The 55,849-nt window shown below is 70.7% G+C and carries 53 protein-coding genes and 2 tRNA genes (1 of these 55 cut by a window edge); 25 read left to right on the top strand and 30 right to left on the bottom strand.

From position 1 onward, the window contains the following. Positions 1-965: the 5' portion of an alcohol dehydrogenase catalytic domain-containing protein gene (locus K933_RS15100; protein ID WP_023395616.1), read on the bottom strand. Its footprint begins 55 nt before the window's first position; only the first 965 of its 1,020 coding nucleotides appear in the window; the start codon lies at positions 963-965; the stop codon falls past the left edge of the window. A 386-nt stretch (positions 966-1,351) separates the two neighbouring features. Between K933_RS15100 and K933_RS15095 the strand changes: the two genes are divergently transcribed. The 5 genes from K933_RS15095 to K933_RS15075 all read left to right on the top strand — a co-directional run bounded on the left by K933_RS15095 (position 1,352) and on the right by K933_RS15075 (position 6,688). Continuing rightward, a tRNA-Ser gene (locus K933_RS15095) sits at positions 1,352-1,433 on the top strand. Between the two features lie 535 nt (positions 1,434-1,968). Continuing rightward, positions 1,969-4,065 (top strand): ribosome rescue protein RqcH, encoded by a 2,097-nt coding sequence (gene rqcH / locus K933_RS15090; protein ID WP_023395615.1) that lies wholly within the window; start codon positions 1,969-1,971, stop codon positions 4,063-4,065. Between the two features lie 17 nt (positions 4,066-4,082). Further along, positions 4,083-4,751, top strand: coding sequence for a DUF4013 domain-containing protein (locus tag K933_RS15085; protein WP_023395614.1), 669 nt, complete (start codon positions 4,083-4,085; stop codon positions 4,749-4,751). Between the two features lie 9 nt (positions 4,752-4,760). Beyond that, complete coding sequence (locus K933_RS15080; protein WP_023395613.1) at positions 4,761-5,549, top strand: DUF4013 domain-containing protein; 789 nt, start codon at positions 4,761-4,763, stop codon at positions 5,547-5,549. A gap of 71 nt (positions 5,550-5,620) precedes the next feature. After that, on the top strand, positions 5,621-6,688 hold the full coding sequence (locus K933_RS15075) for an mRNA surveillance protein pelota (protein WP_023395612.1): 1,068 nt from the start codon (positions 5,621-5,623) through the stop codon (positions 6,686-6,688). 33 nt (positions 6,689-6,721) lie between these two features. Here K933_RS15075 and K933_RS15070 read toward each other — a convergent pair whose 3' ends face one another. Beyond that, positions 6,722-7,723, bottom strand: a complete 1,002-nt coding sequence (locus tag K933_RS15070; RefSeq protein ID WP_023395611.1) for an ornithine cyclodeaminase family protein — start codon at positions 7,721-7,723, stop codon at positions 6,722-6,724. Positions 7,724-8,071: 348 nt separating this feature from the next. On the opposite strand from K933_RS15070, the gene K933_RS15065 reads away from it, so the two are divergent. Further along, positions 8,072-10,207 (top strand): choice-of-anchor I family protein, encoded by a 2,136-nt coding sequence (locus K933_RS15065; protein WP_235063455.1) that lies wholly within the window; start codon positions 8,072-8,074, stop codon positions 10,205-10,207. Between the two features lie 319 nt (positions 10,208-10,526). Then, positions 10,527-11,696 (top strand): zinc-dependent alcohol dehydrogenase, encoded by a 1,170-nt coding sequence (locus K933_RS15060; protein ID WP_023395609.1) that lies wholly within the window; start codon positions 10,527-10,529, stop codon positions 11,694-11,696. Between the two features lie 150 nt (positions 11,697-11,846). Here K933_RS15060 and K933_RS15055 read toward each other — a convergent pair whose 3' ends face one another. Both K933_RS15055 and K933_RS15050 read right to left on the bottom strand, forming a co-directional pair. Next, positions 11,847-12,080, bottom strand: coding sequence for a hypothetical protein (locus K933_RS15055; RefSeq protein ID WP_023395608.1), 234 nt, complete (start codon positions 12,078-12,080; stop codon positions 11,847-11,849). 188 nt (positions 12,081-12,268) lie between these two features. Further along, positions 12,269-13,522: an OFA family MFS transporter gene (locus K933_RS15050; protein ID WP_023395607.1), complete on the bottom strand. Its 1,254-nt coding sequence runs from the start codon at positions 13,520-13,522 to the stop codon at positions 12,269-12,271. Between the two features lie 182 nt (positions 13,523-13,704). On the opposite strand from K933_RS15050, the gene K933_RS15045 reads away from it, so the two are divergent. Continuing rightward, positions 13,705-14,619 (top strand): DNA-3-methyladenine glycosylase family protein, encoded by a 915-nt coding sequence (locus tag K933_RS15045; protein WP_023395606.1) that lies wholly within the window; start codon positions 13,705-13,707, stop codon positions 14,617-14,619. Between the two features lie 91 nt (positions 14,620-14,710). Here K933_RS15045 and K933_RS15040 read toward each other — a convergent pair whose 3' ends face one another. Next, entirely contained in the window at positions 14,711-15,643 is a 933-nt protein-coding gene (locus K933_RS15040; RefSeq protein ID WP_023395605.1) for a sulfide-dependent adenosine diphosphate thiazole synthase, read from the bottom strand. Positions 15,644-15,736: 93 nt separating this feature from the next. Here K933_RS15040 and K933_RS15035 point away from each other — a divergent pair, with 93 nt between their 5' ends. After that, entirely contained in the window at positions 15,737-16,237 is a 501-nt protein-coding gene (locus K933_RS15035; protein ID WP_049947921.1) for a DUF555 domain-containing protein, read from the top strand. Positions 16,238-16,323: 86 nt separating this feature from the next. Here the strand turns inward: K933_RS15035 and K933_RS15030 are convergent, their stop codons facing one another. Then, a complete protein-coding gene (locus K933_RS15030; protein ID WP_023395603.1) occupies positions 16,324-16,557 on the bottom strand; it encodes a UPF0058 family protein in 234 nt (77 codons plus the stop codon). 166 nt (positions 16,558-16,723) lie between these two features. Between K933_RS15030 and K933_RS15025 the strand changes: the two genes are divergently transcribed. After that, entirely contained in the window at positions 16,724-17,128 is a 405-nt protein-coding gene (locus tag K933_RS15025; protein ID WP_023395602.1) for a translation initiation factor IF-2 subunit beta, read from the top strand. A 19-nt stretch (positions 17,129-17,147) separates the two neighbouring features. On the opposite strand, the gene K933_RS15020 is transcribed toward K933_RS15025, so the two are convergent. Then, on the bottom strand, positions 17,148-17,327 hold the full coding sequence (locus K933_RS15020; protein WP_023395601.1) for a DUF7836 family putative zinc-binding protein: 180 nt from the start codon (positions 17,325-17,327) through the stop codon (positions 17,148-17,150). Between the two features lie 73 nt (positions 17,328-17,400). Then, positions 17,401-18,384 (bottom strand): transcription initiation factor IIB, encoded by a 984-nt coding sequence (locus tag K933_RS15015; protein ID WP_023395600.1) that lies wholly within the window; start codon positions 18,382-18,384, stop codon positions 17,401-17,403. A 556-nt stretch (positions 18,385-18,940) separates the two neighbouring features. Between K933_RS15015 and K933_RS15010 the strand changes: the two genes are divergently transcribed. Next, complete coding sequence (locus K933_RS15010; protein ID WP_023395599.1) at positions 18,941-19,135, top strand: cold-shock protein; 195 nt, start codon at positions 18,941-18,943, stop codon at positions 19,133-19,135. Here K933_RS15010 and K933_RS15005 read toward each other — a convergent pair. Then, entirely contained in the window at positions 19,132-19,497 is a 366-nt protein-coding gene (locus K933_RS15005) for a hypothetical protein (protein ID WP_023395598.1), read from the bottom strand. The two genes, K933_RS15010 and K933_RS15005, sit on opposite strands and share 4 nt — an antisense overlap. 271 nt (positions 19,498-19,768) lie before the next feature. After that, entirely contained in the window at positions 19,769-21,700 is a 1,932-nt protein-coding gene (gene thrS, locus K933_RS15000; RefSeq protein ID WP_023395597.1) for a threonine--tRNA ligase, read from the bottom strand. Positions 21,701-21,858: 158 nt separating this feature from the next. On the opposite strand from thrS, the gene K933_RS14995 reads away from it, so the two are divergent. Beyond that, positions 21,859-23,118 carry a M20 family metallo-hydrolase gene (locus K933_RS14995; RefSeq protein ID WP_023395596.1) on the top strand — a complete coding sequence of 420 codons (1,260 nt, stop codon included), beginning with the start codon at positions 21,859-21,861 and terminating at the stop codon, positions 23,116-23,118. A gap of 319 nt (positions 23,119-23,437) precedes the next feature. Here K933_RS14995 and K933_RS14990 read toward each other — a convergent pair whose 3' ends face one another. The 7 genes from K933_RS14990 to K933_RS14960 form a co-directional block, all read right to left on the bottom strand. Then, positions 23,438-24,283 (bottom strand): ZIP family metal transporter, encoded by an 846-nt coding sequence (locus K933_RS14990; RefSeq protein ID WP_023395595.1) that lies wholly within the window; start codon positions 24,281-24,283, stop codon positions 23,438-23,440. Positions 24,284-24,385: 102 nt separating this feature from the next. After that, positions 24,386-26,131, bottom strand: coding sequence for a tRNA uridine(34) 5-carboxymethylaminomethyl modification radical SAM/GNAT enzyme Elp3 (locus K933_RS14985; RefSeq protein WP_023395594.1), 1,746 nt, complete (start codon positions 26,129-26,131; stop codon positions 24,386-24,388). Between the two features lie 273 nt (positions 26,132-26,404). Continuing rightward, positions 26,405-28,621 carry a DHH family phosphoesterase gene (locus K933_RS14980; protein ID WP_023395593.1) on the bottom strand — a complete coding sequence of 739 codons (2,217 nt, stop codon included), beginning with the start codon at positions 28,619-28,621 and terminating at the stop codon, positions 26,405-26,407. Positions 28,622-28,798: 177 nt separating this feature from the next. Beyond that, positions 28,799-29,434: a YIP1 family protein gene (locus K933_RS14975; protein WP_049947929.1), complete on the bottom strand. Its 636-nt coding sequence runs from the start codon at positions 29,432-29,434 to the stop codon at positions 28,799-28,801. A gap of 50 nt (positions 29,435-29,484) precedes the next feature. Then, positions 29,485-29,772 (bottom strand): hypothetical protein, encoded by a 288-nt coding sequence (locus K933_RS14970; protein ID WP_023395591.1) that lies wholly within the window; start codon positions 29,770-29,772, stop codon positions 29,485-29,487. Positions 29,773-29,880: 108 nt separating this feature from the next. After that, a complete protein-coding gene (locus K933_RS14965; protein WP_023395590.1) occupies positions 29,881-30,465 on the bottom strand; it encodes a thymidine kinase in 585 nt (194 codons plus the stop codon). Positions 30,466-30,730: 265 nt separating this feature from the next. Beyond that, positions 30,731-30,815 (bottom strand) — tRNA-Leu (locus K933_RS14960). A gap of 187 nt (positions 30,816-31,002) precedes the next feature. Here K933_RS14960 and K933_RS14955 point away from each other — a divergent pair. Continuing rightward, positions 31,003-31,305, top strand: a complete 303-nt coding sequence (locus K933_RS14955; protein ID WP_049947920.1) for a hypothetical protein — start codon at positions 31,003-31,005, stop codon at positions 31,303-31,305. A gap of 124 nt (positions 31,306-31,429) precedes the next feature. Continuing rightward, on the top strand, positions 31,430-32,023 hold the full coding sequence (locus K933_RS14950) for a DUF420 domain-containing protein (RefSeq protein WP_235063454.1): 594 nt from the start codon (positions 31,430-31,432) through the stop codon (positions 32,021-32,023). A gap of 19 nt (positions 32,024-32,042) precedes the next feature. Here the strand turns inward: K933_RS14950 and purF are convergent, their stop codons facing one another. The 3 genes from purF to K933_RS14935 all read right to left on the bottom strand — a co-directional run bounded on the left by purF (position 32,043) and on the right by K933_RS14935 (position 34,229). After that, positions 32,043-33,575 carry an amidophosphoribosyltransferase gene (purF, locus tag K933_RS14945; protein ID WP_023395587.1) on the bottom strand — a complete coding sequence of 511 codons (1,533 nt, stop codon included), beginning with the start codon at positions 33,573-33,575 and terminating at the stop codon, positions 32,043-32,045. Positions 33,576-33,840: 265 nt separating this feature from the next. Then, on the bottom strand, positions 33,841-34,017 hold the full coding sequence (locus K933_RS14940) for a 50S ribosomal protein L37e (RefSeq protein ID WP_023395586.1): 177 nt from the start codon (positions 34,015-34,017) through the stop codon (positions 33,841-33,843). Beyond that, a complete protein-coding gene (locus K933_RS14935; protein ID WP_023395585.1) occupies positions 34,014-34,229 on the bottom strand; it encodes an LSM domain-containing protein in 216 nt (71 codons plus the stop codon). Before K933_RS14935 ends, K933_RS14940 begins: the two co-directional genes overlap by 4 nt. 484 nt (positions 34,230-34,713) lie before the next feature. Here K933_RS14935 and K933_RS14930 point away from each other — a divergent pair, with 484 nt between their 5' ends. Together K933_RS14930 and idsA3 are read left to right on the top strand one after the other, a co-directional pair. Next, positions 34,714-36,066, top strand: a complete 1,353-nt coding sequence (locus tag K933_RS14930; protein WP_023395584.1) for a ribonuclease J — start codon at positions 34,714-34,716, stop codon at positions 36,064-36,066. Positions 36,067-36,070: 4 nt separating this feature from the next. After that, a complete protein-coding gene (gene idsA3, locus K933_RS14925) occupies positions 36,071-37,123 on the top strand; it encodes a geranylfarnesyl diphosphate synthase (RefSeq protein WP_023395583.1) in 1,053 nt (350 codons plus the stop codon). Positions 37,124-37,235: 112 nt separating this feature from the next. On the opposite strand, the gene K933_RS14920 is transcribed toward idsA3, so the two are convergent. Next, positions 37,236-37,898, bottom strand: a complete 663-nt coding sequence (locus K933_RS14920; RefSeq protein ID WP_023395582.1) for a helix-turn-helix domain-containing protein — start codon at positions 37,896-37,898, stop codon at positions 37,236-37,238. A 180-nt stretch (positions 37,899-38,078) separates the two neighbouring features. On the opposite strand from K933_RS14920, the gene K933_RS14915 reads away from it, so the two are divergent. Then, positions 38,079-38,915 carry an alpha/beta fold hydrolase gene (locus tag K933_RS14915; protein WP_023395581.1) on the top strand — a complete coding sequence of 279 codons (837 nt, stop codon included), beginning with the start codon at positions 38,079-38,081 and terminating at the stop codon, positions 38,913-38,915. Between the two features lie 26 nt (positions 38,916-38,941). Here the strand turns inward: K933_RS14915 and bcp are convergent, their stop codons facing one another. From bcp to priS, 3 genes are all read right to left on the bottom strand, one after another. Continuing rightward, positions 38,942-39,409 (bottom strand): thioredoxin-dependent thiol peroxidase, encoded by a 468-nt coding sequence (gene bcp, locus K933_RS14910; protein WP_023395580.1) that lies wholly within the window; start codon positions 39,407-39,409, stop codon positions 38,942-38,944. A 55-nt stretch (positions 39,410-39,464) separates the two neighbouring features. After that, positions 39,465-40,046 carry a hypothetical protein gene (locus K933_RS19340; protein WP_023395579.1) on the bottom strand — a complete coding sequence of 194 codons (582 nt, stop codon included), beginning with the start codon at positions 40,044-40,046 and terminating at the stop codon, positions 39,465-39,467. A 732-nt stretch (positions 40,047-40,778) separates the two neighbouring features. Further along, the gene (gene priS / locus K933_RS14895; protein WP_023395577.1) at positions 40,779-41,957 is read right to left on the bottom strand and encodes a DNA primase small subunit PriS; all 1,179 of its coding nucleotides are present in this window, start codon (positions 41,955-41,957) and stop codon (positions 40,779-40,781) included. Positions 41,958-42,213: 256 nt separating this feature from the next. On the opposite strand from priS, the gene K933_RS14890 reads away from it, so the two are divergent. Together K933_RS14890 and K933_RS14885 are read left to right on the top strand one after the other, a co-directional pair. Beyond that, the gene (locus tag K933_RS14890) at positions 42,214-43,062 is read left to right on the top strand and encodes a translation initiation factor eIF-2B (RefSeq protein ID WP_023395576.1); all 849 of its coding nucleotides are present in this window, start codon (positions 42,214-42,216) and stop codon (positions 43,060-43,062) included. A gap of 163 nt (positions 43,063-43,225) precedes the next feature. Next, positions 43,226-44,320, top strand: a complete 1,095-nt coding sequence (locus K933_RS14885; protein ID WP_023395575.1) for a hypothetical protein — start codon at positions 43,226-43,228, stop codon at positions 44,318-44,320. Positions 44,321-44,449: 129 nt separating this feature from the next. Here the strand turns inward: K933_RS14885 and K933_RS14880 are convergent, their stop codons facing one another. From K933_RS14880 to K933_RS14865, 4 genes are all read right to left on the bottom strand, one after another. Further along, positions 44,450-45,574, bottom strand: a complete 1,125-nt coding sequence (locus tag K933_RS14880) for a Gfo/Idh/MocA family protein (RefSeq protein WP_080509299.1) — start codon at positions 45,572-45,574, stop codon at positions 44,450-44,452. Positions 45,575-45,576: 2 nt separating this feature from the next. Then, positions 45,577-46,545, bottom strand: a complete 969-nt coding sequence (locus tag K933_RS14875) for a sugar phosphate isomerase/epimerase family protein (protein WP_023395573.1) — start codon at positions 46,543-46,545, stop codon at positions 45,577-45,579. A 117-nt stretch (positions 46,546-46,662) separates the two neighbouring features. Then, the gene (locus K933_RS14870; RefSeq protein ID WP_023395572.1) at positions 46,663-47,736 is read right to left on the bottom strand and encodes a Gfo/Idh/MocA family protein; all 1,074 of its coding nucleotides are present in this window, start codon (positions 47,734-47,736) and stop codon (positions 46,663-46,665) included. Positions 47,737-47,960: 224 nt separating this feature from the next. Then, complete coding sequence (locus K933_RS14865) at positions 47,961-48,938, bottom strand: aldo/keto reductase (protein WP_023395571.1); 978 nt, start codon at positions 48,936-48,938, stop codon at positions 47,961-47,963. Between the two features lie 180 nt (positions 48,939-49,118). On the opposite strand from K933_RS14865, the gene K933_RS14860 reads away from it, so the two are divergent. Continuing rightward, complete coding sequence (locus K933_RS14860) at positions 49,119-49,610, top strand: 50S ribosomal protein L11 (protein ID WP_023395570.1); 492 nt, start codon at positions 49,119-49,121, stop codon at positions 49,608-49,610. Between the two features lie 36 nt (positions 49,611-49,646). Here K933_RS14860 and K933_RS14855 read toward each other — a convergent pair whose 3' ends face one another. Both K933_RS14855 and K933_RS14850 read right to left on the bottom strand, forming a co-directional pair. After that, positions 49,647-50,390, bottom strand: coding sequence for a hypothetical protein (locus K933_RS14855; protein WP_049947925.1), 744 nt, complete (start codon positions 50,388-50,390; stop codon positions 49,647-49,649). Positions 50,391-50,474: 84 nt separating this feature from the next. Then, positions 50,475-51,350: a fructosamine kinase family protein gene (locus K933_RS14850; protein ID WP_023395568.1), complete on the bottom strand. Its 876-nt coding sequence runs from the start codon at positions 51,348-51,350 to the stop codon at positions 50,475-50,477. A gap of 283 nt (positions 51,351-51,633) precedes the next feature. Here K933_RS14850 and K933_RS14845 point away from each other — a divergent pair, with 283 nt between their 5' ends. The 5 genes from K933_RS14845 to K933_RS14825 form a co-directional block, all read left to right on the top strand. After that, a complete protein-coding gene (locus K933_RS14845) occupies positions 51,634-52,272 on the top strand; it encodes a 50S ribosomal protein L1 (RefSeq protein ID WP_023395567.1) in 639 nt (212 codons plus the stop codon). After that, positions 52,272-53,330 carry a 50S ribosomal protein L10 gene (locus tag K933_RS14840; RefSeq protein ID WP_023395566.1) on the top strand — a complete coding sequence of 353 codons (1,059 nt, stop codon included), beginning with the start codon at positions 52,272-52,274 and terminating at the stop codon, positions 53,328-53,330. The genes K933_RS14845 and K933_RS14840 overlap by 1 nt, the downstream gene beginning before the upstream one ends. Positions 53,331-53,349: 19 nt before the next feature. After that, a complete protein-coding gene (gene rpl12p / locus K933_RS14835) occupies positions 53,350-53,712 on the top strand; it encodes a 50S ribosomal protein P1 (protein WP_023395565.1) in 363 nt (120 codons plus the stop codon). Between the two features lie 217 nt (positions 53,713-53,929). Further along, positions 53,930-55,102, top strand: a complete 1,173-nt coding sequence (gene solA / locus K933_RS14830; protein ID WP_023395564.1) for an N-methyl-L-tryptophan oxidase — start codon at positions 53,930-53,932, stop codon at positions 55,100-55,102. A gap of 127 nt (positions 55,103-55,229) precedes the next feature. After that, on the top strand, positions 55,230-55,849 hold a 620-nt coding region (locus K933_RS14825; protein WP_023395563.1), incomplete at its 3' end, for a tripartite tricarboxylate transporter permease.

The following is a 55,849-nucleotide window of genomic DNA, read 5'->3' as shown; positions in this document are numbered from 1 at the left end:
CGGAACGCGTCGCCGGTGTCGGCGAGCGGGTAGGTCGCGTCGACCGCCGGCGAGAGGTCGCCGTCGGCGACCAACTCGACCAGCGACGCCAGTTCGGGCTGGGTGCCCATCGTGCTCCCGACGACCCGCTTGTGCCCGAGAAAGAGGTCGGCGATATCTATCTCCGAGCGGCCGCCCGCGGTGCGGCCGCAGACGACCATCCGGCCGCCGCGGCGCATCACGTCGAGTCCGAGGTCGGTGTACGGTCCGCCGAGGTGGTTGATCACGGCGTCGGGCGCGCCGACGGCCGCGACCGCCTCGCGGAGGTCGTCCGGGTCGGTGCCCTCGATAGCGTGGTCGAGTCCCAGGTCGGCGAGGCGGTCGAGTTTCGACGCCGACGAGGAGGTGCCGACGGTCCGCGCGCCCACCACCTCGGCGAGTTGGACCGCGGCGACGCCGACGCCGCCGGTCGCCCCGGGGACGAACACCAGGTCGCCGGGTCCGACCTCCGCGCGGCGGAGCATGTGGTGGGCGGTCAGGTACGCGGTCGGCAGGGCGGCGGCGGCGACGGCGTCGACCGACTCCGGCAGGGCGATCAGTCGGTCCGCGGTCACGGTCGCCGCCTCCGCGAGACCGCCGTGGTACAGCGAGAAGTTCTCACAGAGGTTCTCGGGGCCCTCCCGACAGAACCGGCAGGTCCCGCAGGTCCGGTTGGGACACAGGAGGACGCGGTCGCCGGGGGCGACGCCCGTCACCCCCTCGCCGACGTCGCGGACGACGCCCGCGACGTCGAGACCGCTCACGAACGGGAGGTCGTCGGCGTCGACCATCGCGGAGTCGCCCTCCAGTATCCACAGGTCGTGGCGGTTGATCGAACACGCCTCGACGTCGACGACCGCCTCCCCGCGGCCGGGGTCGGGGTCGGGTCGGTCGACGAGTTCGACGCCGTCGGGACCGGACAACTCGGAGAAGGCGGCTGCGCGCATCGGGTCGGGGTTGGGCGACGGGTCGGATAGGTGTTCGTGCGGGCGACCCCGACTCCGGTGACCGTCAGGTCTATGCGGTCGTGACGGCGCGTCCGACGGACCCGCCGAACCGGACGGATCGACGCGCCGACAAGAGTTATGCTCGCAGCCGCCCTCGTCGAACCCGATATCGTACATGTCCGGACCACTCGACGACCTCCGGCCGGTGGAACTCCTCCGGATCCTGTCCGAGGAGGCGGCGCTGATACTCCGGTCGGGCGCGGGACCGGGCGACGTCTGACCGGGCGGACTCGGGTTCCGGGCGACAATTGACGTTAGTGCTAGCTCGGACGCCCGAACTCGGGGACCGTCAGGCCTATGTCACCGGGATCGCAACCCACGAGCGGGGTGGGGTGGCAGAGTGGCCCATTGCGCCTGCCTTGAAAGCAGGTGGCGCAAGCCTCCTGGGTTCGAATCCCAGCCCCACCGACTTCTGCCGCGAGCACCATGGCGAGCGCCCCGTGCGCGAGCCGTCGCCGCGAGCGGCGCGAGGTGTCCGGCTGGGTTCGAAGGAGACGAGCCGCAGCCCGGACCCCGACCTTTTACGCTGCGCTCGGCCGCGGAGCGGCCTCGTTCGGTAAACGGTCGATCAAAAGCGCTCGTCACTCACTTCACTCGCTCCGCTCGTTCCGTTCAGTCGTCGGCCCGCTCGGTCGCTTCGCTCCCTCGCGGTGGGAGACGGAACGACCGCTCAGCCGGGCTATCGGCGCGTGGCGGCACGGCTCCGGTCACACGAGCGAACTGAGCGTGACCTCGCGAGACCCTCGGCTCGGGTCGTCCGCGCCGGAAGCGCGCGAGCGACGAGCGAGTCCGGTGGGGAGGACGTGGCTACGGGCGGCCCCTTTCGCGGTCACGACGGTTGCTGAGTCACCGATCCATCCTCCGACGACGAGTACGGTGACGACGAACGCGACGACCCCATCCCGCAACGCCCAAACGTCGCCCCCCGAAACGACACACAAGAATGGAGCCGAAACGCGAGATGACCAGCGTCGACCTCGCGGCCCTCGTCGGTGAACTCCAACGGTACGAGGGCGCGAAGGTGGACAAGGTCTACCTCTACGGCGACGACCTCGTCCGGTTCAAACTGCGGGACTTCGACCGCGGCCGGGTCGAACTCCTCGTCGAGACGGGCGAGGTGAAGCGGTGTCACGTCGCCGACCCCGAGCGGGTCCCCGACGCGCCGGGTCGCCCGCCCGAGTTCGCCAAAACCCTCCGCGCGCGCCTCTCGGGCGGCGAGTTCGACGGCGTCGACCAGTACGAGTTCGACCGGATCCTCACCTTCGAGTTCGAACGCCCCGACGAGGACACCACGGTCGTCGCGGAACTGTTCGGCGAGGGCAACCTGATCAGCCTCGACGAGACGGGGGAGGTCCTCCGGAGCCTCGAAACCGTCCGCCTGAAGTCGCGGACCGTCGCGCCCGGGAGCAGCTACGAGTACCCCCAGTCGCGGATGAACCCCCTCGACGTGAGCTTCGAGGCGTTCGCCGCGCGGATGGACGACTCCGACACCGACGTGGTGCGGACGCTCGCCACCCAACTCAACATGGGCGGGCTGTACGCCGAGGAGTTCTGCACCCGCGCGGGCGTCGAGAAGACGCTTGACATCGCCGACGCGACGGAGGAGGAGTACCGCGCCGTCTACGACGCCATCGGCCGGCTGGGCGACCGCCTCCGTGCGGGCGACCTCGACCCCCGCGTCTACCTCGAAGACGACGAGGTGGTCGACGTGACGCCGTTCCCGCTGGAGGAGCGCGAGGGGGTCGACAGCGAGGCGTACGACGACTTCAACGCCGCGCTCGACGAGTACTTCCACCGACTCGACCTCACCGACGACGAGGGGGTCGACGACTCCCCCGACTTCGAGGCGGAGATAGAGAAACAGAAGCGGATCATCCAACAGCAGGAGGGCGCCATCGAGGAGTTCGAGGCGGACGCGGCGGCCGAACGCGAGAAGGCCGAGGCGGTGTACGCCAACTACGACCTCGTCGCGGACATCCTCACCACGGTCCAGGAGGCCCGCGAGGCCGGCCGCGGGTGGGACGAGATAGACGAGACGTTCCTCGAAGGGGCCGACCGGGGCATCCCCGAGGCGGAGGCCGTCGAAGGGGTCGACGGCGCCGACGGCACGGTGACGGTCGACCTGGGCGAGGCGACCGTCACGCTCGACGCGCTGACGGGGCCGGAGAAGAACGCCGACAGCCTCTACCAGGAGGCCAAGCGGATCGAGGAGAAGAGGGAGGGCGCCGAGGAGGCCATCGAGAACACCCGGGCGGAGTTGGAGGCGGTCAGGAAGCGGCGCGAGGAGTGGAGCCGCGAGGACGACGACGCCGACGAGGAAGACGACGCGGACGACGAGACCGACGAGGTCGACTGGCTCTCGCGGCCGTCGATCCCGGTCCGCGAGCGCGACCACTGGTACGACCGGTTCCGGTGGTTCCACACCGGCGACGACTTCCTCGTCATCGGCGGGCGCAACGCCGACCAGAACGAGGAACTGGTCAAGAAGTACATGGACGGCGACGACCTGTTCTTGCACGCGCAGGCGCACGGCGGGCCGGTGACGCTGATCAAGGCGACCGACCCCTCCGAGGCCGCCCGGGACGTCACCATCCCGGAGAGCAGCCGCGAGGAGGCCGCGCAGTTCGCCGTCTCCTACTCGTCGGTGTGGAAGGACGGCCGCGGCGCGGGCGACGCCTACCTCGTCACGCCCGACCAGGTGTCGAAGACGCCCGAGTCGGGCGAGTACCTCGAGAAGGGCGGGTTCGCGATCCGCGGCGACCGCGACTACTACCGCGACGTGCCCGCCACGGTGGCCGTCGGCGTCCAGGTCGAACCCGAGACGCGAGTGATCGGCGGGCCGCCGTCGGCGGTCGAACCCCGCGCGGTCTCGACGGTCGAACTCGAACCCGGGAAGTTCGCACAGAACGACGCCGCCGTCAAGTGCTACCGGACGCTCAAGGCCCGGTTCGCGGACGACTCGTTCGTCCGCAAGGTGGCGTCGGCCGACCGCATCCAGGAGTTCCTCCCGCCGGGCGGCTCCGACTTCCCGGACGCCTGATCCGGTGACGCGTTGATATGATCCCGGAGGCGTTCGGATACCCGCTCGGCGGCGACCGCGGGGACGCCGCGGAGACGCTCGCGGTCGGCGGCGGTCTCCACCTGCTGGCGACGTTCCTCCCGGTGGTCCCGCTGGTGTTCGTCGTCGGCTACTTGGTGGGCGTGCTCCGGACGACCGACGACGCCGAGGACGACCCCGCGACGTTCCGCTCGCCCGGCGGACTCGCGGGTCTGTGGACGCTCGTCCGCGACGGCCTGCTCGGGTCGCTCGTGGTCGTCGCCTACTCCGTCGTCCCGGTCGTCGTGTTGGGCGCCACGTTCTACGGCATCCTCGGCGGGAACGCCTCGCTCGACGGCGTCGGCAGCCTCGCGGTCGCCGTCGGCGGGACGACCACGCTGTTCGTCTCGCTCGCGTTCGCGTACACGCTGCCCGCGGCGCTCGCGGCGCTCGCGCGCTCGGGGCTGCGCGCCGCCGTCTCCCCGCCGGCGGTCTGGGCGGCCGCCACGACCGGCCGGTACTTCTACGCGTGGTGCGTCGGCGCCTCCGCGCTCGGGGTCGGCGCCGCGCTCGCGGTCCCGTTAGAGCGGCTGGTCGTCGGCTTCTTCCTCCTCTTCTACCTCGAAGTCGTCGCGGCGGCCGCGTGGGCCCGCGGCGTCGGGGGAAAGCGTTTTGCCGGCGGTGACTGACCGGCCGGTATGCTCGAAGCCGCCCTGCGGTTCCCCCTCGCGAGCGACGACCGGGTGTCGACGCTACTCATCGGCGGCGCGCTGCTCGCCGTCTCACTGTTCGCGTCGACGCTCGCGCTCCTGTTCGTCCCCTTCGTCCCCTTCGGCCTACTCGTCTCGCTCGTCGTGTTCCCCGTCTCGCTGGTCGTCCAGGGCTACCTCGTGCGCGTACTCCGGGGGGCGGCGACCGGCGAGCGGGCCGCCCCCTCGTTCACGAACTGGGGCGGGCTGCTGGTCGACGGGCTGAAACTGCTGTTCGTCAGCCTCGTCTACGGGCTGGTCGTGGCCGTCCCGATGGTGGTGTTGGTCGTGGTCGGCGTCGGGTCGTTCACGCTGACGGGTGGGATGGAGAGCGGGATGGGGGTGGAGACTGCGACGGCGGCCGCACCGCCCGTGACCGGGCCGAACGCCGCGCTGTCGGCCGGGCTGCTGGCCGGTCTCGCGGTCGTCTTCCTGCTGTCGCTCGTCGTCTCGTACCTGCTGCCGGCGGCGCTCACCAACTTCGCGCTCCAAGACAGCCTGAGCGCCGCGTTCGACTTCGGGACGCTCCGGCAGGTGGTCTTTTCGACCGACTACCTGCTGGGGGTCCTCCTGGGCTACGTCGTCGGTGGCGTCCTCGCGACCGTCGCGTTCGGGTTCTCGCTGCTGTTGGTCGGCATCCCCGCGCTGTTTTACGCGCAGGTGTTCACCTACTACTGCTTCGGCCGCGGGTTCGCGGAGGCGCGCGAGTCGATGGCGCCGGGGACCGAACGGGTCTGAGCCCCGGGTGCGGCCGGGCGGCCCGTTCGCGTCTGGGAAGGCCTTTGTAGCCGCCCCGCCGACCCACTCGCATGCGAATCGAAGGCCGCGGACGCGGCGCGGAGGGCCGCACGCGCCTGACGGTCGTCCCCGAGACGACGGACGACCTGTGGCACCTCTCGCACGTGCTCGAACCCGGCGACCGGGTGGACGCCGACACCACCCGCCGGATCCAGCGCGACGACGAGAACCTCCGCGACACCGGCGGCGAGCGCGAACACATCAGCGTCACCATCGAGGTGGAGGAGGTGGAGTTCGCCCGCTTCGCCAACCGCCTCCGGGTGGCCGGCGTCATCGTGAGCGCCTCCAAGGAGGACGAGGTGGGCCACCACCACACCATCAACGTCGAGGAGCGCACCGAACTCACGATAGAGAAGTACTTCAAGCCCGACCAGATGGAGCGGGTCGAGGAGGCCGAGGAGGCGACCGGCGCGCCCGACGTCGCCATCGCCACCGTCGAGGAGGGCGCGGCGTACATCCACACGGTCCAGCAGTACGGCACCGAGGAGTACGCCAGCTTCACCAAACCCACCGGGAAGGGCGACTACGCCCGCCCCCGCGACGAGTTGTTCGAGGAGTTGGGGGGCGCGCTCTCGCACCTCGACGCCGACGCGGTCATCCTCGCGGGACCCGGCTTCACGAAGAACGACGCCCGCGACTACATCGCCGAGGAGTTCCGCGACCTCGACGAGCGGATCACCGTCGTCGACACGTCGGCGGCGGGCGACCGCGGGGTCCACGAGGTGCTCAAGCGCGGCGCGGTCGCGGACGTCCAGAAGGAGACCCGGATCGCCCGCGAGGCGGACCTCATCGACCAGTTGACCGAACGGATCGCCGAGGGGGCGAAGGCGACGTACGGCGCGAGCGAGACGATGGAGGCCGCCGAGTTCGGCGCCGTCGAGACGCTCTTGGTCTTAGACGAGCGTCTGCGCGAGGAGCGACAGGGCGAAGGCGAGTGGGACGTCGACGCCAACGAGTTGATCGAGACGGTCGAACAGAAGGGCGGCGACGTGGTGGTGTTCTCCGAGGAGTTCGCCCCCGGCCAGCAGCTGCGGAACCTCGGCGGCGTCGCGGCGCTGTTGCGCTACCGGCTACAGTAGGGACGGCCCGTCCGAGCGCCCCGCCCGCCCGGCTCAGTCCTGTCCGGTCAGCGCCTGACTCGCCGCCGAGACGTCGATGGGCGTCCCCCGACCGTCGGCGGCGGCGCGCTCGTACAGCATGTGCGCCGCCGCGGCCGTCTCGACGCCCGTCCCCCCGGAGTCGAAGACGGTCACCTCCTCGTCGTCCTCGCGGCCGGGTTCGACGCCCGCGACCACCTCGCCGAGTTCGGCGTGGATGTCGTCCTCGCTCACGACGCCCGCCTCCATCGCGGAGATGAACGACCCGGCGTCCGCCGTGGCGCGCGCGCGGAGGTCGGGGACGTACTTCGCCCGCTCGATGGTCCGGTGGTCGAGTTCGCGCTTCGCGGGGTCGTACTGACCCATCGCGGTGACGTGCGTCCCCGGGTCGAGCGTCTCGCCGTCGAACACCGGTTCGTCCGCGTTCGTCGCGGTGACGACGATGTCGGCCCCCTCGACGGCCGCCGCGGGGGAGGCGACGGCGGCGACGGAGGCGCCGAGCGCCTTCGTCATCTCGCCCGCGAACGACTCGCGGTGTTCCTTGGTCGGCGAGTACACCCAGACGGTCTCCAAGTCCCTGACGGTCGCTATCGCGCGCAACTGCCCGCGCGCTTGCGCGCCGCTGCCGACGAGCGCGAGCGAGGTGGCGTCCTCGCGCGCGAGGGCGTCGACCCCGACGGCGCCCGCCGCGCCGGTCTTGAACGGGTTCATGCTCGCGCCGTCGAGGAGCGCGAGCGGTTCGCCCGACTCGGCGTCGAACAGCGGCGTCATGAACCACGCGTCGCGGCCGCCGAACCCCGCGGCGTACATGTACCCGCCCATCGCGCCCGTGTCGGGCAACACCGCCGCGTACGTCGTGAACATCCCCGGCGGGTCGTCGGAGACGAGTTTGGTCCGCGGTTCGGCGGGCGCACCCTCGCCGACCTGCCGGTAGGCGTCGCGGACCGCGTCGACGTACTCGTCGGGCGTCGCGAGCCCCGAGAGGTCGTCCGTCGAGAGGTAGAGCGCGTCGGTCATACGCCGACGGTTCGACCGCCCGCCGAAAAGCCCTGTCGCTCGCGTGTCGACGGCCCGCCGACCGAGTAGCCGCCGACCGCATCCGCGTCCGTCTCCCCGACCGCCGACGAGGGCCGGACGGACACAACCCCCCACGGAACGGAGAGCCGGGCGGGTGTCGATAGACGCGTCGTCGACTACCCACGTGACTTCCTCTCACAGTTCCGGGGAGGTGAACGACCGGTCACTGCCAACCGCTCGGGAGCGCCCGGGAGGGCCACCGACGGGTCGGACCCGGGGGATCCCCAACGTACCGGAATATATAATATTATCGACAATACTATGCCGTGAACATCACAGCGGGCTCCCGTGGACGACTCACGCAGTCACCTCGATGGAATCGCGCGCCGGGGGTTCCTCGGCCTGACGGGAAGTAGCGTGCTCGCACTGCTCGCGGGAACCGGCACCGCGGCCGCGGACGCCCCCGCGGCGGTCGGTGACGCCCTCGCCGGCCCGGCGGACGTCGCGTCCGGGTTCGAGAGCGTCCGGCTGACCGAACTCGGCCGCTACGAGTCGAACCTCTTCGACGAGGGCGGCGCGGAGATCATCGCCTACCACGCGCCCACCGCGCGGCTGTTCGTCGTCAACGCGGACCTCGGCGGCGTCGACGTGCTCGACGTCTCCGACCCGACGACCCCCACGAAGGTCGCCGACATCGACGTCGCGGGCGAACTCGACGGCGTCGACACCGCCAACAGCGTCTCGGCGTCGGACGACCTCGTCGCGGTCGCCATCGGCGCCGATACCCCCCAGGAACCGGGGCAGGTCGGCCTGTACGACCCCGAGTCGCTCGACCTCCGCAACACCGTCACGGTCGGCGCGCTCCCCGACAAGGTGACGTTCACGCCCGACGGGACGCGAGCGCTCGTCGCCAACGAGGCCGAGCCGAACGACGAGTACACCACCGACCCGAAGGGGTCGGTCAGCATCGTCGACGTCTCTGGCGGCGCCGCGTCGGCGACGGTCGCCACCGCCGGCTTCGAGGCGTTCGTCGGCCGAGAGGAGGAACTCCGCGACCGCGGGATCCGCGTGTTCGGGCCGGACGCGACCGCCGCACAGGACTTCGAGCCGGAGTACGTCGCCGTGAGCGACGACTCGGAGACCGCGTGGGTGGCGCTCCAGGAGAACAACGCGATCGCCGAGATCGACGTCGACGCCGCCGAGGTCACCGACCTGTGGGCGCTCGGGTTCAAAGACTACAGCCTCGCGGGGAACGAACTCGACGCGAGCAACGAGGACGGCGGCGTCAACGTCCGCAACTGGCCGATCCACGGCATCCTCCAGCCCGACGCGATCGCGGCGTACTCGCCGGGCGAGGGCGACGAGACGTACGTCGTCACGGCCAACGAGGGCGACAGCCGCGACTACGACGGGTTCAGCGAGGAGGCCGAGGTGGCCGACCTGGATCTCGACCCCGAGGCGTTCGACTTCGACGCGATCGAGGGGGTCGACAGCGTCGAGGAACTGCAGGCGCCCGAGAACCTCGGCCCGAAGGGTGTCACCACGACGCTGGGCGACACCGACGGCGACGGCCTCTACGAGGAGATCTACGCGTTCGGCGGGCGCTCGTTCAGCATCTTCACCGCCGACGGCGAGCGGGTGTTCGACAGCGGGAGCGACTTCGAGGATATCACCGCCCAGCGGTACGCCGACGAGTTCAACAACGACAACACCGAGAACACCGGCGACAGCCGGAGCGACAACAAGGGTCCCGAGCCGGAGGGCCTGACGCTCGGCCGTATCGGCGACCGCTTCTTCGCGTTCGTCGGTCTCGAACGCGTCGGCGGCGTGATGGTGTACGAGATCACCGACCCCGAGTCGCCGACGTTCGTCGACTACGTCAACGACCGCGACTTCGGGTTCCCCATCCGAGAGCGGATCGCCGACGGCGACGCCCCCGCGAGCGCCGCGGGCGATCTGGGCCCGGAGGGGCTCGACTACGCCAGCGCCGAGGAGAGTCCGACCGACCAGCCGCTCGTCTTCGTCGGCCACGAGGTCAGCGGGACGACGACCATCTTCGGCGTCGAGGAGGCCGACGAGCCGGTCCCGTTCCAAGTCGACCTCGTCGCCGGCGAACCCAACGAGGTCCTCGGCGAGAGCGAGGGCGACTTCTACGGTCGCCAGGAGCGGCTGATCCAGTACGTCCACGGCGACGCCGACGGCGTCACCGAGCGCGACACGTGGATCAACTCGCTGGCGGCGGAGACCCGCGACTGTCTCGGCGGCTACGAGTCGATCGAGGTCCACGGCGACGTGGCGACGGTCGAGTTCACCGTGAAGGAGGGGTGTGAACTCACCCTCTCGCTGGTGTCGTACTCGCTGCCGGACGGGGAGTTCTCGTTCGACACCGCCGGCGAACAGGAGATGGCCGCCGCCGCGACGGCGACGTTCGAGGGCGGCGAACACACCCTCGACGTCTCCCTCCCGACCGGCGGCGACGCCTGAGCCGGCCGCCCGGCGACGGTCGCGCCCCCTCGGAACCCCCACGCTTCTTTCGGCCCGTCCGCGCGACGCTCCCCGCCCCACGGTATCGCGAGCACACGCGCCCGCCGACCCGGAGCCGACACGGGCCGTCGCTGTCGGCGGCGCGCCGCGAGCGGACGCGAGACTCGACGCCGCTGTCGCGCGAATCCCCGTGCGGTCTCGGGGACGAGCCGCGTGGAGCCCGGTGGCCGCCTGCGAGGGCAGGCTCTGGCTTTAGGGACCGGTCGCCCGAGCGTCGACACGTGCACTCCCGACCGAACCCCGACTGTGGAGGGACGCGATGAAAGCGTTGACCTGGCACGGCGAGGAGGACGTCCGGATCGACGACGTGCCTCGGCCGCAGATACGGGAGCCGACGGACGCCGTCATCGAGGTGACGGCCACCGCCATCTGCGGGTCGGACCTCCACCTCTACGACGGCCACGTCCCCACGATGGAGGAGGGGGACGTGCTGGGACACGAACCGATGGGCGAGGTGGTCGAGACCGGCAGCGCCGTCGAGAACCTGGAGGTGGGCGACCGGGTGGTCGTCCCGTTCACGATCAGTTGCGGGTCGTGTTGGTTCTGCGAGCAGGATATGTACTCGCTGTGTGACAACTCCAACCCGAACGCCGAGATGGCCGCCGCGGAGATGGGCCACTCGCCCGCGGGGCTGTTCGGCTACTCGCACATGCTCGGCGGGTACGAGGGCGGGCAGGCCGAGTACCTCCGCGTGCCGTACGCCGACGTGGGGCCGATCAAGGTGGACTCGAACCTCCCCGACGAGGAGGTGCTGTTCCTCTCGGACATCTTCCCGACGGGGTACATGGCCGCCGAGAACGCCGACATCGACGAGGGCGACACCGTCGCCGTCTGGGGCTGCGGCCCGGTCGGCCAGTTCGCCATCCAGAGCGCGCAGATGCTCGGCGCCGGCCGCGTCGTCGCCATCGACCGCGTGCCCGAACGGTTGGACATGGCTCAGAAGCACGGCGACGCCGAGGTGATCAACTTCGAGGAGGACGACGTCTACGACCGCCTGATGGGGCTGACCCGCGACCGGGGACCCGACGGCTGTATCGACGCCGTCGGCTCGGAGGCGCACGGGATGGGCGTCAGCGGCGTCACCGACAAGGCCAAACAGGAACTCGGCATGCAGGACGACCGGCCGCACGTGCTCCGGGAGGCGATCAAGTGCTGTCGGAAGGGCGGGACCCTCTCCGTCCCGGGCGTCTACGTCGGCGACGTCGACAACCTCCCGATGGGCGCGCTGATGAACAAGGCGCTGACCGTCAACTCGGGACAGACGCACGTCCAGCGCTACCTCGACCCGCTGATGGAGAAGATCGAGGAGGGCGAGATAGACCCGTCGTTCGTCATCAGCCACAAGGAACCGCTCGAACGCGGCCCGGAGATGTACGAGACGTTCCGCGACAAGGAGGACGGCTGTACGAAAGTGATGCTGACGCCCTGAACGCGGGCGTCGGACGCGGGGAACGCGAGTCGGTCGCGCCGTGAACTGGCGGGATTTTTTCGAGTCGGGTCGGGCGAGCGGCGGGTCGTCGGTCGGGACCCGAGAGAGAAACCGCGAGCCGACCGCGAGTCGTTCGCCCCGTCTCGGTCCTCAGTCGCCGTTGGGCGCCGGGCCGGACTGCGCCGCCGCGTCGGGCGCGTCCGGGGTCGGCGACGCGGTGACCGGACCGCGCACGAACATGGCGTGCGCGACGAGGAGCGCCGCGACGCCGCCCCCGACGGGAACCGCGGCCTGAACGGACAACCCGGTCGTCGAGAGCAGAGCGGTAATTCCGAGCAGCGCGGCCGGGATGAGGCCGAGAACGTAGTCGTGATATCCGGTCATAATGTACTCACACGTATGCCTGGGGGGCATATAGGTGTTTTGCATACCCCCTCTGTACACACTCCGTATACGACCCGAAGGCCACTCGTAAGTTATAGCCCGCCGTGTCAGAGAACGACTCACACGGCCGTATTCGGGGCAATCGGACGATCGAACCGTCGATTTCGGAGGAGTTCGGCGGGTCGCGGCTACCGCTCGGGGGGCCGGAGCGCGAGCGAGGCCAGCCCGGAGACGACGGTGAGTCCGCCCGCGACGAGGAACGTGGTGGTCCACGAGGTGACGAGCACGAACCAGCCCGCGACGGCGCCGCCGAACACGCCGCCCCACATCTTCCCCGAGTACAGCAGCGCGTAGTTGGCCGACGAGTGTTCGTGGCCGTAGTAGTCCGCGACGACGCTGGGGAACAGCGAGAACTGCGGGCTCCAGAAGAACATCGAGACCACGACGGCGGCGACGAACACCAGGCTCGCGCCGCCGGTCGCCGCCCAGACGACGAGGAACAGCCCCAGTCCCGAGAGGACGAACGAGGCGACCATCGTGAGCCGGCGGTCGTACCGGTCGGAGAGGTCGCCGATCACGAGGCGGCCGACGCCGCTGGCGATGGGGAGGACGACGGCCGACACCGTGGTGATGTTCGCCGAGAGGTCGAACTCCGTCGCGAACTGGACGAGCAGGGAGGTGAGCATGAGACCGGCGGCGCTCACGAGGACGAACACCGCGTACATCAGCCAGAACTGCCACGTCCGCAGCATCTCGCGGGAGGTGTACTGCCGGCCGGTCGTCGTCTCCTCGACGCCGCCCTCGTCGACCATCTCCGCCATCCACCCCGCCGGCGGGTCGCGGAGGACGAGCGCGCCCGCTATCACGCCGACGCCGATGACCGCCCCCATCGCGAGGAAGACGCCGCCGTACGCCTCGGCGGTCGCGTTCGCCCGGACCGGGAGGACGAACAGCGCGCTCCCGGCCGCGAACGCCATCGTCCCGACGCCGGTGGTGAGCCCCCGCCGGTCGGGGAACCACTTGAGGGCGGTGTTGACCGCGACGGTGTAGACGATGCCGACCCCGAGCGCTCCCAGGGAGTACAGCAGGTAGATCTGCCACACCTCGGTGGCGTACGCGAGGCCGACGTAGCCGCCGCCCGCGAGCACGCCCGCCGCGAGCGTCAGCGCGCGCGGGCCGTGTCTGTCGCGCCACCAGCCGACCGGGAACTGCGACCCCGACTGGATCACGACGAACAGCGTGAACACCAGCCCCAAGGCGGGCAGCGGGATCGACAGCGCCTCCCCGAGCGGCTGCTGGACGACCGTCCAGACGTACTGGTACGGGCTCACCAGCCCCATCATCACCGCCGCGGCGGCGACCTGCCACCACCGCGAGAACCCCAACTCCTCGCGCGCCCGCGCGGAGATGTCCGCGCCGGCCGACTCGGCGTCGCTGGCCATGGTAGCCGGTGTTCGGTCCGACAAATCAGGGTTCCGAAGCCGGAACGCGACGGAGTCGGCCGCCCTCCGGCGGAACCGGGCGGCGCACCTCCCGAGTCGCGGACGACCGTCCCCCGCCGCCGGCGGCGCGCCGCCGACCCGAACCGTAAGCCGCAACCCCCTCGCGGCCGTCGGGTACGCCGATGGAGACGGGGGCGATCCCGGTCGACGACCTCGCGGGACCGTTCGACCTACAGGCGACAGTCGAGAGCGGACAGACGTACCTCTGGGACCGCGCGGACGGGGGGATGTACGCGACCGACGCCGCCCACGGCGGGAGCGAGTGGTACGAGACGGTCGTGCCGCCGGTCGAGGGGGTGAGCGACGAGCGCGCGGTGGTGCGCGTCCGGCAGGTCGACGGCCGACTGGAGTGGGAGGCGACGACCGACGCGGTGCCGCTGTTGACCCACCTGCTGCGGTTGGACGACGACCTCGACGCGGTCCGCGCCGGGACCCCCGACCTCGCGGTGCTCGACCGCGCGTTCGAGCGCTACCGCGGACTGCGGCTGGTGCGGGACCCGCCGTTCGGCTGTCTGGTCTCGTTCATCTGCTCGGCGCAGATGCGCGTCTCGCGCATCCACGGGATGCAGACGGACATGGCCGCGGCGTTCGGCGACCCCGTGACGTTCGACGGCGGGACGTACCACGCGTTCCCGACGCCCGAGCAGTTGGCCGACCGCACGGAGGGGGAGCTTCGGGACCTCTCGTTGGGCTACCGCGCGCCGTACGTCCGGCGGACCGCCGAGATGGTGGCGACCGGCGAAGCCGACCCGGCCGCGGCCGCCGCGATGCCGTACGAGGAGGCGCGCGAGCACCTCCAGCGGTTCGTCGGCGTCGGCGAGAAGGTGGCCGACTGCGTCCTCCTGTTCTCGCTGGACTTTCTCGAAGCCGTGCCGCTCGACACGTGGATCCGGTCGGCCATCGCCGACCACTTCCCCGACTGCGACCGCGGGAGCTACGCCGAGACCTCCCGCGCCATCCGCGAGCGGTTGGGCGGCCGCTACGCGGGGTACGCCCAGACGTACCTGTTCCACCACCTCCGCACCGGCGGGGAGTGAGCAGGGCGACCGCCGGGAGCCGTGGTGAGCCGCGTCGAGCCGCGACGATCCCCGCCTCCCGCGGTCCGACGGGCCGACGTCTCCGTCCGTCTCAGTCGTCCGCCGGGGCCGTCGGCGCGCTCGTACCGAGTTCGACCGGCGGCGCGTCGACGCCGAGTTCGTCGAGCGCGACCTCCGCGGCGCGCTTGCCCGAGACGAGCATCGCGCCGAACGTCGGTCCCATCCGGGTGAGTCCGTGGACCGTCGCGGTCGACAGTCCCGCCGTGAGGAGACCGTCGTGGACCATCCCGGTCTTCTCGACCACGCCGTCCTCGCTGTCTTCGACCCACATCGAGTCGTGGCCGGGCGAGTCGTGGCCGGGCGCGCCGTACTCGTCGTCCCCGGAGCGGTCCATCCCGGTGGTGTGCTCGTCGGCGTGGTCGACGCCCGGCGCGTCGACCACCCCGCGCTCGTGGAGTTTCGAGACCACGACCGCCTCGTGGCCCGTCGCGTCGACCACCAGGTCCGACTCGACCGCGATGGGGTCGACGCAGGTCAGTTCCCGCGGGAGCGAGTGGACCGGCGTCCAGTTCATCACGACGCCCGCGACGCGGTGGTTCTCCCGTACCACGACGTCGGTGAACTCGGTCATGTTCTGCATCCGCGCGCCCGCCTCGCAGGCCGACTCGATCAGCGCCGACGCACAGTGGGGCGCGCTCGCGACGTACAGCCCCTCGGCCTCGTCGCTCTCCTCGTAGGGGACGCCGAGTTCGTCGAGTACGTTCTGCCCCGGGTCGCGGACCGTCAGCTTGTTCATCAGGTAGCCGCCCAGCCAGAACCCCCCGCCGAAGTAGTTGTTCTTCTCGACGACGGTCACGTCGACGCCCCGGTCGGCGAGTTCCGCCGCCGCGGTCAGCCCCGACGGCCCGCCGCCGACGACGATGACGTCCGTCTCCGTCCCGTCGATGAACTCCTCGTGCCACGCGTCGCCGATGGCCCGGGTCACCGATGCCTCGTTCGCGCCGCTGAATCCGTCGAACTCCATGCACACTTGGTAGTACCACTGGGTAATTAAACGTTGCCACCGTCCGGGGACGCCGGCCGAAGCTTCATGCCGCCGGCACGAGTACTCGTGTTCATGGACCGCAGGGTCGTCGTCGAGGCCGCCGTCCCCGTTTACGACGTGGAGACGACCGACGAGGCGGTTCGGATCGCCATCTCGAAGACCGGGGAGATGCTCAACCCGGACCTCAACTACATCGAGATCAACATGGCCCACCGCGAGAACGAGGCGGGCGAGCGGGTCGACCCGGCGTTCATCGCGGCCGACGAAGCGCTCGTCGCGCTCGAACTGGAGATGGTCGTCTTCAACGTCGAACGCGACGAACACGCCGCCCGGATCGCACGCAAGGAGATCGGTCAGCGCCTGGAGAACATCCCGCTGAAGGTGTTACGCGTCGAACCGGTCGAGGAGGACGGAGGGGAAGACGACGGTGCGAGCGACGACTCGACCGACGGGGACGACGCCCCGCCCGACGGCGAGGAGTCGAGCGACGGAGGGACGAGCGACGGGGAGTCGGACGACGGCGAGGACGACCTGCTCCCGGAGTTCGAGGAGATGGTCGGCGAGGACGGCTGAGCCGGCGCTTTGCGCCGCGAGCCGCCGGGGTCGGACGGGCGCCGCGGCTGGTGGGGAGGTGACCGTCGGGTGAGGAAGGGGACCGTTCAGTCGGCCTTGGGCGCGACCGACTCGCGCTGGGACTCCGTGACCGAGGAGGTTATCCCGCCGGCCAGTTTGAACACCGCCGCCTTGTGGTCGGTTTTCGAACGATGGATCGACGTTGGTTTGACCCCCAACTCTTCGTACGCTGTCAGGTCAAGATCCTCGTCGCGCGCTTCACACTCGCTTCGTACCTCGGCGAGAAGGCCGTGCAGGTGGATGAGTTCCTGCTTCTTCATGGACGACTCCGGCTTGCCTCCGGAGGGTTAAAGACTTATCTTGAGGCTCGTTAGCACGATGCCCGTCAGGTTTTCATATGCATTTCCTGCGGGGTAGACTGGAGTTACGCGGCGTGACGGGACGTTGCCACGAACGTTTTATTCCGTCGAACCCCCATCCGGTGGTATGGAGTACGACGACATGCTCGATAGAGCGGTCGGGGAGAGCCCCGAGGCCTCGGGCGGGGAGTCGCGGTTCGACGTGCCGACGCCGGAGGTCCGCCAGGAGGGGAGCGTGACGGTCGTCGAGAACTTCCCGGCGGTCGCGGACCGACTCGCGCGCGACCCCGAACATCTCCTCCGGTACCTCCAAGAGGAGGTCGGCACCGCGGCCAGCATCGACGACGTGGGTCGAGCGCGACTCACCGGGTCGTTCAAGCCCGACCGGATCGAGGGCGTCGTCGACGAGTACGTCCGGACGTACGTACGCTGTCCGGACTGCGGGCTTCCGGACACACACCTCGAGACGGACGGCGGGACGACGCTGCTCGTCTGTGAGGCGTGCGGCGCGCGGTCGACCGTCGACGACTGAGACGGACCCGGGTGGTCCGTCAGTGGAACTGTTTGAGCGTGTCGAGGTCGCGTTCGGTCCGCATGAACTCCGCGAGCCGCCGGGTGGCGTGACAGGACGGACACGAGAAGTTCTGCCGGGGGCCACGAAGATCGGTGGGGTTCTCCTGCCAGTCCTTCGAACACTCGGGACAGAGCAGTCTGACGAAGGCCTCGACCATACGCCCACCCGTCGGGCGGCGGTTCAATAAAGCTACCGCGTTCGCGGACGAAAAACCGTGGGACGCCGCAGGGTTACGCCGGGAGACCGTCGGCCGCCTCGAGCAGTTCCTTGTAGCGGTTGCGGATGGTCACCTCGCTGACCCCCGCCACCTCGCCGACCTCGCTTTGGGTCAGCGCCTCGTTGGTGAGTAGCGAGGCGGCGTACACCGCGGCCGCGGCCAGTCCGACCGGCGACTTCCCGCTCGTGACGCCCGCCTCCTGTGCACCCTTGAGGAGGTCGCGGGCGCGCCGTTCGCCCTCGTCGGAGAGACCGAGTCCCGACGCGAACCGGCCGACGTACTGGGCGGGGTCGGCGGGCGCGACCTCCAGTTTCAGTTCGCGGACGAGGTAGCGGTACGTCCGGGTGAGCTCCATCCGCTCGACCCGCGAGACGCTCGTGAGTTCGTCGAGCGAGCGGGGCGTGCCGGCCTGCCGCGCGGCCGTGTACAGCGCGGCGGTGGCGACGCCCTCGATGGAGCGGCCGGGCAGGAGGTCCTCGCTCAGCGCGCGGCGGTAGACGACGCTGGCGGTCTCCCGAACCGTCTCGGGGAGGCCCAACGCCGAGGCCATGCGGTCGATCTCGCCGAGCGCCTGCTTGAGGTTGCGCTCCTTCGAGTCACGGGTGCGGAACCGCTCGTGCCAGGTGCGGAGCCGCTGCATCTGCTGGCGGCGCTCGGCCGACAGCGTCCGGCCGTACGCGTCCTTGTTCTGCCAGCCGATGTTGGTCGACAGCCCCTTGTCGTGCATCATGTTCGTCGTCGGGGCGCCGACGCGCGACTTGTCGCCCGCCTCGTTGCTGAACGACCGCCACTCGGGACCGTGGTCGATGGCGTCCGCCTCGACGACCAGCCCGCAGTCCGCACAGACCGTCTCGCCGTGCTCCTCGTCCGTGACGACGTGGCCGCCGCACTCGGGGCAGGCGACGTCCGCTCGGGTCCGCTCCTCGCTCGATTCGACCCGGGGCTCCGGGGTCGTCTCCCGCTCGTAGCTGCTGATGGTGGTTCGTGTCTCTGTCATTGGTTTGCTCCCGGAGCGACCACGGTGTCCCGACGGTAGTCGTCCTTACTGGTAGTAATACCCGGAAGTGTTTAAACGTTCGCATCGGTGGGATCGGTCGTACACGGCGCACAGACCCCTCTTGTCCGCGATACGCGCCCATCGAGTGCTGCCGGCGCCGGCCGTTCGAACCACAAAAACAGTCCGGGTAGCGCTCGTTCGGTAGGGAAGAACGTTTCGGGCGGCGACCCCGACCGGACGGCGGGACCGTTCGCCGGTCCGGCCACCCCGCTCCGGGCCGTCCGCACGCGGGCGCGCACGACCAATAAGGCCGCGCGCTGGGAACTGGAGGACGGGCCGACCGCCGGACCCGGCGCCCTCGGGCGGTGCGAGCGAGTGACGCGCTCGGAGCGTCCGGTACCAACTCGACAATCGCCCCGTCGCTACCGCGTGTCGATCCGATCGGTACCGAGCGTCTACGCGTCAGCCAACCCGCACGCATCTGCCAACGAACCCGACTGTTCGATCCACAAGTATATACGTTCGACCGCCCATCCACCCGCCGAGGTTACCGCGAATGGCGCAAGGTACGGTTGCATTCTTCAACGACACGGGCGGATACGGCTTCATCGAAACAGACGAGTCCGACGAGGACGTCTTCTTCCACATGGAGGACGTCGGCGGTCCGGACCTCGAAGAAGGGCAGGAGGTGGAGTTCGACATCGAACAGGCCGACAAGGGTCCGCGGGCGACGAACCTCCAGCGGCTCTAACCGAGAAACGACACCCGGACCTCGTGCGGTCCGGCGGGAGTATCGAGTTCGACCCGTTTTTCGAGCGACTCGCGAATCGCCGAGCGCCAGCGCTCGGCGCCGCGGCCGGGGAACCGCGGGAACTCGTCGGGGACGAACGCCCGCGGGTGGAGGTGGACCGGCGACGCCCCCTCGTCGTCGTACGCGCCCTCGCCGCCGGCGACGTGGAGACGCGCGCGCATCCGCGGGGAGAACGGCGGCGTCACCCGGAGCACCGCCTCCCGGCGGTTGCGGTCGCGGGCTTCGAGCGCCGCCACCACGTCGTCGGTCGTCACGGCGAGCGTCCGGACGACCGTCGGGTCCGGCGACCCGGCGTCGCTCACGTCCCGCGTGCGATCGACTGCTCTAGCGTGCCGCCGCAGTCGGGGCAGGCCGCACGGTACGAGAGGACGCTCACCGACCGGTCGCAGTCGGCGCAGACGAACGGGCGCTTGACCATCACGCTCGTTTATGGGTGTCTCCGTGTTAAACGTTACCGTAGCGTGTGACGAACCGACGGCGCCGCCGCTCGGCGTGAAGCGTATCGACGACCGACGAGGGCCGAGCGGCGGGGACGGACGAAGGGCCGACCGGGCGTGCGGAGCCGTACGGCGCCTACTCCGACCGGGCGACGAAGTCGGGTTCGACCCGCTTCTCGTCGCGTTCCGCCTCCAAGTGCGCGCGGAACGTCGAGGGGTCGACGCCGTTGCGTTCGTCCTCGAACCGGTCGCGGACCGAGACGGTGCCGGCCGCCTCCTCCTCGTCGCCGACGACCACCATGTACGGCACGCGGTCGTCGTGGGCGGCGCGGATCTTCCGGCCGACGGTCATGTCGCGGTCCTCCACTTCGACGCGGAACCCGTCGAGTTCGTTCTTCACCCGGTGGGCGTAGCCGAGGTTGTCGTCGGAGATGGGGAGCACGCGCACCTGTTCGGGCGCGAGCCACAGCGGGAAGTGGCCGTCGAAGTGCTCGATCAGCACCATGAAGAACCGCTCGTAGCTCCCGTACAGCGCGCGGTGGATCATCACCGGCTGGTGGTCCTCGTTGTCCTCGCCCGTGTAGGTGAGGTCGAACCGCTCGGGCATGTTGAAGTCGAGTTGGACCGTCGGGCCGTCCCACTTCCGCCCGAGCGCGTCCTCGAACGAGAAGTCGATCTTCGGGCCGTAGAAGGCGCCGTCGCCGGGTTCGATGTCGTACGCCATCCCCTGTGAGTCGAGTACGTCCTCCAACTGCGACTCCGACTGCTCCCAGATCTCGTCGCTGCCGACCGACTTCTCCGGCCGGGTCGCGAGCGCGACGTGCGCGTCGAGGTCGAACGTCTCGAAGACGGTGAGGATGTCGTCGATGATCCGGTTTATCTCCGACTCGATCTGGTCGGGCCGGACGAACAGGTGTCCGTCGTCGATGGTGAACGACCACGTCCGCGACAGCCCCGAGAGTTCACCCCGCTGCTCTTTCCGGTACACTTTGCCGTCCTCGAAGTAGCGCACCGGCAGGTCGCGGTAGCTCCAGGAGTTGTCGTCGAAGATGGTGGCGTGCCCCGGACAGTTCATCGGCTTCAGGCCGTACTCCTCGTCGTTGACGTCGAGGAGGAACATGTCGTCGACGTAGTTGTCGTAGTGGCCCGACTTCTTCCAGAGGTCCGTCCGGAACAGGTGGGGCGTCTCGACGGGGTCGTACCCCGCCGCCAGGTTGAGCGACTCGGCGTAGTCGGACAGTTCCGAGAGGATGCGCTTGCCCGCCGGCTGATAGAGGGGGAGGCCCGGTCCCGCGGTCTCGTCGATGGTGAACAGGTCCATCTCGCGGCCGATCTTGCGGTGGTCGCGCTCGGCCGCCTCCTCGCGCATCTCCATGTACTCCTCCAGTTCCGACTCCGACTCGAACGCCGTGCCGTACACCCGGGTCAACTGCTCGTTCTCCTCGTCGCCGCGCCAGTAGGCCGACGAGATGGAGAGCAGTTTCACCGCGCCGATCGCGCCCGTCGACTCGACGTGCGGTCCCCGACAGAGGTCGCGCCAGTCGTCCTGTTCGTACACCGTGACGGGGTCGTCGCCGGCGGCCTCCTCGTCGAGGATCTCCGTCTTGAATCGGTTGTCCGCGTAGGCGTCGAGCGCCTCCTCGCGCGGGAGTTCGCGCCGCTCGATGTCGTAGTCGGCCTCGACGATGTCGCGCATCTCCGCCTCCAGTTCCGGGAAGTCGTCCTCGTCGAGGTCGACCCCCGTCACGTCGTAGTAGAACCCCTCGTCGGTCGGCGGGCCGATCGCGAGTTGCGCCTCCGGGTAGAGCCGCTGGAGCGCCTGCGCGAACACGTGCGCCGCGGAGTGACGCAGCACCTGGAGGTACTCGTCGGACTGGTCGGTGACTATCTCGACGCGCGCGCCGTCGTGGACCGGCGCCGCCCGGTCGACCAACTCGCCGTCGACGACGCCCGCGACGGTGTCGCTCCCCAAGCCCGGTCCGATCTCGTAGGCGACGTCCTCGACCGACGACCCCTCCGGTACCGACAGCTCCGAGCCGTCGGGTAGGGTGACCGCGATATCGCTCATACGAGTTGCTGTCCGAGCGCGCGAATAAGTCTTGTCGAACCGCGCGAGCCGTCGCGGGCGGGGCGTTTCTCGGGGGACCTCGACCCCCCGGGGCCGTCGAGTCGGAGCCGCCCGCCGCGACCGGAAAGACCCAACATCCGACCCGCGTACGTCCCCGCATGGAACTCGACCGCACACCCGACACGGACCGCCTCCGCGAGGACATCGAAGCCAACGCCGCGTTCGGCGACGTCGACGCCGCCGACGGGCGCGGGCGGACGGTGCTCACCGGCACCGACGCCGACCGGAAGGCGCGCGAGCGGTTCGTCGACCGGTTGGCGGACGCCGGCCTCGACGTGACCGTCGACGCGGTGGGGAACGTCGCGGGGACGTGGGCGCCGCCGTCGGCGGACCCCGACGCCGCGCCGGTCGCCGCGGGGAGCCACCTCGACTCGGTGCCGGAGGGCGGCATCTTCGACGGGCCGCTGGGCGTCTACGCCGCCCTGGAGGCGGTCCGGACGCTCCAGGAGGCGGGGGTGGAGCCGACCCGGCCCGTCGTCGTCGTCTCCTTCACCGAGGAGGAGGGTCAGCGCTACCCCGGCCTGCTCGGCTCGTCGGTGGCGGCGGGCGAGCGGTCGGTCGAGGCGGCGCTCGAAATCGAGGACGACGACGGCGTCACGCTGGCGCAGGCGCTGGAGAGTATCGGCTTTCGCGGCGAGGGACGGCTCGACGCGTCCGAGTGGGACGCGTGGTACGAACTCCACGTCGAACAGGACTCGCGGCTGGAGACGGCGGGGGTGCCCGTCGGGGTGGTGACGACCATCACCGGCATTACCCACTGCGAGGTGACGATCGAGGGCGAGGCGAACCACGCGGGCGCGACGCCGATGGGCGAGCGGACCGACGCGCTCGCGGCCGCCGCGGAGTTCGTCCTCGACGTGGAGGCGGCCGCCGAGGACGTGGTGGGGACGACCAGCGAGTCGGCGGTCGGCACCGTCGGCTCGCTGTCGGTCTCGCCGAACGCGACGAACGTCGTCCCGGGTCGGGTGGAGGCGAGCGTCGACGTCCGCGACGTGGCGTACGAGTCGATGGAGACGATCGTGACCGCGGCGCGGTCGTCGCTGTCGCTGCTCGAACGCGAACGCGGCGTCGACACCGCGTTCGCCCGGCCGTTCGACCTCCGGCCGACGCCGATGAGCGAGCGACTGCGGACGACGGCCCACGACGCGGGCGACGCTGCCGGCGTGGAGACGCTGGACCTCCACTCGGGGGCGGCCCACGACACGATGCACGTCGCGGGCGTGACCGACGCCGCGCTCCTGTTCGCGCCGTCGCGGGACGGCGTGAGCCACAACCCCCGCGAGTGGACCGACTGGGAGGACTGCGCGACGGCGACGCGCGTGCTCGCGGGCGCGCTCGCGGCCGCCGCGACCGAGTGAACGGCACGGGAGACGAGTGAGCGGTCGGACGACGACGCTCGTCCGACCGAGGTGACGACCGCCGGCCGACTCTCCGCCGCGGCGCCGGGGATCCGACGCGACGCCCGGCCCGACAGCCGACGGGTGGGACTGAAAGGGGCCGGTCGCGCGGGGAAGGCGGACGAAGCAAGCACTGAGCGCGACCGGAGGGAGCGCGAAGCGCGCAGCGAGTCCCCCGACCCGCGCGACCGGGGGCTTTCGCGGTCGTATCGTCACCACCAGCGGTCGCGTTCCCGCTTACAGTCGCGAGACTACCGCGGGAAGTCCCCGAGAGATCGGCTCAAGCAGCGAGCGCAACGTCGAGATACAGCATCACGGCGGCGCCGAACATCGTCCCGAGCGTCGCCAGCCGCTCGTTGCCCCGCGCGTGCGTCTCGGGGACGATCTCGTCGGAGATGACGAACAGCATCCCGCCCGCGGCGAACCCCATCGCGTACGGGAGTATCGGCGTCGCCAGCCCGACGGCGTACGCGCCGAGGACGGTGAGCGGGATCTCGACGAGCCCGGACCGGACCCCCGTGAGCACGGCGTAGCTCGTTCGGTCGAACCCCGCGTTGACCGCCGCGACCGACACCGCCAGTCCCTCGGGGACGTTCTGGATCCCGATCGCGAGCATCAGCCCGACCGCGTTTTCGATGTCGCCGGAGCCGAACCCCACGCCGACAGCCAGCCCCTCGGGCATGTTGTGGATCGTGATCGCGACGATGAACAGCAGCACCGCGGCGACGCCCGGCCCGGCGTCCGAGACGGTCTGGTCGGCCCGGCTCCGACCCGTGATCAGCACGTGGACGTGCGGCACCCAGTGGTCCGCCTGGTCGAGGAGGGCGGCGCCGAGGAGGAGCCCCGCGATGACGGGTATCGGCCGCAGGAGTCCGGTCGCGGGCACGCCCGGAACCAGCACCTCGGTCGCGTCGATACCCGGGACGATGAGGCTCGTGAACGAGGCGGCGAGCATCACGCCCGCCGCGAACCCGAGCGCGGCGTCGAGCGCCCGTTCGCTGGGGTCGCGGTAGACCAACACGAGGAGCGCGCCGACCATGTTCATCCCCGCGATGACGAACCCGCCGACGAGCGCCTGCAGTATCGGGTTCGTACCCACGAGACTGACGAAGGCGTCTTCGAACACACCGGCGACTCGGATCGGAGCGTATCAAGTATGTCGATGGCTCCCCATCGAGAGCGGAGCGTCGACGGTCAAGCGCTGAGAGTCGACATCGAGCGTCGACGCTCAGAGCCGCTTGCTGACGTACGGGCCGTCCTGGTGGTAGCCGAGGTGGTCGCGGTAGTAGCCGCGCACGCCCAGCCCGGAGATGACCGACAGCTTGTCGAACCCCGCCGCGGCGGCCTGGTCCTCCGCCTCGCGGACCAGCCGTCGGCCGTAGCCGCGGTGCTGCCAGTCGCCGTCCGCCCGCTCGTCGTCGCCGCCGGCGAACGTCGCGGGCGAGCCGTACACGTGGAGTTCACGCACCAGCGCGGCGTCGCGGAGTTCCCGCCGGACGGGGTCGTCGCCGCCGTCGGGGTGGCCGGGCGCGGCGTGCGAGTAGGAGGGGAAGCGGAGCCGGCAGAACCCCACGAGCAGATCCCGGGTGGGGTCTTCGAAGGAGAGGAACCGCTCGACGCCGCCGCCGGACTCGTATTCGACGGTGTCGAGTTCGACGTCGCTCGGGTCGGGGTCGGCGTCGTTGTGGCCCACCTCCCGCGCGCGGACGTCCCGGAGGGTGTACCCCTTCTCCTCGGCCCGCTGCTCCGCGAGTTGACGGAGGTTGGACTTCCAGACGCCCGCGTCGATGAAGTCGGCGGGGATGTCGCGCTGGACCCGCTGGAGCCGGCAGTACTTGGGTATCTCGTTCATCGCGTCCGCGACGATGTCCGCCGCCTCCTCGTTCGTCAGGGGGTCGTACTCGTCGCGGCGCCACCGGTCGTACACGCGGGTGCCGCGGACGACGAGCGTCGGGTAGATCTTGAGGTAGTCGGGCCGCCAGTCCGGGTCGGAGAACAGCTGTCGGAAGTCCTCGCGGCACATCTCGGGGGTCATCCCCGGCTGGCCGGGCATCATGTGAAAGCCGACCTTGAACGCGGCGTCGCGCAGCCGACGGTTGGCGTCGACCGACGCCCCCGTCCCGTGTCCGCGGTGCATCTCGCGGTTCACCCGCTCGTAGGTGGTCTGGACGCCCACCTCGACTTTGGTGCCGCCCAGCCGCAACATTCGGTCGACCTGCTCGGGGTCACACCAGTCGGGCTTCGTCTCGAACGTGATGCCGATACAGCGCACGTCAGCGGTCTCGTTGCGCGCCTTCACGTCCTCCAAGTACTCGAACTCGTACTCGCCGGGCTCTTGTGCGAAGCTCCGCCCCTCCGCGGGGTCGGGGTGGCCGTCGGTGTCGTACTCGTTCATCGCCTGGAGCGCCCGCTTGACGAACCACTCCTGGTAGTCGTGTGAGCGGGCGGTCATCGTCCCGCCCATCAAGATCAGTTCCGCCTTGTCGACGGGGTGGCCGATGTGCCGTAGCTGTTCGAGTCGGAGGGTGACCTGCCCGTAGGGGTCGTAGTCGTTCTGCTTGCCGCGGGCGGCCGCCGGCTCGTGACCCGTGTAGCTCTGCGCGCTGGAGAACTCCGAGGCCGGCCCGCCCGGACAGTAGAGGCACTTGCCGTGCGGACACATCCGCGGCGAGGTCATGATCGCCACGGGCGAGACGCCCGAGGCGGTGCGGACCGGTTTCCGGCGCACCACCTCGGCGAGTTCCTCACGCCGCCCCTCGGGGGCGTACCCCAGGAGGTCGGTGTTCCGGGGGACCTTCGGCGCCGAGTACTCCGAGCAGACCTCCCGTTTCGCGGCTTCGAGACCGTCGCGGTCGAGTCGGCCGTCGAGCACCCGGTCGACTAACTCCTCGCAGGCGCGGTCGAACGCGTCGGGTTCGTCCGACTCGTCGGACTCCGTCTCGTCTGACTCCTCGGAGGGGACGACGCCGCTCATCGGCGGAAACTCGGGCGGTTCGGCGGGTAAGGGTTTCGGAGCCGGGGGCGGCGGTCACTCCCCCGATAGGTCGAGGCCGACGCCGCGGAACTCGACGCGCGCCGCCGTCGCGGGCCTCGGTCGCGGCGGCGCGCCAGCCGTGCGCCTCAACGACGCGGGCGCAGATGGTAGTTTTGCAGTTCGGTCGTCCAACTGAAAACGGTAGAGCGACGGCTCGCGAGACGCGAAAAATCGGAGGAGCCGTGGAATCGCCGGGCCGTCGGACCGGCCCGCTCAGTCGAGTCGGGCGGCGGCCGCCTCGACCACCGCGTCGGTGACGGCGCCGCGCCGGCCGGCGAGGAACTCGATGCGTCCCTCGCGGACGCCGCGGGCGGTGACGCCCCCGTCGGGGACGGCTTCGGCCGCGTCGTCCGCCACCGCGCGGACGTCCACGTCGTCGCTCGCGCGGAGGTAGAGTTCGTCGACGCCGAACACGAGCGTCGCGCGCGCGTCCTCGCCGCCGTCGTCGCCCCGGCGGTGGAGTTCGTCCGCCAGCAGGGCGGTCGGCGGGAAGTCGTACCGGTGGGCGTACGCGTCCGCGTCGAGGACGGCGAACTCGACGCCCTCGGCCTCGCGCGTCTCCAGGTTCGCCTCGGCCGTGTCGAGTTCGGTCCCGAGTTTCTCGCGGAACTGTTCGGAGATGTGGCCCGCGAGCGCGCCGTCGTCGCCCCCGAAGAGGATGTCCGTGATGAGTTCGCGTTTGTCCTCGTAGCTCTGGTAGAACGCCTCGAGCGCGATAGCCTCGCGGAGTTCCGCGACGCGGTCGGCGTCGAAGCCCGCCCCGTCGGCCGCCTCGACGTACGCGTCGGGCGCGCCCTCCCAGTAGCTCACCGCCGGGAGGTGCGCGAGGTCGTCGGCCACGTCGTCGTTCACCGTCGCCGCGAGCGTCGCCGCGAGCGCGCCCGTCGTGAGCGCGTCGTCGGCGGCGCCGGCCCCGGAGCCGTCGGTGCCGCCGACGTCGGGGTTGACCAGCGTCTCGACCGTCTCGCGCACTTCGGCGTCGCCCGCGACGGCGTCGACGACCACCCGGTCGGCGCCGTAGACGCCCAGCAGGCCGAGACCGTCCTCGGACTCGACGGTCGACCCGATGCCGAGCAGGAGGACGAGCGGCAGTTTCTCGCCGTGCCGGTCGCGGTCCTGGAGCATCCGAGTGACGTCGTTGGTGGCGTCGTCCATGTCGTACACCATGTCCTCGAGCGGCCGGCGGGTGAAGTAGTGGTACTCGGCGTCGCTCTTGGCGTGTTCGTCGCGGACCAGCGGCAACACCGCCCGCTCGACCGCCGCACCCGCGACGTAGCCGTCGGCGGTCGCCGCGTGCCGGACGACGATCGGTCGCGATTCGAGCACCGCCCGCCGGACCGCCTCGGCGGCGGCCAGCAGGTCGTCGCCGACGGCGTCGAGCGACTCGTGGTCGGCGACGGTCGTCACCGAGTCGGGGCGCGCCTCCGCGGTCAGCGCGTCCGCGAGCCGCTGTTCGACTGCCTCGCGCTCCTCGCCCGCCAGCACCGCCAGCGCCTCCGTCTCGACTTGGATCTCGTTGCGCCGGACCTCTATCTCGCCGTCGAGACGGACCATGTCGCCCACGTCCACCTCGGGGTACGCGCGGACGCCCGCCTCGACGAACGCGGCGCAGTCGACGACGCCCGTCTCGTCGCGGAGTTCGAACACGGTCGGCCCGCCGGTCTGTCGCGCGCTCACGACCTCGCCTTCGATACGGACGGTCTCGCCGACGCGGTCGCCGAGCGACCCGATCTCCGCGGGTTCGCGGTCGCCCTCGGGTTCCGGCTCGTCTGCGTCGTCGGTCCCCGCGTCGACGCTCCCGCCGCGGTCGTCGGCCGTCTCGGCCGCCCCGCCGTCGTCGCCCGACCCGCTCGCGCCGTCTGAGTCGGAACTGGAGCCGGAACTCGACTGGGCACTCGAACCGGAGTCGGCGCTGGAGCCGGACTCGGAACTGGAGTCGGAATCCGACTCGGAACTGGAGTCGGAGTCGGACCCCTCGTCGCGGCGCCCGGGGCTCTGCTTCTGTGTCGGGGTGTGCCGGACCGGCCCGTCGGCGTCGTCGTCGTCGGTCTGCTCGGCGTCCTTCTCCTCGGTCCCCTCTTGGACGAGCGCCCCGCGGAACTCGCGGTCGGCCTGTCGGATCGACCACGCGAGGTCGACGTCGCCGTTGTCGCGGACGTTCTTCACCTGGACGAACACGTCGTCGCCGGGTTCCCAGTCGAGCGACTCGAGTCGCTGGTCGAGCTCCGAGCGGTGGAGCAGACCGGTCACGTTCGACGAGAGGTCGACGAACACGCCGAACTCGGCGTAGCCGTCGACCGTCCCCCTGTAGAACCGGTTTTGGACCAACTGGTTCGGGTCGTTCCCGCGGAACTCGAAGACGACGTCCTCCTGATGGGAGTCGCAGACACGCCCGTCGACGGGCGTACCGCAGATGATGCAGGTACCCATTTGTGCGAATCCTGTGCCCCCGTCCTAAAACGGTTGTCGAAACGCTCGCGGCGCCGACCGTCGGCCCCGATCGCGGCGTATCGACCGACAGAGCCGTCGAGCGGCGCGGAGAACGGAGATCCGGTCGGAGCGCACCGAGTTCCGGCGGGGAACCAGCCCCGCCGTCGACGCGACCGGTCAGATGACGTACCACCGCGTCAGCAGCGTCGCGACCCCCGCGGCCCCGCGGAACCCCCAGCCGAACAGCAGCGCCGCCGGCGGCGCCGCCGCGACCAGCGCCCGGCGGGTGGTCGTCGCGTGCACCTCGCGGACGCCGAGCGTCAACAGCGCCGCACCGTACAGCGCACACGCCGCCCGGAGTTCGGGGATCGGCGGTCCCGCGAGCGCACAGGGCGCGCTCGCGTACGCGATCACCTGCACCGTCTCGCTCACGCCCGCGCGGCCGCGGAGGAACGCCCCCCGACCGCGCTCGTAGCCGAGGGAGGCGACGAGCAGCGACACCGTCCCGACCGCCGCCGTCAAGTGGAGCACCGCGGGCGCGACGAACACGGCGACGAACGCGAGCGCGATGAACGCGGAGGCGGCGACGTCGCCCACGACGCCCGGCACCGTCGCCGGCGAAAACAGGAAGCGGCCGGCGGCGTACGCCAGCGCGACGCAGACCGCGAAGACGAGTCCGGGCGCCTGGTCGCCCGGCGCGACGCCCGTCCGGAAGAAGCGCGCCGGCCGGACCAGCACCTCCGCCCACGCGCGCGCGAGTCCGCGCGGCCCGCGCGCCCGCCCGCCGGAGGGGTTCTCGACCCACGTCGTCACGCCCGCGGGTTGCGGCCCGCCGCGCATGACAGTTCCGATGACGGGCGGGACTACGCCGCCGAGTCCCGGCGGCTCCGACGCCACCACCGGACCAGCCCGGCGGCTCCCACGACGACACAGACGGCCGAGAGACCGGCGAGCGCGGGCGCGACCGGTGTTCCGGCCACAGACGGCGCCTCGGAGACACGGACCAGCGGGTACGACAGCAGACACACACAGTTCGCGACCCACAACGATGCCCGCTCGGAGGCGGCGGTACTGCGGGCGTACTTGACGACCCAGACGCCCGTCACCGCGAGTGCGACGGCGAGGAGCGCCCAGTCAGCCGCCGAGGTCATCGTCTTCCACCGATCGTCCGACGGACGGCTCGCACATAGTCTCTCGCCCGCACCGTCTCCTCGTCGTCTCGTCCCCTTCCGTTCGAGAGACGGCGCAAGGGGTGAGGGTCACTCGCGCCGCAGGACGTGACAGTTCCGACACCGCGCCTCGTAGCTCTCCTCGGCGCCGACCATGATCGTCGGGTCGTCGACGTGGGCGGGGTCGCCCCCGATCAGCCGCTGGTTCCGGGTGGCCGGCTCGCCGCAGACCGAACAGATCGCCTGGAGTTTGTCGACGTACTCCGCGACGGCCATCAGCGCGGGCAGCGGGTCGAACGGCTCGCCACGGAACGTCTGGTCGGTGCCCGAGACGATCACCCGGCGGTCGTCCTCCGCGAGCCGCCGACAGACGTCGACCAGGTCGCCCGAGAAGAAGTTGGCCTCGTCGACCGCGACCACCTTCTCGCCGTTCAGGCGGTCGACGATCCCCCACGGGCCGTCCTCGTCGTCGATGACGACGGCGTCCCAGGTGCGGTCGGCGTGTGAACCGATGGTGGTCTCGCCGTACCGGTCGTCGACCGCGGGCGAGAACACCGCGACCTCCTGGCCCGCGATCTCGGCGCGGCGCAGGCGACGGAGGAGTTCCTCCGTCTTCCCCGAGAACATCGACCCCGTAATGACTTCGAGCCACCCGGAGCCGGTGATCGCGTGCATACTCGCCGGGGGACGGCGCGCGGCAAAACGGTTGCTCTCCGCCGCCGGTGCGAGAGCGTGTGCCGTGGGACGCGTCGGGACGGAGCCGACGGCGCCGCGGCTCGCGGTGTGGCGTCGGAAGGAAGTTGTGCGTGAGTGCTGTCCGTAGGGCGGCCCCGAAGGGCCGCACAGCACCCGCATCCGTGTTGGATGCGAGACCGGATTCGAACCACGGTCGCGCTGACGCGCTCCCTGGTTCAAACCGGGTGCATCCGCGCCCGCTGGATGCGTGGGACCGGATTTGAACCGGCGGACCTCTACAGGACAGCGCCCTCAACGCTGCGCCGTTGGCCTGGCTTGGCTACCCACGCACCACGTATCAGTGCGCATTCCACCGTATTCCCGAGACGGATAAAGGGCTTTCCATCTGGGATACGCCGTGTGGACTGTTTCCACGGCCGACGACTCGGCCGGCTTACCCCGCCCCAGAGACGGGGTCGATGGGGACCGAACCGGGGGGATAATATTTATGTACAGGTACTCGGAAACCTGAAACGAATGGTAGACGATCTACTCCGGGCACTGGTGGGGGAGGAGCGACGCCAGGTGCTCGCACGGCTGCGGTCGGAACACCCGACGGCGGCGGTGAGAACGGGGGAGCTGTTGACGAACGCGGGGGCGGAAGAGCGGATCCGGCTCCGCCACTCGCTGCTACCGGTGCTGGCGGAGGCCGACCTCGTGTGTTGGGACCGCGAGCGCGACCTGGTGTCTCGGGGTCCCGAGTTCGACGCCGCGCTGCCGTTCCTCGACCTGATCGAGGAGCGGGAGTCGGACTCGACGACGCGGAACCTCCCCGCCTGAGCCGACGGGGACCCCCCGGGCATCCCCACCGGACTCGACAGCGGGCGCGCCGTCGCTCCCGGCGCGGCGCCGAACGGGGGAGCGGAACCGAACGGATATGCCGCGCCCGCCCGTGGACCCGGGCGTGACCACGACCACGGACCCGACGACCGACCGCGTCCGGGCGGCGGTGCGCGAACACGCGCTGAGCGTCTCGCTCGCCCTCTCGGCCGTCGCGCTCGCGCTGGTGTTCGCGGTCGCACTGGAGTTCGTTCCCGGGGGCGCGCTCCCGCGCGCGCCCGACGCGGTTCTCGACGCCATCCCGCACGTCAACGCCGCGATATCGGCCTCTGCGGCCGTCGTCGTCGTCGCCGGCGTGGCGCTCGCGCGCCGCGGCGCGTACGACCACCACCGCCGCGCGATGCTGCTCGCGACCGGGCTGTTCGGGCTGTTTCTCGTCCTCTACCTCTACCGCGTCGCGCTGCTCGGTCCCGCGCCGTTCCCCGGTCCCGAGTCGGTGTATCGGTCGGTGTACCTCCCGATACTCGCGGTCCACGTCACGCTGGCCGTGGTCTGCGTGCCGCTCGTCACCTACGTCCTCGTGCTGGCGACGACCCACACGGTCGCGGAACTGCCCGACACCCCACACGAGCGGGTGGGCCGGGTCGCGGCGTCGCTGTGGGCGGTCACGTTCGTCCTCGGCGTCGTCGTCTACGCGATGCTGTACGCGGTGTACTGACGCGCCGGGCGCACCGACCCTAGTCGTCCGCGTGCGCCCCGGACCGCTCGACGGGCGGGCGCTCGACGTCGCGGTCGCTGGTCTCGCCGTCGATGTCGTAGGGGTACTCGCCGGTGACACAGCCGAAACAGAGGTCCGCGCGCGACTCCGAGAGCGCGTCCGCCACCGCGTCGGTCGAGATGTACGACAGCGAGTCGGCGCCGATCACCTCGCGGACCTCCTCGACGGAGCGGTCGGCGGCGATGAGTTCCTCGCGGGTCGCCATGTCGATCCCCATGAAACAGGGCGCGACGATGGCGGGCGCGCCGATCCGGACGTGGACCTCCTCTGCGCCCGCGTCCCTGAGCAGGTCGACGAGTTGGGTCGAGGTGGTGCCGCGGACGATGGAGTCGTCGATGAGCGTCACCGTCTTCCCCTCGACGGTCGACTTGATCGGGTTGAGCTTCAGCCGGACCGCCCGCTCGCGTTCGTCCTGCGTGGGCATGATGAACGTCCGCCCGACGTAGCGGTTCTTCATCAGCCCCTCCGCGAACTCCACGTCGGCGCCGTCCTCGGCGGCGGCGTCGGCGTACCCCGACGCGAACGCCCGGCCGGAGTCGGGCACCGGCATCACGGCGTCGGTGTCGATGCCCGACTCCTCCCACAGCTTCCGCCCGAGGCTCCGGCGCGCCTCGTAGACGAGCGTGTCGTCGATGACCGAGTCCGGCCGCGCGAAGTAGACGTGCTCGAAGAAACAGTGGGCGGAGTGGTCCGCCTCGAACAGTTGGTAGGTGTCGTACCCCGAGCCGTCGGGTTCGAGCACGACGAGTTCGCCCGGTTCGACGTCGCGGACCAGTCGGCCGTCGAGCGTGTCGATGGCGGCCGACTCCGAGGCGAGGACGTAGCCGTCGTCGAGTTCGCCGATACACAGCGGGCGGTTGCCGAGCGGGTCGCGCACGCCGAGGACGGTGTCGTCGTGCATCACGGTCAGCGAGTACGACCCGTGGAGTCGGTCCATCGTCCGTTTCACCGCCCGGATGAGGTCGGCGTCGAGGAGGTTGCCCGCGAGGTCGTGTGCGATCACCTCGGTGTCGCCGTTCGTCGTGAACGCGTGACCCGCCGAGGCGAGTTCGTCGCGGATCTCGTCGGCGTTGACGAGGTTGCCGTTGTGCGCCAGCCCGAGCGCGCCGGACTTGAACGACACCGAGAACGGCTGTGCGCACCGCTCGTTCACCCCGCCCGCGGTCGCGTACCGGACGTGTCCGATCCCGGTCGTCCCGTTGAGGTCGCCGAGGGTGGTGCCGTCGAACGCGTCGCCCACCAACCCCATCCCGACGTGGCTGTGCTGTTGGAACCCGTCGTGGGTGACGATACCCGCCGAGTCCTGCCCGCGGTGCTGGAGCGCGTACAGCGAGTAGTACAGCGGGCGGGCGGCGCCGCGGTCCGCGAGCGACACGCCGACGATGCCGCACTTCTCGGTCGGTCCCGACCGCTCGGCCGCGCCGTCGTCGCCTGGCTCGCCGAGCGGTTCCGTCACCGAGACCGGCACGTCGCCGCCGTCCCCGTCGTGCATGGGTGAGGTGTGACGCCGGTTTCACAAAAACCCTCGTTATCGTGCCCACCGACTGCCGGATCCCCGCGAATGTATACACGAACGTGGGTAAAGCGGCGCGGTCGTCGCGAGACGCCGAGCGACGGCGCCGCGACGACCGGCGCCGCGACGCCGGGGCGGGGACGGGAGCCGCGACGGTCCCGGGACGGCCGCGGACGCGAGACGGACCCGCGGCTGGTCGGTGGGGTTTCGAGAGAAACGCGACGCGACGAGGAGGCCCGCCCGGTCAGTTGTCGCCGGCCTTCGACTGCCACTCGTAGCCGCGGCGCTTCGCCGACTTGCCGAAGCCGCACGACGAACACTGCTTTTTCTTCACGTGGTACGACTTCTCGCCGCAGCGGCGACACTTAACGTGTGTCGTGGTGTTCTTCTTGCCTTGAGAGGGGGTTCCTGCGCCGGTCATGCGTTGATCGAAACGACGTTGTCGCCACGGATAATCGTTGTGTCTTCCACCTCGTCGGGCGTCTCGCCCTCCACGTCGGTGGGTTCGAGCACGACGTTCATGTGCTGGTCGTACCCCGCCAACGCTCCGAAGTGTGCCGTGCCGTCCTTCAGGTGGACGGTCACCGGCGTGTCAAGTGCCTCCTCGAGCACGTCGAGTGGTCGGCCGCTCATACACCGGGCGTCGGCCGACCGCGGTTTAAACGTACCGGACCGGCGGGCCGCGCGCCGTCGCTCGCCCCGTCGGTGTCGGGCGGAATCGCGGACCGAACTCGCGACTCGTCGGGGCACCCCGCCGGCGGGCGGGACCGGTCGGCGGGTCAAACGCCCGCCGTCGGTCGGCGTGTCGGGCACTCGCCGGGGAACCGACCGCGAACGGGCGTCTCCCCCCCGTCGCGCGGCGGGCACCGAGCGTGCGGCGACGAACCCGCACAGTTTTAAGAGCGGCTGATCTTAGTTCTGCCAACAGAGCCCGCGGGCAACTCCGTCGCGAGGTCCGACCGTCGGACCGCCGTGCGGATAGCGGGATTCGCGGACCGACGCGCTGTAAGACGCCGGGGTCCTCAGCGACCCGTGTTCCGGGGCTTTCCGTACGAGCCTGTCCGCCGCGACGCGCGCGGTGGGTTTTCAACGCTCGCAACCAGAGATATCGAAACATATGGAAGTCGAGATCGCAACTATCGGCGGCTACGAGGAAGTCGGTCGCCAGATGACGGCAGTTCGCACAGGGAGCGACATCGTCGTGTTCGACATGGGGCTCAACCTGAGTCAGGTCCTCATCCACGACAACGTCGAGACCGAGAAGATGCACAGCCTCGACCTGATCGACATGGGCGCCATCCCGGACGACCGGGTGATGTCCGACCTCGAAGGTGACGTGCAGGCCATCGTGCCCACGCACGGTCACCTCGACCACATCGGCGCCATCTCCAAACTGGCTCACCGCTACGACGCGCCGGTCGTCGCGTCGCCGTTCACCATCGAACTGGTGAAACAGCAGGTCCAAGGGGAGAACAAGTTCAACGTCGACAACGACCTCGTGAAGATGGAGGCGGGCGAGACGATGTCCATCGGCGACTCGGGCAACGTCGAGATGGAGTTCGTCCACGTCACCCACTCGATCATCGACGCGATCAACCCGGTGATCCACACGCCCGAGGGCGCGGTCGTCTACGGGCTCGACAAGCGGATGGACCACACGCCCGTCCTCGAAGACCCGATCGACATGGAGCGGTTCCGCGAGATCGGACGCGAGGGCAACGGCGTCCTCTGTTACATCGAGGACTGCACCAACGCCGGCCGGAAGGGCCGCACGCCCTCCGAGTCGGTCGCGCGCCGCCACCTGAAGGACGCGCTCACGTCGATGGAGGACTACGACGGCGGCATCGTCGCCACGACGTTCTCCTCGCACGTCTCGCGCGTCTCCTCGCTCGTCGAGTTCGCCCAAGACATCGGCCGCGAACCCGTACTCCTGGGTCGGTCGATGGAGAAGTACAGCGGCACCGCCGAACGGCTGGACTTCGTCGACTTCCCCGACGACCTCGGGATGTACGGCCACCGCAAGTCGGTCGACCGGACGTTCAAGCGGATCATGAAGGAGGGGAAGGAGAACTTCCTCCCCATCGTGACGGGCCACCAGGGCGAGCCGCGCGCGATGCTCACCCGGATGGGCCGCGGCGAAACCCCCTACGAACTGGAGGACGGCGACAAGGTGGTGTTCTCGGCGCGGGTCATCCCCGAGCCGACGAACGAGGGGCAGCGCTACCAGTCCGAGCGGCTGCTCAAGATGCAGGGCGCGCGCATCTACGACGAGATCCACGTCTCGGGCCACCTCCGCGAGGAGGGCCACTACCAGATGCTCGACGCGCTCCAGCCCCAGCACGTCATCCCCGCCCACCAGGACATGAAGGGATTCGCCCCGTACGTCGACCTGGCGTCGAACATGGGGTACGCGCTCGGGCGTGACCTCCACGTCACGCAGAACGGCAACATGATCCAGCTGACGGAGTAACGCCATGTCCCACGACGAGACGGAGACGGAGGCGCGCGTCCGCTCGGCGGTCGGTCAGCGGCGCGAGTTGGTCAACGACGCCATCGACGACGACCTCCCGATGGCCGAACCCGAGCGGCTCTACGAGGCGACCCGCTACATCCTCGACGCCGGCGGGAAGCGCCTCCGGCCCACCGTCTCGCTGCTCACGGGGGAGGCGCTCGGGGACGTCGAACCGCTGTCGGCCGACTACCGGTCGTTCCCGGCGCTCGACGGCGAGCCGTTCGACCTGCTGCGCGCGGCGGTCAGCGTCGAGGTGATCCAGTCGTTCACCCTCATCCACGACGACATCATGGACGAGGACGACCTCAGACGTGGTGTCCCGGCGGTCCACGAGGCGTACGACACCGAGACCGCGATCCTCGCGGGCGACACGCTGTACGCCAAGGCGTTCGAACTCCTCTCGGATACGGGCGCCGACCCCGCGGCGGGGCTGGAGGCGGTGAACATGCTCGCCTCCACCTGTACCCGGATCTGCGAGGGACAGTCGCTCGACGTCGACTTCGAGGCGCGCGACGACGTGACGCCCGAGGAGTATCTCGACATGGTCGAACGCAAGACCGCCGTGCTGTACGGCGCGAGCGCCGCCATCCCCGCGGTCCTCATGGGCGCCGACGAGGAGACGGCCGACGCGCTCTACCAGTACGGCGTCGAGTCCGGGCGCGCGTTCCAGATCCACGACGACGTGCTCGATCTCACGGTGCCCTCCGAGCGGTTGGGCAAACAACGCGGCTCCGACCTGGTCGAGGCGAAGGAGACGCTGATCACCCTCCACGCCCGCCAGCAGGGCGTCGACGTGGAGGCGCTGGTCTCCGCGCCGACGCCCGCGGAGGCGACGGAGGCGGAGGTGGACGCCGCCGTCGACGCGCTCGACGAGGCGGGGAGCATCGAGTACGCCCGCGACATGGCCGAGGAACTCGCCACGCGGAGTAAACAGCGGCTGTCGGTCCTGCCCGACAACGAGGCGCGGGCGCTGCTCGCCGACATCGCGGACTTCCTCGTCACGCGCGGGCACTGACGCGGGCGGACCGAGTCGAGCCGAACGGAGCCGAACCGGGTCGGTCCCGCGTCGTCTTCTCGTCCCGCTTGTCGGTCGGAGCGCACCCTCGGAAGCGACGGCGTCAGCGGTATCAGCGGCGGATCTCGGCGGGAGCCGCCGACGCGTAGTCGGTGACGACGGCCGCCTCGGCCTTCCGGAGCAGTTCGCCCGCGGTGCTCGGCGCACAGTCGAGTTCGGCCGCGACGTCCGCGACGCCGCCGACCCGGGGGACCTCGTAGTAGCCGACGGTGACTGCCGCGTCGAGCGCCGCCCGCTGGCGGTCCGTGAGCGCCGCCGACGACGCCCGGCGCCCGAACGCGCGGACGCGTTCGACGCGGACGTCGACCAAGTCGGTCAGTCGGTCGTGGAACGCGCTCAGCGACGCGGTCTCGCCGACCGCCTCGACGGTCGCGCTCCCGTCGTCGCGGAACGTCACCGGCGGCACGAACACCACGTTCGCCTGCGACACCAGGTCCATCAGGTCGTCCGCGAACTCGAAGTCGGTCTGGTGGACGAACGCGTACGTCCCCTCGTCGGACTCGACGAGGTGGCGCTCGGCGATCGATTCGACCGCCGCGAGCACCGCCGCGGTCGTCTCGGGGTCCGCGTCGTACCACGACAGCGTCGTGACGGTCGCCGTCGGTCCCCACGCCAACAGTTCCATCCGCGACACTCCCGACTCGCGGGTGAGACGCCGGTGGAGCGGGTGAGCCAACTCCGGCGGATACGTCACCTCGAACGTGACCCGTCTCACGCCGGGAGAGGGCTCCCGGTTTCACTTAAACTACCGCATTCATCCGGGGATAGTTCCACACCCTCGCGGACCGAACCCCGAGACGTGACAGAGACACGCCGATCCGACGCGCGGTCGACGGAGACGGACCGGCCCCGGGCGCGCGGCGGCCCACCCGACCCCCCTATCGAGACCGCCTCGGTGTCCGGCGACCGCCGCGTCGCGTACGCCGAGTACGGCGCGCCGGACGGCGAGCCGGTAATCCTCCTCCACGGCACGCCCGGGTCGCGGCTCCTCGGAGCCCTCTTCGACGGGGACGCCCGCCGGCGCGGCGTCCGCCTCCTCGTCCCCGACCGACCGGGGTACGGCCGGTCGTCGCCGTGGCCCGACCGAACGCTCGCCGACGCCGGAACGACGGTCGGGGCGGTCCTCGACGACGCCGGCGTTCGACGGGCCGGCGTCGTCGGGTTCTCGGGCGGCGGCCCGCACGCGCTGGCGCTCGCGGCGACCCGCCGGGACCTCGTCGACGGCGTCGACGTGGTCGCGGGCGCGGTCCCGCCGTCGCTCCGGTCGACACGACCGCTCGCCGTCCGACTCGCCGAGACGCTCGCGGCGACGACGCCCCGCCTCCTCGCGGGCGCGGCGCGGGGCGGGGGGCGGGTTGCCAAGCGCGCTCCGGCGTCGTTCGTCGTCTCGCAGTACACGACCCCCGAGGGCCGAGCCGCGGTGTCCGACCGGGTCGCGGAACTCGCGCGTCGGGAGTTCGTCGAGGCGTTCGCGCACACGGCGCGCGGGTTCGTGACCGAGACCCGCCTGCTCGCACAGGAGTGGACCGTCGACCCGGCCGACGTGGACCGCCGGGTTCGGCTGTGGCACGGTGCCGACGACGCCAACGTCCCCGTGGCGGACGCCCGCCGACTCGCCGACCGACTGCCGGACGGCCGTCTCACGGTGGTCGACGGCGCGGACCACCTGGGCGCGCTCCTCCGGCAGGTGCCCGAACTCCTCGGCCGCTACGGGTCGGCCGCGGAGGGGTGAGTAGTGGGCCCGCGTCCCCGGTGGCGTCAGACCCCCGCGTCGTCGAGATCCGAGAGGAGTTCGTCGGCGTGGCCGTCGGGCGAGACGCCCTCGTAGGCGCCGACGACGTCGCCGTCGGGACCGACGACGTACGTGTTCCGGGAGGTGCCCGTCACCGTGTTCCCGCCGATGGTCTTCTCGCCGTACGAGTCGTACGCGCTCGCGACCGACCCGTCCGCGTCCGACAGCAGGTCGAACGGGAGGTCGTACTTGTCGGCGAACGCCTTCAACTCCGCTACGGGGTCGTCGCTGATGCCGACGACGTTCGTCCCCTTCTCGCGGAACTCCTCGATGGCGTCGCGGAAGCCGCACGCCTCGGTCGTACAGCCCGGCGTGTCCGCGCGCGGGTAGAAGTAGACCACGACGTGTTCGCCGGCGAAGTCGGAGAGCGCGACCGTCTCGTCGTCCTGGTTCGGCAGTTCGAACGCGGGCGCGTCGGTCCCTGTCTCGAGCACGTCTCCACGTGGTGCGGGCGCGAGAAAAGGGGTTGCGGTCGCGGCCGGGCCGACGCTACTCCAGCGGTTCGGCGGCGTCGCGTTCGACGAGCGGACCCGCGTTCGCCGCCGGGAGCGACACCACGTCCTCCGAGGCGAGGTCGTACTCCCGTTCGTCGACGCCGAGGATCCGCCCCACGTCGCGGGTGATCCGGACGGTCGTCCGGTCGTCCAGGCCGTCCGCGGCGTCCGTCCCGTCCGCCGCGGCGCCGGACCCGGCGTCTCCCGTCTCCTCGGCCCCGGTCCGTCCGTCCCGCCCGGCGTCGGCTCCGGTCCCGCTCGCCGTCGCGCCAGCCGAGATGGTCGGGGGCGCGTCGGCACTGCCCGCGGTATCCGCGCTGTCGGCGCTGTCGGACCCCGGCGCGTCGCCGTCGGGACCGCCGTCGGATCCGTCGGGCGGGGACCGTCCGCCGTCGTCGCTTCCGGTCGAAGACGTCGGGGTGGCCGAGGACGCCGACGTGTCCGGGGGCGTCGCCCCGCCGGGTTCGGCCCGGTCGGCGGTGCCGGCGGAGTCGGACGTCTCCGGGTTCGCGCCCCGGTCGGGCGTCGACTCGCCGTCCGTCGCGTCGTCGCCGTCCGTCGCGTCGTCGCCGCCCATCGCGTCCGCGAGGACGCCGCCGCCGTCCGCCGGGGCGGGTCCGCGTCGGCCGACCCGTCGTCGCCCGCGTCCCGGCCCGGGACCGGACTCGACGCCGCCACGTCGGTCGGCGCGGCCCGCTCGGGGTCGGCCGACGCCTCGGTGCCGGCCGGTTCGGGCGCGTCCGGGGTCCCGGACGCTTCGGATTCGGACGGCTCCGCACCGGCGGCGCCGTCGGCGGCCGCGGCGGGACCGTCGGCGAGAACGTCGAGCACCGCCTCCTTGTTCGAGCGGATGCGCGCGACGAGGTCCTCGAACAGGTCGAGTTCCTGGCTGGTCATCCCCTCGGTGTCGACGGGCGCGTCGGCGGCGGCGAACGACGCGAGTTTGACCACCTTGCCGACCCGGCGTTCGTACAGCGACTCCGCCACCTCCTCGGCGGTCTCTATCTCGTCCGAGAGCTTCCGCACCTCCGAGTCGGAGAACGGCTTGTCGACCGCCGCCGCGCGCTCGTCGCGCCGGTCGCGCCGCGAGGCGATGTAGGCGGCGACGTCGTCGTAGAAGGAGTCGCGAAGATGCTGGAGGCTGTCCTTCCTCCGCTCCTTCGACTGCACCGCGCGTAGGTCGTCGATGTCCATGGTCGTGTCTCTCCCCTTCGGCAGTCCGCTCGGCCCGCTCCGGGTCTCGCCCGACCCACGCGGGCGGGTCGCGCGAGACGACGGTACGGCGACGGTCGCGTCGGCGTCGTGTCCGCTACTCCGTCGCCTTCTCGGCGCGTCCTCGTGCCATCAGGAACACGCCGACGTACTCACGGACCGACTGAACTCCCTCCGCTACCTTAGTCTTGTCGTCCCCGACGGCGACCGGACCGGGGTCGGTCACGTCGACCAGGATCTGCCGGTCGCGGAAGCGCTCGGGCACCGCGTCCGTCAGCGGGTCGAACGCCTCGACGGCGTCGCGTTCGAGCGGGCGCACCACGAGTCCGCTCCCGCCGTGGACGCTCCCCGGCAGCCGTATCAACCGTCTGAGGTCGGTCGTCACGGGTTCGTCGATGGGTGCGGTGTCGCGTTCGACCACCTCGCGGGCGAGCGCGCGGACGAGCGTCCCCGCGCCCGGCCCGAGTTCGACGTTGCCCGCCCGCACCCCGTCGGGGTTGCGTTCGAGCACGCCGTAGATGGTCCGGGCCGTCTTCTCGCCCACGCCGTCGAGTTCTTCGAGTTCCGCGAGCGCGTCCTCCTCGCTCATCCCCCGGAGGTCGTCGGCGTACGCCACCAGCCGGTCGTGGACGCGCCGGCCCCACCCGCCCTCGGCGCGGAGCGTCTTCTGGAGCGTCCCCCGCTCGTTCGGGCGCTTCTCGACCAGGCCGTCGTAGTCGAGGTCGACCGCGCGGACGTAGTCGACCACCTCCCGGCGCGCCGCCGAGTCGAGTTCGCCGACCGCCGGGTCGCGGACGTGGACGTGGTAGCCCCGCCCGCCCGAGAAGACGACCGAGAGGTCCTCCTCGCGGAAGCCGAAGTCGGTTTCGAGCAGGTCGAGCAGGTTGAGCAGTTCCTCCTTACAGGCCGCGAGCATCTCGCCGTAGCCGGCCGTCTCGGGGTCGACCCCCGGGAGGTGGTCGGCGTCGAGGTCGAACACGAGGTCCGCCGACCGCCACCCCTTCCCGCTCATGCTCCGGTTGCCGGGGTCGTCGTATCGTGCCGCCGAGAAGTACGCGTGCCGGGGCGCCTCGCGTGCGAGAAAGTCGTCGAGGTCGCCCGCCCCGCCCGCCACGTCGAGCAGCGACTGGTGACGGACCATCGTGGTCCCGTCGCCCTCGGTGAACGGGATCTGCCCCCACTCGCGTTCGTTCGCGGCGGGCGGCGGCGAGACGGTCGCGCTCCGGTAGTAGTCGCCGAAGCGCCCCTTCAGGTACTCCCGGGTTCGGCGGTTCATTCGACGCTCCGTCCCTTCCGCCGTCGTGCTCAAGAGTGTTGCCGTCCGGCCGTCGGCCGGCTCCCGGCGCGCGTCGTCCCGACGCGAGCGGTCGCGTGTCGTCCTGACGCGAGCGGCCATGTGTCGTCCCGACGCGAGCGGTCGCGTGTAGTTCCGACGCGGTCGCGTGTCGGACGGCGCCGGGCGGAGCCGCGTGCGGTCCCGCGGTTCGGCGCGCCCCGGAACACCTATTTCCCGAACCGCCCACTCACGAGTCATGATAGACGAGACGGTCGCCGAGATCCAGGAGATGCAGACCCACTCGTCGTCCGTGGTCGCGGTGAAGGCCGCGCGCGCGCTCCGCGAACTCGTCGACCGGGAGTACGCCACCCTCGACGAGCTCGAACGCGACGTCGAACACAACGTCGGCGCGCTCCGCCGGGCGAACCCCTCGCACGCCTCGCTGTACAAGGCGATGCACGAGGTGTCGGAGTCGGTCGTCGGCGAGGCCGACTCGGTCGACGACGCGAAAGCGCGGCTCGAAGCCGCCATCGAACGCGTGGTCGACCGCGTCGAGACGGGCAAGACCGAGGCGGCGGCCAACGCCGCCACCACGTTCGCCGATGGGGAGACGTTCCTCACCCACGACTACTCCTCGACGGTGCTCGAAGCGATCGAGGCGGCGGCCGCCGAGGGGGCCCACATGACCGCCCACGTCACGGAGGCGCGCCCGCGCTACCTCGGCCGGAAGTGCGCCCGGGCGCTCGCGGCGGTCGACCGGGTCGACCCCCACCTCTCCGTCGACGGCGCCGCGGGCTACTGTCTGGAGGAGTGTGACCGGGTCGTCGTCGGGATGTCCTGTATCGTCGGCGACACGCTGTACAACCGCGTCGGCACGTTCCCCATCGCCGCCGCCGCGAACGAACTCGGCGTGCCGGTGGTCGTCGTCGGGTCGAGCGCGAAACTCATCGACGACGGCTTCCAGTTCGAAAACGAGTTCCGCCCCCCCAGCGAGGTGCTGCTCGAACCCACCGAGGGGGTCGCCATCGACAACCCCGCGTACGACGCCACCCCCACCCGTCTCGTCGACCGGGTCATCACCGACGAGGGCGTCCGCGACCTCTGAGGCTCGGTTCGCTGGTTCGGGGGCTCACGTCGAATGGGTCGCCCACCAGTCACCGTGCCGATACGTCCGATTCGGAGCGGACGATCCGATCGAACGCTGCGTTCACCCGGAGAGCGCAAACAAACGCTTCATGGGGGTACGTCAGAGTCGTAAAGTACCAGCAATGACGGTCACGGAGGAAGTCGAAGAGCGCGGCGAGACGGTCAAAGAGGAGATCGAAGAACACACGGTCGAACTGGAGTTCCTCGACGAGGGCAGCGGGTACGTCTCCCGCCTGAAACAGTGGCTCCTGATCAGCGGGAGCAGACGGACGATCATCGCCGCCCTCCTGGTGGTCGTCTTCTGTGCGTTCGTCGCCATGTCGTTCGTCTGGAGCGACTTCGCGGAGATGCTGAGTCCGAACACCGAGAGCAACCTGAGCACGCTGTTCACGCGGTTGCTCAGCGGCGTCATCCTGCTCGTCTCCATCGTGACGTCGGTCAACTCGCTGTCCATCTCGCAGGAACTCACGCCGGTCGGCGAACAGCACGACCGGGTGGTCAAGTCGTGGGACTTCCGCGAGCGGGCGGCGGAGATCACCGAACAGAGCGTCAGCCCGCCCGTCCCGGGCGAGTTCCTCAAAGCGATCATCGAACAGGTCGAGAACGACCTGAAGGCGTTCAAAGCGGAGGCCGACGACAACCTCGACGGCCAAGCCGAGTCCGACGCCGAGGAGGTCCGCGAGGAGGTGAGCGACTACCTCGACGGGATCCGCGACGGACTCGAACGGACGCGCGACGTGGTCTCGAACCCCCAGAACGCCGCGGTCAACGTCGCGATGTTCGGGTCGAGCTACGACGTCTCCGAGTACGTCAACTCGGTGCGGGAGCTACAGGCGGAGCACGGGTCGACGCTCGGCGACGACGAGGCGTCCGAACAGCTCGACCGGATCGTCGACTCGCTGCAGTACTTCATCAGCGCCCGCGAGTACTTCAAGACGGTCTACTACAAGCGGGAGTTCTCGTACCTCTCGCGGGACCTGCTGTACAGCGGTCTGCCCGCGATCCTCGTCCTCTCGTACGTGATCGTCGGGCTCCCGATGGGGGCCGAGGCGTTCCCGAACGGCCCGATCTACGCGCAGATCAACCTCATGACGCTGTGCATGGCGTTCGTCTACACGATGGGACTCGCGCCGTTTCTGGTGTTGACAGCGTACACCCTCCGCGCGGCCGTGATCGCACAGAAGACCGTCTCCGAGGGCGCGTTCACCCTGAACTGAGCGGACGGACCCCGGCCGGCCTCACTCCGGCCGGGTCGCCGAACCGGAACGGGGCGGCCGTCGCGCGCGCCGGATCCGCCACCCGCGGGCCGACCCGTTTGCGACGCTGGCGACGGCCACGCTCGCCGCTCAGCGGTCGAGGGTGACCCACTCGCCGCGCTCGTCGGAGCGTTCGACGGCGTCGAGGACGCGCTGTACCTCGTAGGCGTCCGCGAACGACGGGGAGAACTCCCGGCCCTCCGCGACCGCCGAGAGGAACTCGTAGTTCTCGTGGACGAACGTGTGCTCCCAGCCGAGGACGTGCCCCGGCGGCCACCAGTGGTCGACGTACGGGTCGTCCTGGTCGGTGACGAGCACGGTCTCGTACCCCCGGTCGTCGCCGGTCAGCACCTCCAACTCGTTGAGCCGTTCGAGCGAGAACGTCACCGACCCGTCGGTGCCGTGGACCGCGATCGAGTGGTCGTTCTTGTGCCCCTCGGTCACGCGCGACGCCTCGAACGTGCCCGTCGCGCCGTTCTCGTAGGCGACCTGTGCGGAGTAGGCGTCGTCGACGGTCACCGCCCGAGTGCCGTCGTCGTCGTCGAGCGGTCGCTCGTCGGTGAACGTCCGGAGCTGTCCGGAGACCCGAGTGACCTCCCCCGCCCGGTCGCCGACGAGGAAGCGCGCGAGGTCGACGGTGTGTGCGCCAAGGTCGCCGAGCGCGCCCGACCCCGCCAGTTCCTCGTCGTTGCGCCACGACCACGGCTCGTCGGGGTCGGCGAGCCAGTCTTGGAGGTAGCGGCCGCGGACCTGCCTGATGTCGCCGAGTTCGCCGTCGTCGATCAGCCGCTTCGCGTAGCGGATCGCGGGCACGAACCGGTAGTTGAACGCGCACGCCGCGACGGCGTCGGTGTCCGCGGCGGCGTCGCGCATCCCCTCCGCCTCGTCGAGCGTCCGCGCGAGCGGCTTCTCACAGAGCACCGGCGTGTCGGATTCGAGCGCGGCGATAGATGGCTCGGCGTGGAGGTGGTTCGGGCCGAGGTTGTAGAACACGTCCACGTCGTCTATCGCGGCCTCCCAGTCGGTCGCCGTGCGGGCGAACCCGAGCCTGTCCGCGGCCGCCGCGAGCGCCTCCTCGTCGCGGCCGACGAGCGTGTGACGCTCGACGGCGGGCGCGTCGGGGAAGAACATCGGCAGGCGCGCGAGCGCGTTCGAGTGCGCCTCGCCCATGAAGCGGTACCCGAGGACGCCGACGCGGAGTGGGTCGTCGGACACGGTCACTCCGCCCAGTAGGCGTCGCCGGGGGTGGTCTCGAAGACGGCGCGCTGGAGTACGTCGACCGCCTTCTCCAGCCCCTCCCGCGAGGAGGTGAGCGAGTCCTCGTGTTCGATCGAGAGCGCGCCGTCGTAGTCGACCATCCGCAGGGTCGACACCACGTCCTTCCAGTGCTCCTCGCCGTGGCCGTAGCCCACCGAGCGGAACAGCCACGAGCGGTCGGTCTCCTCGGTGTACGGCGCCGTATCGAGCACGCCCTTCTCGCGCGCGTTGGCGTCGTACACTTTGGTGTCTTTCGCGTGGACGTGGTGGATCGCGTCCCGTTCGCCCAGCACGCGGATCGCCTCCGTCACGTCGATCCCCTGCCAGTAGAGGTGGGAGGGGTCGAAGTTGGCGCCGATCCGCTCGTTGGTGAGCTCGCGGAGTCTCAACATCCCGTGGGGTTCGTAGACGATCATGTTGGGGTGCATCTCGATCCCCACGTCGACGCCGTGGTCGTCGGCGTGGGCGGCGAGGTCGGTCCAGTACTCCTCGGCGACCTCCCACTGGTACTCGTGGGCGTCGTGGTGTTCGGTCGGCCACGGCGCGGTCACCCAGTTGGGCACCTCGTCGTCCGGCCCGCCGGCGGGGAGCCCCGAGAAGGCGGTCACGGTGCCGACGTCGAGGTGGTCGGCGATCTCGATCGCCTCGCGGAGTTCCCGGTCCGCCTCCGCCGCCGTCGCCTCGTCGGGGTGGAGCGGGTTGTTGTGCGTCGCGATCGCCGACACCCGCAGGTCGTACTCGTCGAGGTCGTCCGCGAGTTCCGCTCGGGCGTCCTCGTCGTCGAGCAGTCGCTCGCGGTCGACGTGGGTCGCGCCGACGAACCCGCCGACGCCCAACTCGACGGCGTCGACGCCGAGTCCGGAGAGGTACTCGAACGCGTCCGCGCGCGACTGGTCCGCCAAGGGGACGGTTAACACACCGATGTCCATACCGGCCCGTCGACTCGGCGGTGAATAAAAGTTACAATTCCCGCGCCGTCGGGCGGCGGCCGCCCGAACCGGTCGGAGGGCGGGCGACTCCGGCGGCGTCCGCCGGTCGGGGAGCCGCTACTCGTCGAGTCGGACCGCCCGGCCCTCCTCGCTCGACCGGTAGATGCCGTCGATGACCCGCTGGACCTGCAGCCCCTGTTCGATCGTGTTCCGCGACGTCGCCTCGCCCTCCGAGACGGCCTGGAGGAACGTCCCGAGTTCGGCGCGGTGGGTGTCGACGCCGGCCGTCTCGATGTCGGTGTCCGAGAGGTGGTGGCCGCCGCCGATGTTCGACTCGAACAGCGTCAACTCGCCCGTCTCGCGGTCGAACCGCGCGCCCGCGTTCGTCCCGCGGACGAAGAACTCGTTGTTGGTCGGGCGGTTGGTCGCCCACGCCGCCTCCAGCGAGACGGTGTGGCCGTCCTCGGTCCGGAAGAACGCCGACACGGAGTCGTCGACGTCGAAGTCGTCGGCGCCCGAGTCGCTGCCCCACATGTCGATGTACGTGTAGTCCTCGCGCCACCCGAACTCCGAGCGGGCGACGCCCGACACCTCCACCACCTTCGGGAAGTCGAGGAAGTGTAACGCCAGGTCGATGGCGTGGACGCCGATGTCGATGAGCGCGCCGCCGCCGGAGACCGCCTTGGTGGTGAACCACGACCCCCGGCCGGGAACGCCCCGCCGGCGGACGTAGTTGGCCTCGACGTGGCTGGTCTCGCCGAACCGGCCCTCGTCCTGGTAGTGTTTGATCACCTCGACCGGCGCCGAAAAGCGGTTGTTGAACCCCACCATGCAGAACCCCTCGGCGCGTTCGGCGGCCTCGACGATGCGCTCTGCGGATTCGAGCGTGTGCGCGAGGGGTTTCTCCAGCAGGATGTCTAGCCCGTGTTCGAGCGCGGAGACCGCGTACTCCTCGTGAAAGCGGTTTGGCGTCGTGATGAACACCGCGTCGGCCAGGTCGTACAGTTCCTCCTCGTCTTCGAACGCCCGGACGCCGTACGTCCCCGCGAACCGGTCGCGCGCCTCGGGCGCGACGTCCATCCCGCCGACGAGGTCGACCCCGAGGTCGGTGAGTCGGTCGGCGTGGTGGTGCCCGATGCCGCCCAGTCCGACGATGCCGACCCGAACGTCGCCGAACGACGACCGGCTCACGCGGACCTCCCCTCCGGAACTCGCGGGCGTACACTCATTGTAGGCGAGTGGTGAAGGCGACAGTATAGGTATTGTCCTTCCGTGCGCCAACCCGTTAGGTGGCCGTCACGCGCCCGCCGGATCGACGCACGTTCGGTCGACTCTCGCGGTCGATCGGCCGCGTTTCCGACCGCGCGTTCACCGGCCCCGGCAGGCGTCGCCGGTCGGCCGCCGTCCGACGGTGCTCACGCCTTCGGGTAGCGGGGCGTCTTCGCGGCCGCGACCCGGTCGACCTGCGCGGGCGACAGCGAGAGGTCGAGCGCGCCGAGGTTCTCGCGTAGTTGCGCTTCGGACTTCGGGCCGACGATGGGCGCCGTCACCGGGTCGCGGTGGAGCAGCCACGCGAGCGCGACCTGTGCGGGGGTGGCGTCCTCCTCGTCGGCGACGTCGCGGACCGCGTCGAGCACCGCCCAGTTCTCCTCGGTGAAGTACGACCGCACCGACTCGGAGGCGGCCGCGCGCGTCCCCTCTCCCGGGTCGGCGTCCCGGCGGTACTTCCCGGTGAGGAAGCCGCCCGCGAGCGGCGACCACGGGATGACGCCGACTCCCTCGCCCTCACAGACCTCCAGCAGGTTGGCCTCCTCGTGGCGCGCGACCGCGGAGTACTCCGGCTGCATGCACGCGAACCGTTCGTAGTCCTCGACGTCGCTGGTGTAGAGCGCCTTGGTGAACCGGTAGGCGGTCGTCGTCGACGCGCCGATGTAGCGGACGCGGCCCGACTCGACGAGGTGATCGAGCGCCGCGAGCGTCTCCTCGACGGGCGTCTCGTCGTCCCAGCGGTGGATCTGGTAGAGGTCGACGTAGTCCGTCCCAAGCCTGTCGAGGCTGGCCTCGCACTGGTCGAGGATGTGCTTGCGCGACAGCCCCGACCCGTTGGGAGCGTCGCGCATCTCGCCGTACACCTTCGTCGCGACGACCAGGTCGTCGCGGTTCGCCGAGTCGAGCGCGCGGCCGACGATCTCCTCGGACTCGCCGCCCGAGTAGACGTTCGCCGTATCGAGGAAGTTGATCCCCGCGTCGAGCGCCGCGTGGATCAGGTCGACGCTCGCGTCGGCGTCGCCGAGCATCCACGACTGCTCGGAGCCGAAGTTCATACAGCCCAGACAGAGCCGCGAGACGTCGAGCCCGGTGCTCCCCAGTTTGGTGTACGCCATCTCCGTCATCCCGCGCAAGTGTTGCCGGCCCGCGCATAAGCCTGATTGCCGACCGACGTACGGGACCGGCCGTCGACCGACGGGGCGGGCACGGGGACCGCGGGACGCGACGCCGGGCGGCCGTGTCGCGGGGGCACACGCTCGGCGCGGAAGGTAATCCTTAAACGACGCCGCCGGGATCCTCACACCATGGCTGGAACCATCGAAGTGCTCGTCCCCGGCGGCGAGGCCACCCCCGGCCCGCCGCTCGGACCGGAACTCGGGCCGACGCCGGTGGACGTGCAGGCGGTCGTACAGCAGATCAACGACGAGACCGCCGCGTTCGACGGCATGGAGGTGCCCGTCACGGTCGACTACGAGGACGACGGCTCGTTCGACATCGAGGTGGGCGTCCCGCCGACGGCGGCGCTGATCAAAGACGAGGCCGGCTTCGAGACCGGCAGCGGCGAACCCCAGGAGAACTTCGTCGCGGACATGTCGGTCGAACAGGTCAAGAAGGTCGCCGAACAGAAGAGTTCGGACCTGCTGGCGTACGACCTGCGGAACGCCGCCAAGGAGGTCGTCGGCACCTGCGTCACGCTCGGCGTCACCATCGAGGGGAACGACGCCCGCGAGTTCAAAGAGCGGATCGACGACGGCGAGTACGACGACCTGTTCGCCGAGGAAGAGGCCGCGGCGTAGTCGGCCGGTTCCACTCTCCCGTCTCGGCGTCACGGCTCACAGCAGGAGCAACACGACGGCGTAGCCCGCGGCTCCGACCGCGAACGCCGCGAAACTGCTCCGCGTCTCCTCGGGGAGTTCCTCCTTGACGACGTTGAGCACGATACCGCCCGCGAGGAACCCGAACAGCGTTGCGACCGCGAGTTCGTGGAGTTCCACGACCCGCGCGATTGCCCACCCGGCGAGCACCGCCGCGGCGAGCACCCACCGACCGTACCGCCGGTAGGCGTCGTCGTAGTGGCGGTCGAGACCCGCGTCGGTGACGAACGCGTGGAGCGCCATCGCGGCGGTGAAGATGGCCAGCCCCACGAGGTCGGACTCGATCCGGTGGACGAGGAAGTAGCCGATCAGGCCGTTGTACAGCGCGAACGAGCCGAGGTGGAGGCGGAACGGGACGCTCTCGTCGTCGCCGTCGCCCTCGTCCCGTTCGTCGCGCCCGCGGCGGGCGATCTGTTCGACGCCGTAGTAGACCGCGAACCCCACGAGCGCGACGAGGTAGACGTGGTGTTCGAGGTACGGGACCAGGCCGCCGACGCCGAGTTCGGTCTCCGAGAACGCCTCCTGGCCCGCCTGCAACTCGGGGAGGACGTGGACGAACACGTACGCGATGGAGACGCCGCCCGCGCCCGACAGCCAGAGGCGGTGGGGGATCGGGTCGGCGGCGCGCACCCGCGGCGCGACGGCGTGAACCGCGGCGACGAAGACGGCGGCGAGTAGCGGGAGGACCGGACCGACTGGCACGCCGACACCCGCGACCGCCACGGGCCAATAGCTGTCGGCCGCCGCCTACCGCCCGCCGCGGGCGACGGGCACAGAGCGGTTCGGTCAGTACCCCACCGCGGACAGCGTCGCGTCGACCGCCCGGCGGTAGCGGTCGGCGTCGAAGTGGCGGACGTGTTCCAACTCGGGGAGGAGTCGGTAGACCGCACACCGGCCGTCGCGGAACCCCGGCTCGACCCCCCGCTCGCGGTCGTACGCCTCGAAGAACGACCGGTCGAAGCCGACGAACGAGCAGTACGCGAGGTCGACCTCCGCGTGGCCGTAACTGCACGCGGGGTCGAGGAACGCGGCCACCTCGCCGCCGTCGACCATCAGGTTGTTCGCCCACACGTCGCCGTGGAGCAGCGAGGCCGGCGGGTCGTCGGGGATGTGGTCGCCGAGGCGCGAACAGAGCGCCGCCACGCGGTCGAACAGGCCGGGCGGGAGCGTCCCCTCGTCGCGGGCGGCCCGCGCGACGTGCCGGAGGCGGTGCTCGCGGAAGAAGTCGACCCACGAGTCGGTCCGGGGGTTGGGCTGGTGGTACGCACCCGAGAGCGTGTCGAACGGGAAGCCGTACCGCTCCGCCGTGTGGTCGTGGAGCGCCGCGAGGCGGCGGGCGGCGTCACGCGCCGCCCCGGGCGCGAGTCCGCCGGACGCCTTCCCCGCGCCGTCGCCGGCCACGAACTCCAGAACCAGGAGCGCGTCGGAGGCGTACACCACGTCCGGGACGGCGAGCCCCCGGTCGCCGAGGTAGTCGAGCATCCGCGCCTCCACGGTCAGCGGCGTCGCGCCCGTCTTGGCGGCGACCGTCCGCCCGTCGGCGAGGTCGACCCGGTGGACGCCGCCGACCATCCCGCCGTCGAGCGTCGCCACGCCGGTCACGTCGGCGTCGAGCGCGCGCCCGACGGCGGGACCGACCCGCCCGTCCGTCTCCGTGTCCATGACCGTCCGGGCGGGCCGACGGGCGAAACGGTTTCGGTCCGCCGGGCGAGCCGTCAACCTCCTCCCGCGTCGGCCGCCCCGTCGCGGCGCGGCTCGAACCGATGCGGCGCGTCTCGACCCGTCACGGCGCGTCTCGGCCGGTCTCGGCGCGTGCGAGGCGGTGCCACCGCCGCGGCGGGTTCGGAGGCCTTAAGTTGCTCATGACCGACCGTGGAACTGAGACAGGCGGACGCCTGTTTCACTGACCCGTAGGAGCAGTTCCTGCGTACTACGGAGGTGAAAAATGGCAGATTCAATCGAGGACGCTGTATCCCAAGCGCTTGACGAGGCCCCCGAGCGGAACTTCCGCGAGACGTTGGACCTCGCCATCAACCTACGCGACTTGGACCTCAACGACCCGGCGAATCGTGTCGACGACGAGGTGGTCCTGCCGAGCGGAACCGGCCAGGACACCCAGATCGTCGTGATAGCGGAGGGCGAGACCGCCCTCCGCGCGGAGGAGGTTGCCGATCAGGTACTCTCGGGTGACGACCTGTCGGACCTGGCGGGCGAGGAGAACGAGGCGAAGGATCTGGCCGACGTCACGGACTTCTTCATCGCCGAGGCCGACATGATGCAGGACGTCGCGTCAAACCTCGGGCGGATCCTCGGTCCGCGCGGGAAGATGCCGACGCCGCTGCAGCCCGACGACGACGTGGTCGAGACCGTAAACCGCATGAAAAACACCGTCCAGTTGCGCTCGCGCGACCGGCGCACGTTCCACACGCGCGTCGGCGCCGACGACATGTCCGCCGAGAACATCGCGGACAACGTCGACGTGATCATCCGGCGGCTGGAGGCGGACCTCGAGAAGGGGCCGCTCAACCTCGACGGCGTCTACGTCAAGACGACGATGGGCCCGTCCGTGGAGGTGCCCGTCTGATGAGTTCGCGAACCGCCGACGACGTCCGCAAGACCGAGACCATCCCCGAGTGGAAAGAGCAGGAGGTCGCGGAGCTCCGCGAGTTCCTCGAGGGGTACTCCTCGGTCGGCATCGTGGGCGTCACCGGCATCCCGAGCCGGCAGCTCCAGTCGATGCGCCGTGATCTCCACGGCGAGGCGGAGCTGCGGATGAGCCGGAACACGCTCATCAACTACGCGCTCGACGACGTCGACGGGGGTCTCGAAGACCTGACCGAGTACGTCGGGGGCGAGATCGGGTTGATCGGGACGAACGACAACCCGTTCGGGCTGTACAAGCAGCTCGAAGCCTCGAAGACGCCCGCGCCGATCAACGCGGGCGAGGTGGCGCCCAACGACATCGTGATCCCGGAGGGCGACACCGGCGTCGACCCCGGCCCGTTCGTGGGCGAACTCCAGCAGGTGGGCGCCGACGCCCGCATCCAGGAGGGGTCGATCCAGGTGCTGTCGGACTCGACGGTGCTGGAGGCGGGCGGGACCGTCTCCGACGACCTGGCGAACGTGCTGTCCGAACTCGGCATCGAGCCGAAGGAGGTCGGTCTCGACCTGAAGGCGGTGTACTCCGAGGGCGTCCTGTTCGAGGCGGACGAACTCGCCATCGACGTCGACGAGTACCGCGCCGACGTGGAGTCGGCCGCCGCCGCCGCGCGGAACCTCTCGGTCAACTCGTCGTACCCGACCGACCGCACCGCGGGCACGCTGCTCGCGAAGGCCGCGGGCGAGGCCAAGTCCGTGGGGCTACACGCCGCCATCGCCGACGAGGAGCTCATGCCGGAGCTCGTGGCGAAGGCCGACGCGCAACTGCGCGCGCTCGCCGCCCTGGTCGACGACGAGGAGGCGCTCCCCGAGGAGCTCCGCGGCGTCGAGACGGCGAGCGCCGACGAGGCCGACGCCGCCGACGACGAGGAACAGGGGGACGAAGAGACGGAGACCGAGACAGAGGCCGACGTCGACGAGTCCGACGACGACGAGGACGACGACGACGACGCCGGCGAGGGTCTCGGCGCGATGTTCGGATAACCACTGAGGACTCAGACCAATGGAATACGTTTACGCTGCACTCATCCTGAACGAGACGGACGAAGAGATCAACGAGGACAACGTGACGGCCGTGCTGGAAGCGGCCAACGTCGACGTCGAGGAGTCCCGCGTCAAGGCGCTCGTCGCCGCGCTGGAGGACGTCGACATCGAGGAGGCCATCGACACGGCCGCCGCCGCGCCCGCCGCGGGCGGCGCGTCCGGCGGTGCCGCCGGCGGCGCCGCGGGTGGCGACGAGGGCGGCGACGACGACGAAGAGGAGGAGACCGACGAGGCCGAGGCCGCCGACGAGGGCGGCGACGAAGGCGGCGACGACGAGGAAGAGGAGGCCTCCGGCGAGGGTCTCGGCGACCTCTTCGGCTGAACGGCAGCGCGACGCCGACCGTCGACGCGGACCGACTCGCACCTTTCTTCGCGCACCGTCGCCGGCCAGCGGCGCGACCGGCCGTCGGGCCGGCGGGTCGTCGGACCGCCGACCGAACGGGTCGACCGCACACCGCAGGCGTCCGCGCCGACCCGGAGCTGGCGGCTTCGCCCGCGCGTGTGGGAGGAACTATACTCCCGACGACACAGCCACAGGTATGAGACGAGAGTACGACTGCATCGTGGTCGGCGTCGGCGGGATGGGCAGCGCCGCCGTCTACCGTCTCGCCGACCGCGGGGTAGACACGCTGGGGCTCGAACGGTTCGACGTCCCCCACGCGCGGGGGTCGAGCCACGGCAGCACGCGCATCGTCCGGCTGACACAGCCGGAGGACCCGAGCTACGTCCCGCTGGCGCGCGCCGCGTTCGACAACTGGCGGGAACTCGAAGCCGCGACGGGCCGCGACCTGCTGACGACCACCGGGTCGATCCACGCCGGCCACCCCGACGCCGACATCGTCCCCGACGCGCGCGCGTCGCTCGACGAACACGACGTGGGGTACGAACTCCTCTCGGGCGAGGAGGTGAGCGAGCGGTTCCCGGGGTACGACCTCCCCGCGGAGTACCGCGCGGTGTTCCAGCCCGACGGCGGGTTCGTCGACTGCGAGCGCGCGGTGTCCGCACACGTCGAGGCGGCCCACGCCGAGGGGGCGACCGTCCGGGCGCGCGAGCGCGTGACCGACTGGCGCGAGACGCCCGACGGCGTCCGCGTCGAGACGACGAAGGCGAGCTACCTCGCCGAGGACCTGGTGGTCGCGGCGGGCGCGTGGAACGGCGACCTGCTCCCGTCGCTCGCCGACCGGCTCACGCCCGTCCGGCGGGTGATGGCGTGGCTCCAGCCCGAGCGCCCGGCCGACTTCCAGCCCGACACGTTCCCCGTGTTCAGCCTCCAGGGGCGGGAGGGGTACGCCTACGGCTTCCCGACGTACGACGTGCCGGGGTTCAAGTTCGGCCGCGAACCCGACCCCGACGAGCCGTTCGGCGCGGCGGACCCGGTCGACCCCGACGGTTGGAACCGCGACCCGACGCCGCGCGACGAGGCGTTCCACCGCGAGTTCGCCGAGACGTACTTCCCGGCGGGCGCGGGACCGACGCTGCGGCTGCGGACCTGCATGCTCACCGAGTCGCACGACGGCCACTTCCTGCTCGGCCCCCACCCGGAGTACGACTCGGTCCACGTCGCCGCCGGCTTCACCGGTCACGGGTTCAAGTTCACGTCGGTCGTCGGCGAGGTGCTCGCGGACTTCGTCGTCGACGGCGAGACGGACCACTCGGTCGACCTCCACCGCACGAGCCGGCTGGTCGAGACGGAGCGCACGGCCGACGACTGAGTTCGGACGATCCGGTGGTTCGACGGCTCGACGACCCGACGACCGGGTCGGCCGACCGCGGGGGCGACCGGGCCGAGTTCGTGCGTACGTTTACGTCGGGTGACGCGGCCACTCCGTCGCGACACCGATGCTCGCGACCACGAATGCGACGCTGGTCCCCCTCTCGCTCGCGTTCGCGCTCGCGGGCTGCGCGCTCGGCTGCGCGAGCGGCCTGCTCCCCGGCCTGCACGCCAACAACTTCGCGCTCGTGTTGGCGGCGGCCGCGCCCGCGCTCGACGCGCCGCCGCTCCCGCTCGGCTGTGCGATGCTCGCGGCGGGCGTCGTCCACACGTTTCTCGACACCGTCCCGGCGCTCGTACTGGGCGTCCCCGACGCGGGGATGGCCGCGGGCGCGCTCCCCGGCCACCGGCTGGTCGTCGCCGGCCGGGGACGGGAGGCGCTCAGGCTCTCCGCGTTCGGGAGCGGCGTCGCCGTCGCCGTCGCGCTGCCGCTCGCCGTCCCGGTCACGCTCGCGGTCGAACGGGGCTACCCGACGCTCGACCGGTGGCTGCCGGTCGTCCTCTCGGGGGTCGCGCTGCTGCTGGTGGCGACCGAGCCGACGTGGCGGGGGCGGGTCGGCGGCGCCGTCGCGTTCGGTCTCGCGACGGCGCTCGGCGCGGCCGCCCTCGACGCGACGCCCGCCGCGCCGCTCGGCGTCGGCGGGGTGTTGACCCCCATCTTCGCCGGACTGTTCGGCGTGCCCGTCCT

This window comes from Candidatus Halobonum tyrrellensis G22 (assembly GCF_000495475.1).
Taxonomy (GTDB): domain Archaea; phylum Halobacteriota; class Halobacteria; order Halobacteriales; family Haloferacaceae; genus Halobonum; species Halobonum tyrrellense.
Note: the sequence above shows the minus strand (reverse complement) of the source record. Positions and strands in the feature narration are given on the sequence as shown.

What these genes read in the sequence shown, in the direction of transcription:
- rqcH (WP_023395615.1), top strand. Translation starts at nt 1,969, where the DNA reads ATGGAGCCGAAACGCGAGATGACCAGCGTCGACCTCGCGGCCCTCGTC.
- K933_RS15085 (WP_023395614.1), top strand. Translation starts at nt 4,083, where the DNA reads ATGATCCCGGAGGCGTTCGGATACCCGCTCGGCGGCGACCGCGGGGAC.
- K933_RS15080 (WP_023395613.1), top strand. Translation starts at nt 4,761, where the DNA reads ATGCTCGAAGCCGCCCTGCGGTTCCCCCTCGCGAGCGACGACCGGGTG.
- K933_RS15075 (WP_023395612.1), top strand. Translation starts at nt 5,621, where the DNA reads ATGCGAATCGAAGGCCGCGGACGCGGCGCGGAGGGCCGCACGCGCCTG.
- K933_RS15070 (WP_023395611.1), bottom strand. Translation starts at nt 7,723, where the DNA reads ATGACCGACGCGCTCTACCTCTCGACGGACGACCTCTCGGGGCTCGCG.
- K933_RS15060 (WP_023395609.1), top strand. Translation starts at nt 10,527, where the DNA reads ATGAAAGCGTTGACCTGGCACGGCGAGGAGGACGTCCGGATCGACGAC.
- K933_RS15055 (WP_023395608.1), bottom strand. Translation starts at nt 12,080, where the DNA reads ATGACCGGATATCACGACTACGTTCTCGGCCTCATCCCGGCCGCGCTG.
- K933_RS15050 (WP_023395607.1), bottom strand. Translation starts at nt 13,522, where the DNA reads ATGGCCAGCGACGCCGAGTCGGCCGGCGCGGACATCTCCGCGCGGGCG.
- K933_RS15045 (WP_023395606.1), top strand. Translation starts at nt 13,705, where the DNA reads ATGGAGACGGGGGCGATCCCGGTCGACGACCTCGCGGGACCGTTCGAC.
- K933_RS15040 (WP_023395605.1), bottom strand. Translation starts at nt 15,643, where the DNA reads ATGGAGTTCGACGGATTCAGCGGCGCGAACGAGGCATCGGTGACCCGG.
- K933_RS15035 (WP_049947921.1), top strand. Translation starts at nt 15,737, where the DNA reads ATGGACCGCAGGGTCGTCGTCGAGGCCGCCGTCCCCGTTTACGACGTG.
- K933_RS15030 (WP_023395603.1), bottom strand. Translation starts at nt 16,557, where the DNA reads ATGAAGAAGCAGGAACTCATCCACCTGCACGGCCTTCTCGCCGAGGTA.
- K933_RS15025 (WP_023395602.1), top strand. Translation starts at nt 16,724, where the DNA reads ATGGAGTACGACGACATGCTCGATAGAGCGGTCGGGGAGAGCCCCGAG.
- K933_RS15020 (WP_023395601.1), bottom strand. Translation starts at nt 17,327, where the DNA reads ATGGTCGAGGCCTTCGTCAGACTGCTCTGTCCCGAGTGTTCGAAGGAC.
- K933_RS15015 (WP_023395600.1), bottom strand. Translation starts at nt 18,384, where the DNA reads ATGACAGAGACACGAACCACCATCAGCAGCTACGAGCGGGAGACGACC.
- K933_RS15010 (WP_023395599.1), top strand. Translation starts at nt 18,941, where the DNA reads ATGGCGCAAGGTACGGTTGCATTCTTCAACGACACGGGCGGATACGGC.
- thrS (WP_023395597.1), bottom strand. Translation starts at nt 21,700, where the DNA reads ATGAGCGATATCGCGGTCACCCTACCCGACGGCTCGGAGCTGTCGGTA.
- K933_RS14995 (WP_023395596.1), top strand. Translation starts at nt 21,859, where the DNA reads ATGGAACTCGACCGCACACCCGACACGGACCGCCTCCGCGAGGACATC.
- K933_RS14985 (WP_023395594.1), bottom strand. Translation starts at nt 26,131, where the DNA reads ATGAGCGGCGTCGTCCCCTCCGAGGAGTCAGACGAGACGGAGTCCGAC.
- K933_RS14980 (WP_023395593.1), bottom strand. Translation starts at nt 28,621, where the DNA reads ATGGGTACCTGCATCATCTGCGGTACGCCCGTCGACGGGCGTGTCTGC.
- K933_RS14970 (WP_023395591.1), bottom strand. Translation starts at nt 29,772, where the DNA reads ATGACCTCGGCGGCTGACTGGGCGCTCCTCGCCGTCGCACTCGCGGTG.
- K933_RS14965 (WP_023395590.1), bottom strand. Translation starts at nt 30,465, where the DNA reads ATGCACGCGATCACCGGCTCCGGGTGGCTCGAAGTCATTACGGGGTCG.
- K933_RS14955 (WP_049947920.1), top strand. Translation starts at nt 31,003, where the DNA reads ATGGTAGACGATCTACTCCGGGCACTGGTGGGGGAGGAGCGACGCCAG.
- purF (WP_023395587.1), bottom strand. Translation starts at nt 33,575, where the DNA reads ATGCACGACGGGGACGGCGGCGACGTGCCGGTCTCGGTGACGGAACCG.
- K933_RS14940 (WP_023395586.1), bottom strand. Translation starts at nt 34,017, where the DNA reads ATGACCGGCGCAGGAACCCCCTCTCAAGGCAAGAAGAACACCACGACA.
- K933_RS14935 (WP_023395585.1), bottom strand. Translation starts at nt 34,229, where the DNA reads ATGAGCGGCCGACCACTCGACGTGCTCGAGGAGGCACTTGACACGCCG.
- K933_RS14930 (WP_023395584.1), top strand. Translation starts at nt 34,714, where the DNA reads ATGGAAGTCGAGATCGCAACTATCGGCGGCTACGAGGAAGTCGGTCGC.
- idsA3 (WP_023395583.1), top strand. Translation starts at nt 36,071, where the DNA reads ATGTCCCACGACGAGACGGAGACGGAGGCGCGCGTCCGCTCGGCGGTC.
- K933_RS19340 (WP_023395579.1), bottom strand. Translation starts at nt 40,046, where the DNA reads ATGGGCGGCGACGACGCGACGGACGGCGACGACGCGACGGACGGCGAG.
- priS (WP_023395577.1), bottom strand. Translation starts at nt 41,957, where the DNA reads ATGAACCGCCGAACCCGGGAGTACCTGAAGGGGCGCTTCGGCGACTAC.
- K933_RS14890 (WP_023395576.1), top strand. Translation starts at nt 42,214, where the DNA reads ATGATAGACGAGACGGTCGCCGAGATCCAGGAGATGCAGACCCACTCG.
- K933_RS14885 (WP_023395575.1), top strand. Translation starts at nt 43,226, where the DNA reads ATGACGGTCACGGAGGAAGTCGAAGAGCGCGGCGAGACGGTCAAAGAG.
- K933_RS14875 (WP_023395573.1), bottom strand. Translation starts at nt 46,545, where the DNA reads ATGGACATCGGTGTGTTAACCGTCCCCTTGGCGGACCAGTCGCGCGCG.
- K933_RS14865 (WP_023395571.1), bottom strand. Translation starts at nt 48,938, where the DNA reads ATGACGGAGATGGCGTACACCAAACTGGGGAGCACCGGGCTCGACGTC.
- K933_RS14860 (WP_023395570.1), top strand. Translation starts at nt 49,119, where the DNA reads ATGGCTGGAACCATCGAAGTGCTCGTCCCCGGCGGCGAGGCCACCCCC.
- K933_RS14850 (WP_023395568.1), bottom strand. Translation starts at nt 51,350, where the DNA reads ATGGACACGGAGACGGACGGGCGGGTCGGTCCCGCCGTCGGGCGCGCG.
- K933_RS14845 (WP_023395567.1), top strand. Translation starts at nt 51,634, where the DNA reads ATGGCAGATTCAATCGAGGACGCTGTATCCCAAGCGCTTGACGAGGCC.
- K933_RS14840 (WP_023395566.1), top strand. Translation starts at nt 52,272, where the DNA reads ATGAGTTCGCGAACCGCCGACGACGTCCGCAAGACCGAGACCATCCCC.
- rpl12p (WP_023395565.1), top strand. Translation starts at nt 53,350, where the DNA reads ATGGAATACGTTTACGCTGCACTCATCCTGAACGAGACGGACGAAGAG.
- solA (WP_023395564.1), top strand. Translation starts at nt 53,930, where the DNA reads ATGAGACGAGAGTACGACTGCATCGTGGTCGGCGTCGGCGGGATGGGC.